Below are 56789 nucleotides of genomic sequence, written 5' to 3'. Positions count from 1 at the left end.
TATCATCGGTAAAACGCAGGAATAGAGCCCTACAATTGCCCCCACCCCCGCCAGCTCAGCGTAAGCAATCGCAACAGGGAGCGCTACGGCCGCAACAGATAACCCGGCTTTAACATCATGCTTTAGCCAGCTTTTATCGTAGGCCAACAAATTTTGTAGCCCTGGCATGTAGTTTAACAACAGTTTTCCGAACACATTATTCTCCGGACAGAGATATTACTCGCGCCATGTTGGCACATTTCTTAGTGAGGTTCTGGTTTTCAAATGCTCCGGACGGAGGCCGACACTGTTGCGAATCTAATAAAACGTTAACTCTTTTATAATTCTGACTGATGTTAAACGTAGTTCAGATACTGTGGCTTAACCGGGGTTGGCCGTGCCGGATGCCGTGATGCATGCAAGTGATGGAATAAATACAATGGTCAATATCAATAAGTCTCGTTAATCGCTAATGTTGAATCATTTTGGCATAGAGAGCAGGTTGTTACACACCATGAGATTGAGACAGTCCATCACTCTTCCCGTCACCCAGCAGTACCGCCCCGCCATCTTAACCGGAGCGGCTCATATACGTCGTTATCACATGCTCAAAAACTGTATGTCACCTTCAAACTCCCCGTCGGCGACGTTTTACGATGCACAATCGGGCTATCGCCCGCATCCCCCGTCAGCTGCGTCACGCCCGCAGAGGCAAGCACGCTCCAGCGAGCGGTGAGCTTGTGGGTCCAGTCAAGGTTCATCGACCAGGCATAAATCCCGGCCCCGGCGTCATGTCGGGCAAAGCCCGATGCGGCCGACTGGGCGGCGCTGACCCCATAGTACGTCTGCATATACTTGTCGGATCCCCAACTGCCGGTCAGCGCCATCGTCACCTCATTTTTGGGTGAGGTGTAGAACGGGCTGGAAATGCCGAAATGTACCGCTTCACCGTTGTCCCTTTCTGAAACCGGTACCTCAGCCTGCAGCTGCAGATTCAGCCAGTCGGTCACCTTGTACCCCAGCCCGGGTACCACGATAGCCGAGCCTTTAATCTCACCCATGCCCCGCAGCTCGTCGCTGCCGGAGCTGATGGAATCGCTGCTCACGTCTTTATCTTTACGGCCAACTCGATAGCTCAGCGCTGCGCTGTAATCCAGGTTGCCAACATTGTTACCATAGCCGATCCCTCGCGTGGTGCCGATAAAGAAGCCATTTGCCATGGAATAATCCACTACCTGAGCCGCTGAGACGCGGGTTTTCTCTGAACCCGAGTAGCGCGGCCCCACATCCACGCCGCCCCCCAGGGTTAAGACGTTACCCTGGCGCTGTTCTTCCGCCAGTACAGGCGTAGCCAGTAACGCCAGAACGACGCCCGGCACGAGGGTTTTCAGGCAGCGGCCCGAAAGTAAATGAGGGAACGTATGACGCAGTTCGATATTTCTCATTAAGGAAGTCCTTATGGATGCAAATGATGACGATGCAGGCGGTTAAACGCCGGAACGCCCATTTTGAAGCGTGACCCTAAGGTTCTTATGAGCCGAAAATGAAGAAAGACTGAAGCGCGCGCGGGTGCTGTCATCCGGACAGATTTCCTGCTACCGTTTTTTTCTTAAGAAATTCTTCATTCACGGTTGATACCGTTACCAATGTGAAAATTCTACTTATCGAAGACGACCTGGATCTCGGCAATGGCGTACGTATCGCCCTCTCAGATCAAGGGTTTGACGTTATATGGGTTCGCCGTAAAGAGGATGCGCTACATCAGCTTGACGTCTGCGTGCCGGAACTTATTTTGCTCGACCTGGGGCTGCCCGACGGCGATGGCATGAGCCTGATGACGCGTTTGCGCCAGCAGCTCAAGGGGATCCCCGTCATCATCCTGACGGCGCGAGGGACATTGCAGGATCGCCTATGCGGCCTGGATGCCGGCGCGGACGACTATCTCGTCAAACCCTTTATACTCGCCGAGCTGCTGGCGCGAGTGCGAGCCCTTGCGCGGCGCAGCTACGGTTTTGAGAATGAGGCGATAGAAATTCGCGGGCTCTCTCTTCATATCCCGACGCGCCGCGTGACGGTGAGTGCGCGCCATATCGATTTAACGGCCAGTGAATACGCGCTGCTGGAAACGTTGATGCTGCGCGCGGACCGCGTGCTGACCCGGCGGTTTCTGGAAGAAAGGATATTCGGCAACAAAGAGAACCTCAGCAACGCGCTCGACGTGCATATGGGAAACTTGCGGCGGAAAATCGGCGACGGCTATGTGCGAACGGTCCGGGGCGTCGGGTACGTCATTGATACCGTCTCCATTCAAAAGGTGAGCGGTTAATGCAAAACGTCTGGTATCACCTGAGGCGCCCGACGCTGGTGCGCCGAATTATCATCGCCCAGATGCTGCTGCTGACCCTGCTGTGGTGTCTTTTTCTAACCTTCATTCTGTGGGAGGACCTGCGCAGCCCTCCCATCCTCACGGGCAGTAAAACATACGAAACCGTTTTTACCCTGGTTGAGCGTATGGACGGACGTCCGCAGGATCGTACCGCCGTGCTGGAAGCCTTTAGCCAGGCCCTGCGGGAAGGTTACGGCGGAGGGGAAGATCCCGTGCTGTCGATTAACCTCATCGTTCGCAAGAATAATGCCGTTATTTTTGCCTCCGACGGTGCACCTGCGGGGATAACAAACACCCGGTTCGGCGAACTGGAGCACGTCCAGAGTGAAGATCGTACCTGGACCAGCCGCACTCTTAAATCCCCTCACTCTGACGTGGAGGTCACCCTCTTCACGCCAGCCAGCGGCTGGAACTTCTTTATCTATCTGAACTCTCGCGGGTACTACATCCTGCCGCTGCTGGTCTGCTTCCCGTTTCTGCTGTTTCCCGCGTGGCTCTCAATCCGCATTGCGATGCGTCCATGGAATAAGGTGGTCAATGAAATTACGTTACGCACGCCGGACGACCTCTCCCCTTTAAGAGCCGTACCGAAGCACCGGGAGCTTCGCCAGATGGTGGACGCGATCAACGACTTCCTTGCCAGGGTGCGTGAAAGCGCGGAAAGGGAGCGGATTTTCATCGCGGATGCCGCGCACGAGCTGCGTACCCCCCTCGCGGCGATGCGCATCAACGTGGAGGCGCTGCAGTCCTGGGTCATCAGCGAGAGCCAGAAGGAGCTGCTTGCGGGCGTGATTCGCAGCAACAGCCGCGCCGCGCGCCTCGTCAATCAGCTGCTGCTGATGATGCACAGTGAATCGCGCATTGATACGGCGATGGAACCCGTGCCGCTGACAACGCTTATTCAGGAACGAATGGCCGAGCTGGAACCGCTAGCGTCTGCGCGCAAAATTGAGCTGGAATTCTTTGCCGAGGATGACGTCTGGATCCACGGCGTCAGGGAACGCCTGGTGTCGCTGATTGATAATCTCATTGAGAACGCCGTGAAATACAGCCCCGAGGGCGGGCGGATTCAGGTCGACGTGAGCGCCTGCGATCGCGTCGTTCAGCTGCGCGTCTCCGATGCGGGCCCGGGTATTCCGGATGAGCTGCAGGAGCGCGTGTTCGACCGCTTTTTCCGCGATCCCAATCAGGTGCAGAGCGGCAGCGGGCTGGGCCTTGCCATCGTCAAAGCGGTGGCGCAGCAACACAACAGCAGCGTAAATCTGGGTTCATCTGCAGAAGGTGGCCTCCTGGTCACGGTTGACTTCCCGAACCGCACGTTTAGCTAAAGCAGAACAGGGGGTTTGATCGCAAATGCCGCAGATTGCTTCAAAATAATTACCGTATTTGTTATATTGTTGTTTATTGCTTATTCACCTCTGCGGTGCCAAAAAGAACAAGATTCACCGCAACCCAGGACAGAGAAATGTTAGATTACCGCTTCCCGACAGCTTTGCAGATGGTTCTCAGCGTAGCGATGGCGGAGCAATTGGGTGAACGTTCGACAAGCGCGATTCTGGCCTACGGTCTGGAAGCAAACCCGAGCTTCATCCGCAAATTGATGGTTCCGCTGACGCGAGACGGCATTATCGTCTCAACGCTTGGCCGTAACGGCTCCATTCATCTTGGTCGTCCGCCGGAAGAGATCACCCTGCGCGACATCTACCTTTCGGTTATCGAAGATAAAAAACTGTGGGCGTCGCGCCCTGACGTACCGGCCCGCTGCGTGGTCAGCGCTAACGCCTGCTGGTACTTTAAATCGATTTCCGAAGAGGCTGAGCAGGCGTCGTTAGCGGTACTGGAGCGCCATACCGTGGCTAGCGCCCTGGAAGCGGTGAAAAACGCCGACAGCAGCGGATGGGATCCGCTCCCCGACCTCATTGCCCAGTATCAAAAAACGTCATAACGTTTTCCTGATGCGAAAAAAAACCGCCTTCACTGTGAAGGCGGTTTTTTATTATCCGCAACGTCCCTACGCGGGCAGCACGTCCCTTTCCTCTTTTTTGCCGCGCGTGACGAACTTACGCAGCGTCACGTAGAACACCGGCGTCAGGAACAGACCAAACAGCGTCACCCCCAGCATACCGGAGAACACCGTGATCCCGGTGACGCCGCGTACTTCCGCACCCGCGCCGTGGCCGAGGATCAGCGGAATGGTCCCGGCAATAAAGGCGATGGAGGTCATCACAATCGGGCGTAAACGCAGGCGGCACGCCTCCAGCGCGGCTTCCATAATGCCTTTACCCTGAATTTCCAGCTCGCGGGCAAACTCCACGATAAGAATGGCGTTTTTACAGGCCAGCCCCATCAGCACCACCAGCCCCACCTGCACGAAGACGTTGTTATCACCCCCGGTCAGCCAGACGCCAAACAGCGCAGAGAGCATGGTCATCGGCACGATAAGGATCACCGCCAGCGGCAGCGTCCAGCTTTCATACAGCGCCGCCAGCACCAGGAATGCCAGCAGCACCGCGACCGGGAAGACGATCAGCGCCGTGTTGCCCTGGGTGGCCTGCTGGAAGCTCAGGTCCGTCCATTCGATGTTCATCCCGTTCGGCAGGATCTGCTTAGACATCGCGTCCAGCTGCGTCATCGCCTGTGCAGATGAGAGCACGCGCGGGTCGGCATCGCCAATCAGGTCCGCCGCCGGGTAGCCGTTGTAACGGATCACCGGATCCGGCCCGTAGGTGGTCGTGATGTTAACCATACTGCCAATCGGCACCATTTCGCCCTGGCTGTTACGGGTACGCAGATTCGCAATATCTTCCACGCTGTCGCGGAACTGCCCGTCAGCCTGCGCCATCACGCGCCAGGTACGCCCGAACTGGTTGAAATCATTGACGTACGACGAGCCCAGATAGGTTTGCAGCGTCCCGAAAAGATCGGTCAGCGACACGCCCTGCGCTTTCGCCTTGTCGCGGTCAACCTGGACGTCCAGCTGCGGCACGTTAGCCTGGTAGGTTGAGATCGGGAAATGCATCCCCGGCGTCTGCATGATTGCACCGGACATGGTGTTCACCGCGTTTTGCAGCGCGCCATAGCCCAGACCACCGCGATCCTGAATGTACAGGGAATAGCCCGACCCCTGACCCAGCCCTAAAATCGGCGGCGGCAGAATGGAGAAGCCAAAGCCCTGCTGGATTTGCGCGATTTTCGCGTTAATCTCCGCGTTAATTTCCGCCGCGGAATGTTTACGCTGGTCGAACGGTTTCAGGCCGAAGAAGACCGTCCCGGTATTCGGCGTATTGGTGAACTGCAGCGCATTCAGCCCCGGAAACGCGACCGCATAGTCCACGCCTTCGGTATTCATCCCGATTTCGCTCATTTTGCGGATCACCGCATCGGTGCGGGCCAGCGAGGAGCCTTCCGGCATTTTCACGCCGCCAATCAGGTACAGCTTGTCCTGCGTGGGAATAAACCCGCCGGGCACCGCTTTAAACATGACGCCTGCGGCACAGAGCAGCAGCAGGTAAACCACGAATACCGCACCGCGCCGTCCCAGCGTTTTGCCCACCAGCCCCTGATAGCCGTTTGAACTGCGGAGGAAAAAGCGGTTAAACGGACGGAAAATCCAGCCGAACAGACGGTCGATAAGCCGGGTCGGGAAATCTTTCGGCGCGCCGTGGGGCTTTAACAGCAGTGCCGCCAGCGCCGGAGAGAGCGTAAGCGAGTTAATCGCTGAAATCACCGTCGATATCGCGATCGTCACCGCAAACTGCTTGTAGAACTGGCCGGTAACGCCCGACAGAAACGCCATCGGCACAAATACCGCGCACAGCACCAGCGCAATCGCGATAATCGGCCCGGACACTTCACGCATCGCCTGGTGCGCGGCCGCAAGCGGCGCAAGCCCCTCTTCGATATTTCGCTCGACGTTTTCCACCACCACGATGGCGTCGTCCACCACGATACCGATGGCCAATACCAGCCCGAACAAACTCAGGGTGTTGAGCGAGAAGCCCAGCAGGTAGAGAATGCTGAATGTACCCACCACCGACACCGGCACCGCGATCAGCGGAATGATCGACGCGCGCCAGGTTTGCAGGAACAGAATGACCACCAGCACGACCAGCACCACCGCTTCCAGCAGCGTCTGCACCACCGCACGGATCGAATCGCGCACGAAGACCGTCGGATCGTAAGGTGCCGCCCACTTCATGTCCGCCGGGAAGCGCGTCGACAGTTCGTCCATTTTCGCGCGCACCGCGTTAGACAGATCGATGGCGTTCGCTCCAGGAGACTGGAAGATACCAATCCCGACCGCGTCTTTATTGTTCAGCTGGGAACGCAGGGCATAGCTCCCGGACCCCATTTCAATCCGCGCCACGTCGCGCAGGCGGACGACCGTACCATCCTGCGTTGTTTTCAGGACAATATTGCCAAACTCTTCTTCGGTATGCAGGCGGCCCTGGGCGTTAATGGAGATCAGGAAGTCGCTCTCTTTCGGCAGCGGCTCGGCGCCAAGCTGACCGGCGGAGACCTGTACGTTTTGCTCCTGCATCGCCGTGACCACGTCCGAGGCGGTCAGCCCGCGCGCCGCCACTTTATTAGGGTCCAGCCAGACGCGCATCGCGTACTCGCCGGAGCCGAAAATCTGGATCTGGCCGACGCCGGGCAGGCGCGCCAGCTCATCCTTCACCTTCAGCGTGGCGTAGTTGCGCATATACAGCGAGTCGTACTTACCGTTTGGCGAAAACAGATGAACCACCAGCGTCAGCGTGGGCGACTGCTTCTGGGTGGTAATGCCCAGACGCCGCACGTCCTCCGGCAGACGCGCTTCGGCCTGCGCGACGCGGTTCTGCACCTGAACCTGCGCCTGATCCGGGTCAGTCCCCGGACGGAAGGTCACGGTGGTCACCAGCACGCCGTCCGAGCCCGCGACGGATTTCATGTACATCATGTTCTCAACGCCGTTGATCGCCTCTTCCAGCGGCGTCGCCACGGTCTCGGCAATCACTTTCGGGTTGGCGCCCGGGTACTCGGCGCGCACCTGCACGCTTGGCGGCACGACGTCAGGGTATTCGCTCACCGGCAGCAGCGGGATGGCGATTAACCCTGTGATAAAAATCAGAATCGACAGGACGGCAGCAAAGATCGGCCTGTCGATGAAAAAGCGGGAAAAGTCCATGGGTTGGATTCTCAGGTCAAGGGATCAGTTGAGGGCGGCGCTGGCGGTCATGGCAACGGTTTTGGCGTTAACCGGCATACCCGGCATAAACACTTTCTGTAAACCCTCGACGATGACTTTGTCGCCAGGGTTCAGCCCCTGCCGCACGATGCGTAAACCGTCTGCCAGACGTCCCGGCGTAATGTCGCGACGTTGCGCTTTCCCCTCTTTATCCACGATATAGACGTATTTACGATCCTGATCGGTCAGCACCGCCTTGTCGTCGATAAGCGTAGCTTTGAACTCCGCGCTGCCCGGCAGGCGTACGCGGGCAAACAGTCCCGGCGTGAACTGACGCTGTGAGTTATCCAGCAGCGCGCGCATGCGGATGGTCCCGGTGCTCGGCGTGAGCTGGTTATCCAGGAAATCCACTTTGCCCTGATGGGGATAGCCCTCCTCGCCCGTCAGGCCAATCTCAACCGGCAGCGCCGTGTGATTGCTGGACGCCCCCTGCCCGCTGCGGGCCAGGTTTTGATAGTGAAGGTAGGTTGACTCGTCCACGTCAAAGTAGACGTACACCGTCTTCTGCGAGACCAGCGTGGTGAGGACGCTGGCGGTATCGCCCGCAGTCACCAGGTTCCCGCTGGTGAGCAGCGCCCGGCTGGCGCGACCATCAATAGGCGCGGTCACTTTGGTGAAGTCCAGGTTGAGCTGGGCTGCGTCAACCGCCGCCTGCGCGGCGCGAATATCGGCCTGCGCCTGAACGGCAGCCGAGCGACGCTGCTCCCACTCTTCCCGTGAGACCAGATGGGTATTGATTAGCTTATCGGTACGGTTAGCCTCACTTTGCGCCAGGCTGGCCTGCGTTTTGGCCCGCGCCAGGTTCGCCTGCGCCTGTTCCAGCGCGGCGCGATAGGTACGGTCATCAATGGTGAACAGCACCTCGCCCTTCTTCACTTCCTGGCCGTCGGTGTAATTCACCTTATCAATGTAGCCGGACACGCGCGGGCGCAGCTGAACGCTCTCCACCGCTTCAATCCGGCCGTTAAAGCTATCCCACTGGCTAATCGATTTCACCACCACGTCAGCGGCACTCACGGCAGGCGCAGGTGGCGCGGCATTTTGCGCGACGCTGTTATCGCATCCGACGAGCAGCACGGAGAGCAACATGGCCCCCAGCGCGCTCAGAGGAGAGTTACCCCAGGTTTTTTGCAGGCTCATTATTTTTATTCCGATAATTGTCGCCACCGGGCAAGACGCAGCAGGAGGCACCGCGCCACTTCCTTTGTCCGGGGGCTGTCTTAAGGCCATTTGTGTCGTTCATCGCCACAAAACTGTAACAGTTGCGAATACACTATTCGCGGCGATTGTAGGAAGGCGCTTAACTAAGTGCAAGAATAATTGTTGCACTTTATGTGCTATTTGAGCGGATGTGAAAAGACCCGTTTCGGTCAGGGATTTAAATGCAACAATAAAACTTGCAATTACTGCAAAAACGCGCCACCTTTAAATGCAACAGACAAAGATACTTTTTCATCCGCTGCGTGGGGGTAACCAGATGAACACTGGCGCATTTATGCATGATTTACTCGACTGGATCGACAACAACCTGGACAGCCGCCTGGACATTGAGACCGTCGCCAGGCGTTCCGGCTACTCGAAATGGCATCTCCAGCGCCTGTTCAAAGAGCATACGGGCTATCCCCTCGCCGGGTATATTCGCGCGCAAAAGCTGCAAAAATCGGTTGAGCGGTTATCCCACAGCGACGAACCGATTCTGAACGTGGCGATCGCGCTGGGCTTTGACTCCCAGCAGTCCTTCAACCGCAGCTTTAAGCGCCAGTATGGTCAGGCGCCTGGGGCATGGCGACGCAGTATGGGTGGCCCGGAAACACAGCAGCTTCGCCAGTAATGCATATTTTGCTGCAACGTCGATTTGTTGCTGTTATACTGTATATAAATACAGTATAACGAGGTGCACGATGGCTGTTGAAACAAAATTTGTTGTCGTAAGAAAAGGTGAAGAGAAAATGACATTTGCCAGTAAGAAAGAGGCTGACGCTCACGACAAGCTGCTTGATATGGCAGACGCGTTCACCGACTGGCTGTTACAAAGCGGAATGCAGATGGATGAAACGCAGGCTGAAAATCTTGGCCTGTATCTCGCCGAGCAGAAAGAGACCGTGCAGCATATTCTGCGTACCAGCAAGCTTCCCGATCTCACTGCTGCTGCTGATAAAACAGAATCCGATGCGGCTGAAGCCAAAAAAATCAGGGCTGTGAAGGCGGCCTGATTGCCAGAAAACAATATTAACGATCCTGTAGCCGTAAGCAGACATCTGCTTGCGGCTTTTTTTATCCTGAACATGGAAAGAGTAAAGGAGATGGCGTGCGGCAAGGAATGAAGGAAAAAATCATCAGGATCTGTGATTCAAAAATTGCCTCTAAGGGAAGCGATGTTGGGCTTTCGTTCTATGCTTTTTTTGCTAAAAAAAATGACGATCCTGAACTGCTTATGGAAGTGGCGCACTGGTGGATTATGGAAATGAAACTGGACCATTTTGAAAAGGCTGAAAAGATCAGAAACCTCGTCTCAGCCCTGTAAAACCTGCGTCTAAACATAGATTGAAACGCAAAGAGCAGGTTCGCAATACCTCGCCGTCTATTTCCAGGCTAGAGGCTGTGATCTGGTCAAACCCAAAGTAGCTGCTGTTGCAACATCGTGCCATGAATGGACGCTAGCATCTTTTTTATCTCACCTTTTGCAGGATTGCTCTGAACAGCTCGATGGACCTCCATATGTCATCATGCGTATCACCATCCCAATCAGGAACTGTGGCCAACTCAGCCATCAACTCCTTTATCAAGATATGCGCATCGGCAACTTCATCCTTCCGACATTTAGATGCGATACGAGATATCGCCTTCGGAGAGAGGCTGCTGTACGGTGAAAAGGTGGTACGCTCGGCTGCAATTAGTTTTTGTAATTTACGCATATGATCAATATATCCGGAGCACTGGTTGTGGGTCGCAAAAATAGTATGCTATATATTAGCTCTTCCAGACTCTTGCAGCTAAAAATAGTAGGAACTCTGACTTCCGATCCTCGCTCAAAACAGACGTACTTATTTTGCAATGTCAGTTTTTGCCAAAAGCAGATGTGGTTATCGGCACGCTATATAATCATTAGAGTGTAAGCAGCCCTTTATTTATTGCCCTTTAATCAGTGCAACTTGTTGTAACAGTTTAACAGTTAACCCTCGGCTCATACTTAACCCATATTTATCCGGGTGGTGATAACTACTCGTGTTTAGACAAAATAGCACACCGAGTGACAGGACCATTTTCATAACCTTGAATGGTGTAGTTCGGGAAATCGGTCACTGTCACCATGCTGTCAGATTGATAACTCTCTGGGGCACTGCGAAGCTGGGTCTCATTTTTTTGAGCCATCTCCGCAGAGTATGGACTGGTTACGCTAACACTGTTCGGATCGATTTTATGTGTTTGGCCTGTTTCATCAGTTATGACGTTGAGGCGATAGCGTTGTGTGATCACAGCTGTGGCTGTGCCATAGGGTACAAATGTTGTGATGACCTGGTACGTTCGATTGTTACCTTGATTTGAAATCACAGTCATACTGTTTTTGGCGCCCTCCGTATTGCGCCGATAGCAGACATTCTTTATACGAACAAATTTTTTGTTTTTATATTAATTTCAATTGAGGAAAAAACCATTGACACGAATAATAATCAATGGTTTTTTACCACAGGCTCATCTCGAGCCGTCCAGCATTGCTAAATGGCTAATGATGCCCGCCTAAAGATTACTCTAACAAGAGTACTGTTCACTTCTGCAATCTATCTATTTTATTGTAAAGCATCTCAATTAGCTCTTTAGCATTTTGACTATAATGCAAAGCTCTATGACAATTAGGGCAAAGAGCAACACAGTTGCTTATGGTATCAGTACCGGATAACGAAAGAGGTACTACGTGATGTACTTCCAGGTATGGGATTCCATCATTTATATAAAAAGGTGCATTTCCACCACAGCTTTCACAAATTCCATTACTTTTCTGTAATATCCACGTCTTCACTCTAGGATCTCGAGCATAGACCTTTTGAAGTCGCTCTACTACTAGTGGTGATTGATATCCTTTAGGTTCGCTTAAATTTTGTTTGATTAACTTGCTAACCCTTGCATTTAGAACAGCCTCATCTTCTGTAGGTTGAAAAAGTTCTGATAATTCCCCAAGTACTATCTGCTCCCAAAATTCGCCGCCATTGATACCAGGAACATTTATCATAATTCGCTTTGCCCTGTTCCCGGAAGGAACATCTTTTTTACCTGTACTACTAAAATGAGCCTGATAACTACACATTTCCAAGCGAATGTTTCGAGGATTATCACCTTTAAGAGAGAAAAATTCTCCAGGATGGATTTTCCTTTCAGTTATGGATGGCATATGTTTTCTAACTGTGGATGAAGCCAGATATACAATAACGTTATCTACACCGGAATCAATCAGTCTCTCAACGATACAATCAAGTGCTGTATTATAATCCTTGTTCCTATGTGTTGGCCCCCAAGATTCAAGGATTAGTCCATAAATTCCATCCTCTTCACAAACAGAGCACTCTGCATCAAGTTTATTTCCATTCCCATCAAAAATATGCATTACATTGGCCTTTTCAGAGGGTTTTCTACAAAAATACTCTTCATCGATATAAATACATAACACTTAGTAGAAGCAATGTCGTCTTTATGCTTATTAGTAACTTCCAGTATGAAATTATTTGTGGATTTAAGTGTTCCGCCCCATTATATCCTATCGCAGACGTAACATTCTTCACTAAATCCTCCACTTCAAACCCAGAGCCTGCCAGCCACAAAACCTGGTAGCTATACAAACACGCCAGCCTGTTATGTTAATACGCGTTCCCCCCATCAACGAGGAATCGCGCATGACCCCACATCCGCTACGCCAGATCATCGAATCCTGTGACCACGCCATCACCACCAAAAACTATGATGTCCTGATGGAGTATTACGCAGAAGACGCAGCTCTGGTGGTCAAGCCCGGCATGACGGTTAAAGGCAAAGAAAACATCCGCAGCGCGTTTGTTGCCATCTCGGATTATTTCCAGGACCAATTGATTGTGGAACAAGGAGAGATGCAGGTGATCGAAGGTGGCGGCAATGCCCTCGTTATCATGGAAACCGTTCTACGTTTTCCTGATGGTCATGGTGGGACAACGGAAATGTCGCGCCGCGCGACCTATGTTTTTCGGCAGGAAAGCGACGGTCGCTGGCTTTGTACCATCGACAACTCCTACGGTACGTCGCTTCTGGATACCGGGAACCGATCGCGTTAATCACGCTTTCAAAGGGGCGCTGCCGCCCCTCCACGCCAGCCCCTTAATGCGCAGTAATGCGCGGCTCCTTCACAAACTCAGCCAGCAGCCACACCATATCGTGCAGCAGGCCCGTCAGCTCTTTCGCTACGTGAGCGGGTAGCGTTCCCCCCATAACGGCTTGCGTCAGCGCCAGAACATAGTCCACCTGCGTTAAGGTGTCCTGCCAACAGTCGGGCACGCAGGAGTTGGTTTTCTCACCCATGATCAACTGTTCAATCAGGTATGGCGGAAGATCGACATCACAGAGTTCACGCAGCCTGCGCATGGCCTGAAGGAGACGCTCGCACAGCGCTGTACGGCTCTCGACATCATCGGTTTCGACCAGTACGCTCACCAGCGCGGCGCAGTTGTCGGCGACCTCAAAGAGATCGGCATCGGCCGGAAGCGGTCGGGAGATAAGTTGCAGAATGACGTTTTCGTCAGATGGAAGATAAGTCAGGGTTGGGATAGTAGCCATCGTAAGGCATCCTCAGTGTATAAATTGGGTGAACCACCCGATGAGTTCCTACGCTCGAGGGGGTAGCGCTGACAGAGGTAGGAATACCGCCCACAGAGAAAACGGCCAGCCTTGCGGCTGCTCCGTCAGCGCCACCGCAATTTTAACGGGATCGGCGCTGTCGCGACATATAAATATCGCTCTGTAGATGCGGGTTCCTACGCCCGATTGCGGATGTGCCGCAACGCAGGCACTTTACGACCGCGCCTCGTAGAGGAAAAGACATAACGCTGAATTTCATAAGGTTACTTTTCGGTTTGCGAGGCGCCTTCCAGAATGACAACGCTGCCCTAAATTTTCAGCGTATCGATCACAGCCCTCAGGGCAGGCGACACGTTGCGGTGCGGATAATAGAGATACAACCCGTCCATGCGCAGGCTATAGCGCTGCAACACCCGGATAAGCGTTCCGCGCTCCAGATCGTCAGCCACCAGCTCCACCGGGACATAGGCCAGCCCAAGCCCCAGCCGGGCGGCCTCGGCTTCCATGTAGCTGTCAGACAGCGCCCATTGCCCCTCTGGCCGATGGGTGATTTTTTTCCCGTCCTGCACCAGTTCCCACTGATAGTCACTACCGTCGGCAAACTGGTAGGCAATGCAGGGATGAGCCACTAAATCGGCTGGCGTCTGCGGAAAACCGTAGCGTCTGAAGTGTTCCGGGGCAGCCACCGCGGCCATTTCCATATCAGGCGTGATACGCACAGCAATCATTCCCTGCCCCACTTCCGGCCCCAGTCTGACACCCGCATCGAACCGCTCGGCGATAATGTCGACGAAGCGGCTTTCATTGATCAGTTCCAGCCTGATGTCCGGGTAACGCTGTTTAAAAATGGCGAGCTTTGGCAGCAGACATTTATCGATAGCGTGCTGGCTGGCATTAATACGCACCGTGCCGGACGGCGTCTGACGATAGTGTGCCAGGGTCGCCAGACCCGTATCGAGCGTATCGAATGCAGACTCGGCGGTCTGATAAAGCTGTTCCCCGGCATGGGTGAGCGAGAGCTTGCGCGTGGTGCGGACCAGAAGTTGAACGCCCAATCGCTCTTCCAGTTCGCGAACCGAGCGGCTGATCCCGGATTGCGCCAGCCCAAGCCGAAGCGCGGCCGCCGTGAAGCTCCCCTCCCGTACCACCTGCATGAACAGGTACAGCTCATTATAGTTTTCCCGTTTCGCCATCATCCCCACCCATTTATAACAATATGATATGAATCCTAGCAGCTTTCGCCCTCTAATCAGCACTATTTCTGCTAACTATAATGACCGCAACACAACAACCCAGGGTTCATTTCTATGAAAACATTTACCCAAAAACTGTCCGTTGCGATGCTGCTATGTGCATCATTAAGTGGAGTGGCAACAATGAGTTATGCAGAAACCACCAACCCAAACGCGCCTGTTTCGATGGTGAGCACATGGGATAAAACCTTTGCCGAAAGTGACAAAGTCGATCACCGTAAGGTGTCCTTCCAGAACCGATACGGGATCACTTTGGTAGGCGATCTGTATCTTCCCAAAAACCGCGGCGACCGCAAGCTGGCGGCGATTGCGGTCAGCGGGCCATTTGGCGCGGTCAAAGAGCAGTCCAGCGGCCTGTATGCGCAAACCCTGGCAGAAAATGGGTTTGTAACCCTGGCGTTCGATCCGTCCTATACGGGCGAAAGCGGTGGCCAGCCGCGCAACGTAGCGTCTCCGGATATCAACACCGAAGACTTTAGCGCGGCGGTGGACTTCCTCGGTTTGCAGAAAGAGGTTGATCGTAACCGCATTGGTATTCTCGGCATCTGCGGCTGGGGCGGTATGGCGCTCAACGCAGCATCCATGGACACCCGCGTGAAGGCGGTCGCCACCAGCGTGATGTATGACATGAGCCGGGCGATGGGCCACGGCGTGGGCGACGGGAAAGATCGCTATTCAACGTCTGACCGCCGTGCCGTTCTGCAGTATCTGAACGCACAGCGCTGGAAAGATGCTGAGAACGGTACCTTCGCGCACGGCGGCCATGACATTTATGTCGATGAGAACGGCAAGGTGACGGCAGCTGAACGTATTCTGCCGGAGGCGTTACCTGACAACCCGAATCCGGTACTCAAAGAATTCTTTGACTACTACCGTATGCCGCGCGGCTTCCATGCGCGCTCCGTCAACTCCACCGGCGCGTGGACCGCGACCACGCCATTATCATTTATGAATATGCCGCTGCTGAGCTACGGCAGGGAAATTACTATCCCAACGCTTATCGTAACCGGTGAAAAGGCACACTCCCGCTACTTTGCTGAAGATGCGTTTAAAGCGGTCGGCAGCAAGCAGAAGGAACTGGTGATTGTTCCGGGCGCAAACCATGTTGATCTCTACGATAATGCTGCCGGGAAGATCCCCTTCGGCCAGTTTGAGCAGTTCTTCAAAACCAACCTGAAATAAACCTCTACGCCACCCGCCCTATACGGGTGGCTCTTTGTGAAATCTGACTATGTCTACACTAAGCCGCACCACATCACAGAACACAGAGCATGCACACTGGAGTGGCGTTTTTGCCATGACCCTGTGCGTATTTGTCTTGATTGCCTCGGAATTTATGCCCGTCAGCCTGCTTACTCCCCTTGCCAGAGATTTGGGCGTTACGGAGGGTCTCGCTGGCCAGGGGATCGCGATTTCCGGCGCGCTGGCGGTGCTGACCAGCCTCTTCCTTTCCCGGCTTGCCGGGAATATAAACCGCAAACACCTTCTTCTGGGCATGACGCTCCTGATGGCGCTCTCGGGGATGATTATCGCTTTCGCCCCAAACTATCTGGTTTACATGACAGGCCGCGCGCTGATCGGTATCGCTATAGGCGGGTTCTGGTCCATGTCTGCCGCAACGGCCATTCGCCTTGTTCCGCCGCATAAGGTTGCGCGCGCGCTGGCCATTTTCAACGGCGGTAACGCGCTGGCAACGGTGGTGGCCGCCCCGCTTGGCAGCTATCTTGGGGCCACTATTGGCTGGCGCGGCGCATTTCTTTGTCTGGTGCCCGTGGCGATAGTCGCGTTCATCTGGCAGTGTTTAAGCCTGCCTGACATGAACGCGCGTAAAAACGGTACATCACGAGGAAGTGTTTTTCGGTTATTCCGCCAGCCTGCCGTTTCCGTTGGTCTGCTGGCCTGCGGCCTGTTCTTTATGGGGCAGTTTGCGCTGTTTACCTATCTGCGCCCGTTCCTTGAAACCGTCACCCGTGTGAGCGGAGCCGGGCTGTCGCTGATTTTGCTCACCATAGGCGTTGCAGGTTTTGTGGGCACCCTTTTCGTTGCCCTGGTGCTTAATGCCGCGTTTTACATAACGCTGATCGCGATCCCTCTACTGATGGCGGCCATCGCAGTCGCGTTGATTCTCGCCGGGCATAACGTGTGGATTGTGGCCCTGCTGTCAGGCCTATGGGGGATGCTGGCAACATCAGCGCCGACGGGGTGGTGGACGTGGATTGCGCGAACGCTGCCGAAGGATGCTGAAGCCGGCGGTGGACTGATGGTCGCGGTGATCCAGCTCGCCATTGCGCTCGGCTCAACGGCGGGCGGTATAGCCTTCGATCGTTACAGCTGGCAGAGCACGTTTGCATTGAGTGGCATAGTGCTCATCTGTGCGGCAACGCTGACGTTTCTGCTTTCGCGTCTTCACAAATAACGCGCCGGATGATTTTTTGACGCTTTTCTTCACCGATCGTGTATTGTTTTTAAACAATAACATCCATTAAAGGACACCTGCGCAATGATCGGCATCCTCGGCAAAACCACCTCCATCAACGTTCGTAAAGTGCTCTGGACCTGCGAAGAAGCGGGCATCGCCTATCAGCAGGAAGATTACGGCAGCGGTTTTGCCTCAACGGAAACGGATGCCTTCCGCGCCCTGAACCCCAACGCCATGGTGCCGGTGCTGATTGACGGTGATTTCGTGCTGTGGGAGTCCAATTCCATCTGCCGTTATCTGGCGCGCAAGGCCGAACGTCACGATCTGCTGCCCGCAGAACCGCAGGCCTGCGCCAACGTTGAGCGCTGGATGGACTGGCAGGCCACTGAATTTAACAATGCCTGGCGCTATGTCTTCCCGGCGCTGGGGCGTAAAAACCCGGACTTTAACGACCCTGAGCGTATTGCGGCGGGAATCAAAGAGTGGAACCACTGCATCACCATTCTGGAAAACCAGCTGCAGCGCACCGGGGCCTTTGCGGCGGGCGAAACGTTTACCCTCGCGGACGTGGTGCTTGGGCTGTCGGTGAATCGCTGGAAAATGACGCCGTTTGATAAGCCAGACGTCCCCGCCATTGAGGCCTGGTTCGAGCGCCTTAACCAGCGTCCGGCATTTTTGCGTCACGGCAATAACGGCATGATATAAAACTTAATGCCTGAATGAATACCGCAACGAGGCTGTTTTATTTAATTACGAAACCCTGATTGTCGTCAGAGGGAATAATAATTAAGCCATATCCTGGACAGCCCATTGCACCGCTTTGCTAGCCTGAATAGTCAGGCAAAGCTCAACCCGGAGGTATTCTTGCTGATTAAACTCAAGAAAGAACGAACGCACCAGGAGGATCGCCGGCTTGCTCTCTGGCTGGCGACCTCTGCAGGTTTGCTGAACGCCATCGCCCTCGGGGCATTTGGTTTTTTTCCCTCACACATGACCGGCAACACCTCACAGTTATCCAGCGAAGTTTCTTCTACCGATCTGAGCGATATGATTTTCTTCGGCTCGATAATTCTCTCTTTTGTGGCTGGCGCCATTATTGCGCGCACGATCGTGATATGGGGAATTATCCATAACGTCAGGCTGGTTTTTTGCCAGATCCTTTTTGTCGAGGGGATATTACTGACCGGCGTTTCCTTCTACGAAATGTATTTCCATGCGCTCACCAGTAATCGCGAGATTATTCTTTTTCTCTGCTTTCTGATGGGCATTCATAATTCCACCTCCACGCAGCTTTCCGGCGGACGGGTAAGATCGACGCACATTACCGGCACGCTGACGGACGCGGGGATTTCCCTGGCCTCCGTCATGGTGGCGATGCTGCGCAGGGATTACTCCAAAGATACGGCGGCGCAAAAAAGCCAGCTAAAAACCCACTTAACCACCCTGTTTTCGTTCATTACGGGCGGCATCGCGGGGCTGCTGCTGTTCCGATGGATTGGCTTTAACGCCATGCTGGCGCTGGGGGTGATGCTTGCGGTTGTCGCCACCGTCTCAATAATCACCGTCTCGTCGCGGGTTCGACGGGTTCGCGCCCCTCTATGAAGGTAATGACCTGTACTCGGCATAAAAGCCCTTTAGATGTGACACTGTCACATTGAAAGATTCGCTTTAGGACTATTCTGCCCGCCCCACAATCAGGCCTTATGCCATAAGGCCTGACCTCAGGTTGCCACTAGTTTCATAGGGTTACTGATTTTCCCCCTTCGCTGGAACCCTTCCCAAACGCTTGCTATAGGTCAATTACCCCTGCCGAAACATGGCATAACAACAGGCAACCGGTGGTTGCTATAACGCATGCGCACAGGGAGACACACCGCAATGCACCCATTACTCAAACGTTCGCTGCTGTTTGTCGGCGCCATTATCGTGGTTCTCGCCCTCCTCGTCTGGGGGATCGGGCTGGAGACCCTCAGAGCGCGTCAGGTTGACCTGATCTATCTCGGGCAACAGCATATGATTCTGGTTTTCTCATCAATGTTCTTAGCCCTGCTGGTGGGTATTCCGGCCGGTATTCTGCTGAGCCGCCCGGCCGCGCGGGGTATCGCCGAATATGTGATGCAAATCTTCAACGTCGGCAACACGCTGCCGCCACTGGCCGTGCTGGCGCTGGCGATGGTGGTGATTGGTATTGGCGATACGCCGGCCATCATCGCCCTGTTCCTCGCCTCGCTGCTGCCGATCGTGCGCAACACCTATGCCGGGCTGTGCTCGGTCCCGCCGTCGCTACTGGAAGCGGCAAACGGCATCGGGATGACCAAATGGCAGCGTCTGCGCCAGGTGGAGCTGCCTGCCGCCTGGCCAGTCATGCTCTCGGGGATCCGCATCGCCACCGCCATTAACGTCGGTACCGCACCGCTGGCGTTCCTGATTGGTGCCAGCAGCTACGGCGAGCTGATTTTCCCCGGCATTTATCTGAACGATTTCCCGACCCTGATCCTCGGCGCGGCGGCCACCGCCCTGTTCGCCCTGATCCTCGATACCCTGCTGGCGGCGCTGGGTCGCGTGATGAGTCCCCATCTCGCTCGATAACAATAACAAGGAGCTTTTATGAGACTGATATCCAGCCTGGCGGCGCTGTGTGCCGCGGCGCTGTTCACCGGCCAGACCATTGCGGCCCCGCTGATTCTGGCGACCAAGAGCTTTACCGAGCAGCACATTCTCTCGGCGATGACCGTGCAGTACCTGCAGAAGAAAGGCTTTCAGGTGCAGCCGCAAACCAATATCGCCACGGTGATTTCCCGTAACGCGATGATCAACAAGCAGATTGACATGACCTGGGAGTACACCGGCACGTCATTAATCATCTTTAACCACATCAACAAGCGCATGTCGCCCCAGGAGTCTTACGAGACGGTGAAACGTCTGGACGCGAAGCACGGTCTGGTCTGGCTCAAGCCCGCCGACATGAACAACACCTATGCGTTCGCCATGCAGCGCAAGCGCGCCGAGGCGGAACATATCAACACCATGTCGGACATGGTGGCGAAGATTGAGCAGATCCGTAAAACCAACCCGGACAAAAACTGGCTGCTGGGCTTAGACCTGGAATTTGCCGGGCGCAGCGACGGCATGAAGCCGCTTCAGGCCGCCTATAAGATGGACCTGGACCGCCCGCAGATCCGCCAGATGGACCCTGGTCTGGTCTATAACGCGGTGCGCGACGGCTTCGTCGACGCCGGGCTGATTTATACCACCGACGGGCGCGTGAAGGGCTTCGACCTCAAGGTGCTGGAAGATGATAAAGGCTTCTTCCCGAGCTATGCCGTCACCCCGGTGGTCCGTAAGGACACGCTGGAGGCCAACCCCGGCCTGGAAGAGGCGCTCAACACCCTCTCTGCCCAGCTCAACAACGACGTTATCACCGAACTGAACAAGAAGGTGGATATCGACCATCAGTCACCGCAGCAGGTCGCCCGTGATTTCCTGCGTAGCAAACAGCTGCTGTAGGAGGCGCTATGGAGACAATTCACTACATTCTGGACAACTGGGACTACCTCTTAACCCTGACGCTGCAGCATCTGTGGCTGGTGGCGCTGGCCGTGGGCTTAGCCATTCTCATCGGCGTACCGCTGGGCATTCTGATTGTTCGCCACAGGTGGCTGGCGACGCCGGTGCTGGGGATTGCCACCATCGTGCTGACCATTCCGTCCATTGCGCTGTTTGGCCTGATGATCCCGCTCTTTTCGCTGATCGGTCAGGGGATTGGCGCCCTGCCCGCGATCACAGCGGTGTTTCTCTACTCGCTGCTGCCGATTGTGCGTAACACCCATACGGCGCTCGACAGCCTGCCGCCGGGCCTGCGTGAAGCCGGACGCGGCATCGGCATGACCTTCTGGCAGCGCCTGCGCTGGGTCGAAATTCCGATGGCGCTGCCGGTGATTTTCGGCGGGATCCGCACCGCCGTGGTGATGAACATCGGCGTGATGGCGATTGCCGCGGTGATCGGCGCGGGCGGTCTGGGCCTGCTGCTGCTCAACGGCATCGGCGGAAGCGATATCCGCATGTTGATTGCGGGCGCGCTGATGATTTGTCTTTTAGCGATTGTGCTCGACTGGCTGCTGCACCGTCTGCAGGTGGTTCTGACTCCGAAGGGGATTCGATAATGATAAAACTGGAAAACCTCACCAAACACTTTTCACAGAAGCACGGCCAGACCTTTAAGGCCGTCGACAACGTCAACCTGAACGTGCCCGAAGGGGAAATGTGCGTCCTGCTCGGCCCGTCCGGCTGCGGGAAGACCACCACCCTGAAGATGATTAACCGCCTCATTACGCCGAGCAGCGGGACGATCCTGATCAACGGCGAAGACACCAGCGGGATGGACACCGTCACCCTGCGCCGCAACATCGGCTACGTGATCCAGCAGATTGGCCTGTTCCCGAACATGACCATCGAAGAGAACATTACCGTCGTACCGCGCATGCTGGGCTGGGATAAAGCGCGCTGCAAAACCCGCGCCGAAGAGCTGATGGATATGGTGGCGCTGGATCCGCGTAAGTTCCTGAATCGCTATCCGCGCGAGATGTCCGGCGGCCAACAGCAGCGCATCGGCGTGATCCGCGCCCTGGCGGCAGATCCTCCGGTGCTGCTGATGGATGAGCCCTTCGGCGCGGTGGACCCGATCAACCGCGAGGTGATCCAGAACCAGTTCCTCGAGATGCAGCGCAAGCTGAAAAAAACCGTCATGCTGGTCAGCCACGATATCGATGAGGCCCTGAAGCTTGGCGACCGTATTGCGGTGTTCCGGCAGGGGAAAATCGTCCAGTGCGCCAGCCCGGACGAACTGCTGGCGAAACCGGCGAACGAGTTTGTCGGCTCGTTTGTCGGTCAGGACCGCACGCTGAAGCGCCTGCTGCTGGTCTCCGCCGGAGACGTCACCGACCAGCAGCCGACCATTACGGTGCGGGGTTCGACGCCGCTGCCAGAAGCCTTTGCCACCATGGATGATAACGATATTCGCGCGATTACCGTGGTTGACGAGCACGGCAAGCCGCTGGGCTTTGTGAAGCGTCGCGAAGCGCGTAACGCCAGCGGCACCTGCGCCGACATCCTGCATCCGTTCCGCATGACCGGCAAAGCCGAAGACAACCTGCGCGTGGTGCTGTCACGCCTGTATGAGAGCAACACCAGCTGGATGCCGATCGTGGATGAGGACGGGCGCTACAACGGCGAGATTTCTCAGGACTATATAGCCGAGTATCTCAGTTCAGGTCGTACGCGTCGGGCGCTGAATATACATAGCGAGAACTAATCTTTCCGGCCGGGCATCGCCCGGCTTTTCCGCACGCATACCTTTTGCTAACCCCGCGATTTCCCGCCACAATATTGTATCTTTCCCGTTTACTCGCGACCCATGCAACGTCTTCATACGTACCCCGACATCCGCGCGATGTTTCGTCGACTGCTGATTGCTACCGTCACCGGCGTGCTGGCCGCGCTGGCCGTGGCGGTGTTCCGCCACAGCATGTATCTGCTGGAGTGGCTGCTTCTCAGCAACGACAGCGGCAGCCTGGTGAATGCCGCCGCGTCGCTCTCACCCTGGCGGCGCGCGCTGACGCCCGCGCTGGGCGGGCTGGCTGCCGGACTGTTGCTATGGGGATGGCAACGGCTGACCGCCCAGCGGCCTCATGCCCCCACCGATTATATGGAAGCGCTGGAGACCGGCGACGGTCAGTTTGATTACGGCGCCAGCCTGGTGAAATCCCTTGCCTCGCTGCTTGTCGTGGCAAGCGGAAGCGCCATCGGGCGTGAAGGGGCGATGATCCTGCTTGCCGCCCTCGCCGCCTCCTTTTTTGCCCGGCGCTTTACGCCCAAATCTGAATGGAAGTTATGGATCGCCTGCGGCGCCGCGGCCGGGATGGCCAGCGCCTACCATGCTCCGTTAGCCGGAAGCCTGTTCATTGCGGAGATTCTGTTTGGCACCCTGATGCTGGCCTCGCTCGGGCCCGTGGTTATCGCGGCGGTAGTGGCGCTTCTCACCACGCAGCTCCTGGCGCCGGGAACCGGCACGCTCTACGCGGTCCATTTGAGCGGCACACTCACCGCAACTGATTATGCCCTGCTGGTCGCCATGGGGCTGCTGGCGGGTCTTTGCGGACCGCTGCTGATGTGGCTGATGGCGTTCAGCCACGGGCTGTTCCTGCGCCTTAAGCTTTCGCCGCCGTGGCAGCTGGCGCTCGGCGGTGCGATCGTCGGGCTGCTGTCTCTTCTGACGCCGAAGGTGTGGGGGAACGGCTACAGCGTGGTGCAGGCTTTTCTGCTCGCCCCACCGCTGCTGTCGATCGTTGCAGGCGTCTTTATCTGTAAACTGCTGGCGGTGCTGGCGAGCAGCGGATCGGGCGCGCCGGGCGGGGTGTTCACGCCCACGCTGTTTGTCGGCATGGCGACAGGCATGCTGTTTGCACAGCTTTTCGCGCTGTGGCTGCCGGGCGCTGAGACGGCGATTCTGCTTGGGCTGGCGGGGATGGCGACGCTACTCGCCGCGACCACGCATGCGCCCATTATGTCGGCGCTGATGGTCTGTGAAATGACCGGGCAATATTTTTTACTGCCCGGTTTGCTGGTCGCCTGCGTGCTGGCGTCCGTGCTGTCGCGGACGTTACGCCACGACTCGATCTACGGTCAACACGCCACTGAGGGCAGAGAGATCGATGTACTGCGATAGCTCGCGCTGCTCGGCGCGAGGCAGATAAGGCAGTTCACCCACCAGTGGTCCGGGTAGTTTAGCGCTCAGCACGTCGATGATCTCCGCATAGTGCGCCAGACCAGGGTTGATGCGGTTGGCCACCCAGCCAACCAGCGGCAGGCCGTCATTGGCAATCGCCTGCGCCGTCAGCAGCGCATGGTTAATGCACCCTTCCTGGATCCCCACCACCATCACCACCGGAAGCTGTTCCTGCACCACCCATTCCGACAGCGGGCGCAGATCGTTCATCAGGCTGCGCCAGCCGCCCGTGCCTTCCACCACCACGTGATCGACCTTCTCGCACAGGCTCGCCAGACCGTTGGACAGCAGAGGGTAATTAATCAGGCCGCTGTGCGCCACGCTGCTCTCCTCTTCGCTTAACGCAATAGGATTGATCGCGTGATAAGGCAGTTCCAGTGACGAGACGCTTTGCAGTACCAGGGCGTCTTTATTACGCAATCCCTCTGGCGTCTCTTTACTCCCTTTTGCGACCGGTTTGTACCCTGCCACGCGTTTACCGCTTGCTGCCAGCGCCTGCAGCAATGCGCGGGATACAACGGTCTTGCCGACAGAGGTATCTGTACCAGTAACAAAGAAACGCTTAAGCATGACTCACTCCACCTCTTGGGTATGCTTCGAAAATATAAACCAGGTAAATAATTCAGTGGAGGAAGTCTACGGGATGCGTGCGCTACCCGGCTTGAGATAGCGCAATTTTTCTTACATCTGCAAAAAAGAGTTAACCCTGTAACAGGCGGATCAACAGCGAGCCGTTATACATGGCATCTTTGACCAGCGCGGCGCCGGCCATCGTGCCCTGATTGGAAAACTGGGTACTTTCTACCGCAATGTTCCGGCTGTAGGCGGGAAGCGACTGCTGCTGAATACAGGCCGTAATCGCCGGGAAGAGGATCTCCGCCGCCTGGCTCAGCGGTGAGCCAATAAGGATTTTTTGCGGGTTGAAGAGGTTCACCATAATCGCCAGAATGCGGCCAACGTTATTCCCCACCCCGGTAATGATGTCCTTCGCCAGCAGATCGCCCTGACGCGCCGCGGCGCAGAGAGAATCCACCGTGAGGGGTTGTCCGTGCAGCGAGGAGCTCATGGACTGACTGAGCCTGACCTGCGCCAGCTCCAGCACGCTTTCCACGCTGGCAATGGTCTCCAGACAGCCGTGGTTCCCGCAGTAGCAGCGCTTGCCGTATGGGTCGACCTGGGTATGGCCAATTTCCACCAGACTGCTGCTTCCGGCGTGGAGAAGACGTCCGTCGGTAATGACGCCTGCCCCGACGTTATGATCGATAACCACCTGAATCACATCCCTCGCCCCGCGTGACGCGCCGAACAGCGCCTCCGCCATGGTCCAGGCGCTGATGTCATGCTGAATATAGACCGGCACGCCGGTATGGTTTTTCAGCACTTCCCCCAGCGGCATCTCTTTAACATCGTCGTAAAACGGCATGCGGTGAACAATGCCATTTTCGGTATCAATAATACCCGGCATGGTGATGGCAATGGCCGTTAAGCGTTCAAGCTTCTGCTGGTGACGAATAAAGAAGCGATCGATATGCGAAACAATCGCGTCGAGGAGCGGTTCCTCGGCGTTGAGCGGCAGTTCAAGACGGTCCTCTACCACCAGCTTGCTGCTCAGATCGCGCAGCGCAAGGAAGATCTCCCCCCGGCTGATGCGCAGCGACAGGTAGTGCCAGGCTTCCGTTTCCACCACCAGCCCGACTGCCGGACGGCCACGGCTGCCCGGCTCCTGAATTTCCGTCTCCTGAACCAGGTGCGCTTCCAGCATCTCGCGGACAATCTTGGTAATACTGGCGGGTGCCAGCTGTGCCAGGCGCGAGAGATCGATACGCGAAACCGGACCAAGCTGATCAATCAGGCGATACACCGCGCCAGCGTTGGTCTGCTTAATCTGATCAATATGCCCTGGCTGACTATCAGCGACCACCTCGTACTCCCTTATTTTCGAGCTTCGAAATAAACTGTTGGCTATGGTGAAGCACTTGCAGGGCTGCCGTCAAATATTTACTTAGCCATGTGATTTACTGCACATTTTTGCCCACTTTTCCCTGAAAATGCCGCCCGGCGGAGGCGTTCATCAACTGCTGTTTGAAGCGCTGTGCGGCATGGCTCTGTTCGCGATGTTTTGCCCAGACCAGCCACATCTCTGAAACGGCATCCTCTTCGGCGATGGTCACCCAGCGCATTTCGCGCAGTTGTACCCGTTTAAAGGAGGCCGGAAGAATAGACACCCCCAGCCCGGCGGCGACCAGGCCGATAATGGTCATCGCTTCCCCGACTTCCTGGGTGATGACCGGGGCAAGATCGTAGCGGCGCATCAGCCCCAGGATATCGTCATACAGACCCGTTCCGACCTGCGGGTCAAAAAAGACAAACGGCTCGTTTGCCAGCTCTGCCAGCGAAACCGCCGGACGCGACGCCAGCGGGTGATCGTGCGGGATCATGGCCATCAGCGGCTCGCGCAGGATCACCTCCCACGCCAGCGAGTCCGGCAGCTGGGTATTACGCATCAGCCCCAGATCCAGCGAACCTTCATTGAGCGGCGCGATCTGCTCGCGGGTGTTGATCTCGCGCGTTTGAATATGAACATCCGGGAAATGGCGACGGAATGACGACAGGGTTTCCGAGACGGCGCTGATAAACGGTGCGGACGAGGTAAACCCGATGCGCAACTCTCCGGCCTCCCCGAGATATAGCCGTTCTGCCCGGGCGGCGGCGTCCTCGACCATGCTCAGAATCTGTCGGCTATCGATGAGAAACTGCTTACCCGCCGCCGTCAGGCTCACGCTGCGGTTGGTGCGGGCCAGCAGGCGCGCCCCGACCTGCTGCTCCAGGATCTGAATCTGCTGGCTTAAGGGCGGCTGAGAGATGTTCAGCCGTGCCGCCGCGCGGCCAAAATGCAGCTCTTCAGCGACGGCGACAAAGTAGCGGAGATGACGCAGCTCGATATTCATATTTCTAAAGTATCATTTGAGATTATTAATATATTAGACAGAATATTTACATTTTCCTACCCTTATCAGGTGGTCATACCCGTCACCAGAAATCACGGGGATGTTTAAGCAAGGAAACTGTGTGAGTCGTACAACTGCCATTGATATCGATCCGGCGAGCGATATCGATGATTTACCTGCAACATCGCAGCCGGTTCAGTTCATTAAACGTGGTACCCCCCAATTTATGCGCGTCACGCTGGCGCTCTTCTCCGCCGGTCTGGCGACCTTCGCCCTGCTCTATTGCGTTCAGCCGATCCTACCCGTGCTCTCCCATGAGTTTGGCGTTTCACCCGCCAGCAGCAGCGTATCCCTCTCTATTTCAACCGGCATGCTGGCGGTTGGCCTGCTCTTTACCGGGCCGCTGTCCGACGCCATCGGCCGTAAACAGGTGATGGTAACCGCGCTGATGCTGGCCTCGGTCTGTACGCTACTCTCGACCATGATGACCAGCTGGCACGGCATCCTGGTGATGCGTGCGCTGATCGGGCTCTCGCTCAGCGGCGTGGCGGCGGTCGGGATGACCTACCTCAGCGAGGAGATCCACCCGAGCTTTGTTGCCTTCTCTATGGGGCTATACATCAGCGGGAACTCGATTGGCGGGATGAGCGGGCGTCTGCTGAGCGGGGTATTCACGGACTTCTTTAGCTGGCGTATTGCGCTGGCGGTCATCGGCTGTTTCGCGCTGGCTTCTGCCCTGATGTTCTGGAAAATTCTGCCGGAATCGCGTCATTTCCGCCCGACATCGCTGCGCCCGAAAACGCTGTTTATCAACTTCCGCCTGCACTGGCGCGACAAGGGGCTGCCGCGCCTGTTCCTGACCGGCTTCCTGCTGATGGGCTCGTTCGTCACGCTGTTTAACTATATTGGCTATCGCCTGATGCTCTCGCCGTGGCATCTGAGCCAGGCTCTTGTCGGTTTACTCTCGGTTGCGTATTTGACCGGAACGTGGAGTTCACCGAAGGCCGGGGCAATGACCGCCCGCTATGGCCGCGGCCCGGTCATGCTGTTCTTCACATCGGTGATGCTGGTCGGCCTGCTGCTGACGCTCTTCTCCTCCCTGTGGCTGATTTTTGCCGGCATGCTGCTCTTCTCCGCGGGTTTCTTCGCCGCCCACTCGGTCGCCAGCAGCTGGATTGGCCCACGCGCGCGTCGCGCCAAGGGCCAGGCATCCTCGCTGTATCTGTTTAGCTATTACCTGGGGTCCAGCATCGCCGGGACGCTCGGCGGCGTGTTCTGGCATCACTACGGCTGGAACGGCGTGGGCGGGTTTATTGCGCTGATGCTGTGCGCGGCGTTGCTCGTGGGGGGAAGCCTGCATAAACGTCTGAGATAATATGCTCGCGGGCGGACGTCCGTTTCCCGAAAAACGGCACCAGCGTACTGGTGCCGTTTCACGTTCAGGAATCCCAGGCCTGCTCTATTTTACCGGCTTCAAACTGCGGAGGCGGTTTTCGGAAACGGCGCGTGAGCCATGTCAGGTAAAGGATCCCCAGTGCCGCCCAGATGAGGCCAAGCGTCAGGGACGTCGCTTCGAGGTTTATCCACAGCACGCCGACCGTGACGGCACCAATGAGCGGCAGCAGAAGATAGTGGAACCGATCTTTCCACGTTTTGTTCAGCCCCTTGCGCCGCCAGAAATGGTTGTACACCGAGAGATTAACAAACGTAAACGCCACCAGCGCGCCAAAGTTGATCAGCGCCGTCGCGGTCACGAGATCAAAGTACAGGGCCGACAGCGCCACTATCCCAACCATAATGACGTTCAGGGCTGGCGTACGCCATTTCGGATGCACGTAGCCAAACACCCGCTCCGGAAACACGTTGTCACGCCCCATCACATACAGTAAGCGAGAGACGCTGGCGTGCGAGGCCAGGCCTGAAGCGAGCGTATTCACAAACGTGGTACACAGAAACACCGACTGGAAGAGCTTGCCGCCCACGTACAGCGCGATTTCCGGCAGCGCAGCGTCCGGGTTTTTGAAGCGCGCGATCGTCGGGAAAAAGAGCTGCATGAAAAACGAGGCAACAATAAATATCAGCCCGCCATACAAAGCGGTGAGGAAGATGGCTTTGGGGATCACCCGCGCCGCGTTTGGCGTCTCTTCCGACAGCGTGGTGACCGCGTCAAAGCCGAGGAAAGAGAAGCAGACGATAGTCGCGCCGGTAATAATCGGGATCAGGTGTGCGTTCTCGCTGATAAACGGCTGGAGCGACCAGACGGTGCCGACGCCCTCTCCCTTATGCAGACCGTGCACCACCAGTATGACAAACACCACCATGATGGCGATCTGCACCAGCACAAACAGGGTGTTAAAGTTGGCGACCAGATTCACACTCTTCAGGTTCGCCAGCGTCAGGATCGTCACAAACCCCACCACCCAGACCCACGGCGGGACTTCAGGGAACAGCGCGGAAAGGTAGATCTTCGCCAGCAGCACGTTGATCATCGGCAGGAAGAGATAATCCAGCAGCGATGACCAGCCGACCATAAAACCTAAATGGGGGCCGATCGATTTCTGCGTGTAGGTGTACGCAGAGCCCGCTTCCGGGAACTGTCGTACCAGTTTGCCGTAGCTGATGGCGGTAAACATGACGCCAGCCAGCGCCAGGAGATACGAGGCGGGCACGTGGCCGTTGCTGATACCGGACACAATACCGAAGGTATCAAACACGGTCATGGGGGTGAGATAAGCCAGCCCCATCATGACCACCTGCCAGAGCTTGAGGGAACTGCGCAGCCGGGTTCTGCCGGCCATGCGCGGCGAGTCAAGAGAGGTGTTAGTCGCCATAAACCGTCCCCCCCATGCTTACCGTGGTTTGCAATCGCGCTGTCCTTAACGCAAACCTGCTTAGCAAAGGGGGAAGTTGTAAAGAACACACGCGATCGTACCAGCGCACCGTCTCTGGCTCGCACTCACAGCAGGCGCCTGACTGGCCCCCTTCGCCCTGCGGATAGTTGAACATCTGCATCATTTCCTACCTCGTCACACAGTGTCGTTAAGAAAATCCCTGTGCCGCCTGCGCTCCATAACGCGACTCCCGGGAGAAAGCTGGCGTGCCAGCGAACAGTTAGGCCAGGCTCCGCGCAGGCCGTTTGGTGATACGTGTCAGATGAAACAAAGCGGCCCCTTACCGGGGCACGTCATCAGGCGTTTTTCAGCATCCACTCAATTTCCGTTTCGGTAATCAGGCGTTCAAACTGCAGCAATTCATCATTTTTGCAGGCGTGATAGACGTGGCAGAAACGTTCGCCCAGCCGCTCGCGAAGGCTATCGTTTTGCATAAATTCCCACAGCGCATCGCTCTGACGAATCGGGAACGGCAGCCCGTCCTGCTCCAGACCATTGCCTTCCACTTCTTCCTGCAGGGGTAAATCGTTATCCAGCCCATGTAAAATGCCGGCAAAAATCGCCGCCATCACCAAATACGGATTCGCGTCAGCGCCAGCCACCCGGTACTCGACCCGATGGTTATGGCGATCGCCGCAGGGGATACGCAGGGCAACGGTGCGATTATTGTGTCCCCATGACGCCTGCGTCGGCACGTACATCCCCGGCTGGAAACGGCGGTAGGAGTTGACGTTCGGTGCCAGCAGCGCCATGGACGCAGGCATCAGGTCGATCATCCCGGCCAGCGCGCGTTTCAGCAGCGCGGAATCCTCGCCGTTGGCGTCTGCGAGCACGTTTTCGCCTCGGTTGTTTTGCATGCTGATGTGGATATGCATCCCGCTGCCCGCATGTTCTTCATACGGCTTTGCCATAAACGTGGCGTGCATCTTATGTTTTTCCGCCATCTGCCTGACGAGACGTTTAAGCGCCAGCGCATCATCGCAGGCATCGAGCACGTTTTCCGTATGGTGCAGGTTTATCTCAAACTGGCCCGGGGAGGCCTCAGCCACTGCCCCGTCGGCGGGGATCAGCTGCAGCTGCGCCAGTTCGTCAATGTCGTTCAGCACGTCAGCAAAATGGTTAAGATTATCAACCGAGTAGACCTGACTCTGCGTGTTACGCACGTCGGTGCCCGGCGCGCAGGGGGGCTGCAGATAGCCGTCGGCATCGCGTTTACGGTCAAGTAAATAGAACTCCAGCTCTACCGCTACCACGGGGAACAGGCCGCGCTGGCGCAGCTGCTGCCAGAGTCGGTTGAGTACGTTCCGCGGCTCAACGTCAAAGGGAGCGCCATCTTCATCGACCATGGTGAGCTGCACCTGACCAATGTATTCCGGGTCGGCGGCGGAAGGCGTCAGGGTGCCCGGCACCGGCACGCAGATACAGTCCGGCTCGCCGAGCTCCTGCCCCAGACCCGCCTCTTCCACGACGTTACCTAAAATGTCCATGGCGAAAACCGATGCCGGGAAATAGCAGCCTTTTTCAAGCTTGCTCAGTCCGGCAACCGGGATGCGCTTGCCGCGAAAACAGCCGTTCAGGTCGGTCAGGAGGACATCAATAAACTGGGTGTCAGGATACTTTTCTAAATAGCGCTTCACTTCCTGCGTAAAGGCGCTGCCCCGCCTCTCATCCGTGTGCTGCACAAAGTTCTCAACTTCTACGATATTGGTTTCCATGATTTACCACCGTTTTTGGGATTTGCGTTCGCTGCTCTGGACTGTCAAATATAATGTCCACCCTATCGAATCTGTATGCAAATAAATTGTTTGTCAAATGTTAAATTAAGTTTGCAAAAGGCAGATCCCGTTGCTAGATTGAGAAAATATTGAACGAAAAGGCCGTTTATCAGGCGAAAATGGCCTAAATTTAGTCCACTTTGTGAGGGCGATCATGGAAAATATAATGAACAAGCCAGTTATTGGCGTGGTGATGTGTAGAAACAGGCTTAAGGGTCATGAGACCCAGACCCTGCAAGAAAAGTACCTGAATGCCATTATTAACGCGGGGGGTTTACCGATTGCCTTACCGCATGCGCTGGCAGAACCAGAGCTGCTCACCGCTCTGCTGCCCACCCTGGACGGGATTTACCTGCCGGGCAGCCCAAGTAACGTGCAGCCGCACCTTTATGGTGAAAACGGCGATGAGCCTGACGCCGATCCCGGGCGAGATCTTCTGAGTATGGCGCTGATTGCCGCCGCGCTCGAAAGGCGCATCCCCATTTTCGCCATCTGCCGGGGGCTGCAGGAACTCGTTGTTGCAACGGGGGGGATGCTGTATCGCCGCCTGTTCGAGCAGAACGACCTGCTCGAGCACCGGGAAGATCCTGAACTGCCGGTTGAGCTACAATACGCCCCGTCTCATGAAGTTCAGGTTCAGGAGGGAGGACTGCTGTCTCAATTAATACCAGGCTGTAACACATTTTGGGTAAACTCGTTACACGGGCAAGGTGCACGAACGTTAGGACCACGGCTTCGCGTGGAGGCCCGCTCGACGGATGGGCTGGTCGAGGCGGTCAGCGTTCATGACCACCCTTTTGCCCTCGGCGTGCAATGGCACCCCGAATGGAACAGCAGCGAGTACGCCCTGTCCCGTATGTTGTTTGAAGGTTTTATCACCGCCTGTCAAAGCCACATTGCCGAGAAGCAACGGCTTTGACCACTACCGTAAAGGAAATGCAACTATGAGCGATGACGGACTGGCGCCAGGGAAACGTCTGTCTGAGATCCGCCAGCAGCTGGGTCTCTCGCAGCGGCGTGCCGCCGAACTGTCTGGGTTAACACACAGTGCCATCAGCACCATTGAGCAGGACAAAGTCAGTCCTGCTATCAGTACGCTGCAAAAGCTGCTGAAAGTTTATGGGCTGTCGCTCTCGGAATTCTTTTCGGAACCGGAAAAACCTGATGAACCGCAGGTGGTTATTAATCAGGAAGACCTTATCGAAATAGGCAGTCAGGGGGTTTCGATGAAGCTGGTTCATAACGGAAATCCGAACCGTACGCTGGCGATGATTTTTGAAACTTACCAGCCTGGAACCACGACCGGAGAGAGGATCAAACACCAGGGTGAGGAGATCGGTACGATACTGGAAGGTGAAATATTGTTGACCATTAATGGCCAGCAATATCACCTGGTTGCGGGGCAGAGCTATGCCATCAATACCGGCATACCGCACAGCTTCAGCAACACCTCGGCAGGCATCTGCCGCATTATCAGTGCCCACACTCCCACCACGTTCTAATTACCACTCAGTCCCGGCGTAAGCGCGCTTACGCCGGGAAATATAAAAACGATCGCTGTCGGCATTTAACGGGTTAATTCCCGGGATGCCCCACGGCTTCGTATTGCCTGAAACGGCCATGCCTTTATTTATCTGATTGCGAAAGAAAGGAGTGAATATGCATTTTCAGCACCTGACTTACTGGCAGGATAAAGCAAAAAACAGCGCCATTGAGACCCGGTTATTTATTAACGGTGCCTATTGTGACGCCGCCGATAATGCCACATTTGACACCGTCAATCCCGCGACCCAGCAGACGCTGGCGAACGTCGCACGGGGCAAACAGGCGGACGTGGACCGCGCGGTTCAGGCCGCGCGTGCGGTATTTGAGCGCGGTGACTGGTCGCAGGCGTCTCCGGCGCAGCGCAAGGCCGTGCTAAATACGCTCGCCGATTTAATGGAACGTCACGGCGAAGAGCTGGCCTTACTGGAAACGCTGGACACCGGTAAACCCATCCGCCACAGCCTGCGCGACGATATTCCCGGCGCGGCACGCGCCATTCGCTGGTACGCCGAAGCGGCGGATAAAGTCTACGGCGAAGTGGCGCCTACGGGTCCGGGCGAGCTGGCGATGATCGTGCGCGAGCCCATCGGAGTTGTCGCGGCCATCGTCCCCTGGAACTTCCCGCTGCTGCTGGCCTGCTGGAAGCTGGGCCCGGCGCTAATCGCGGGCAACAGCGTGGTATTGAAACCATCGGAGAAATCACCGCTCACCGCCCTGCGGCTGGCCGGACTGGCGAAAGAGGCGGGCCTGCCTGACGGCGTGCTGAACGTGATAAGCGGTTACGGCCACGAAGCGGGCCAGGCGCTGGCACTGCACCCGGAGGTTGAGGTGCTGACGTTTACCGGCTCTACCCGTACCGGCAAGCAGCTGTTGAAGGACGCGGGAGAAAGCAACATGAAGCGCGTCTGGCTGGAGGCGGGCGGCAAGAGCGCCAACATTATCTTTGCCGACTGTCCGGACCTGGACAAGGCCGTGAGCGCGACCGCCGCCGGAATTTTTTATAACCAGGGGCAAGTCTGTATCGCCGGTACCCGCCTGCTGCTCGAAGAGAGCATCGCCGATGAATTCCTGACAAAGCTGGAAGCGCAGGCCCGTCACTGGCAGCCGGGCGATCCGCTCGACCCCGACAGCACGATGGGGATGCTCATCGACGCCGCGCACGCCGATACCGTACACACGTTTATTCGCGAGGGAACCCGGAAAGGTAAGCTGCTGCTGGACGGGCGGGAACAATCATGGCCTTCCGCAGTCGGTCCAACCATTTTCGTCGACCTCGAGCCCGACTCCCCGCTGTGCCGGGAAGAGATTTTCGGGCCGGTGCTGGTCGTCACCCGTTTTAAAACCGAAGAGGAAGCCTTAACGCTGGCCAACGACAGTGAATACGGGCTTGGCGCGGCGGTATGGACCCGCGATCTCTCCCGCGCGCACCGCATGAGCCGCCGCCTGAAAGCTGGCTCGGTCTTCGTCAATAACTATAACGACGGTGATATGACCGTCCCCTTTGGCGGCTATAAGCAGAGCGGCAACGGTCGCGATAAGTCCCTGCACGCGCTGGAAAAATTTACCGAACTGAAAACCATCTGGATTGCCCTGGAGCCTCAATCATGACCGAACATACCACCAGCTACTACGCGGCCAGCGCGAACGCTTACGAACCTTTCCCGACGCTTAACGAATCGATCAGCTGTGACGTGTGCGTGGTGGGCGGCGGCTATACCGGCCTCTCCTCCGCGCTGCATCTCGCCGAAATGGGCTATGACGTGGTGCTCCTTGAAGGGGCGCGCATCGGCTTCGGCGCCAGCGGACGCAACGGCGGCCAGCTGGTTAACTCCTACAGCCGCGACATCGACGTGATTGAGAAAAACTACGGCCCCGATGCTGCCAGAGCCCTCGGGAGCATGATGTTTGAAGGCGGGGAGATCATCCGGGAGCGTATCCAGCGCTATCAGATCCAGTGCGATTATCGTCCAGGCGGGCTGTTTGTGGCGCTAAACCATAAGCAGCTGGAGACGCTGGAGGAGCAAAAAGCCAACTGGGAACGCTACGGCAACACGCAGCTGGAGCTGCTGGACGCCAGCGCCATCCGCCGGGAAGTCGACAGCGAACGCTATACCGGCGCGCTGCTTGACCGCAGCGGGGGGCACATTCATCCGCTGAACCTGGCGATCGGCGAAGCGGACGCCATTCGCCTGAACGGTGGGCGGGTGTATGAACAGTCCCCGGTGACTGCCATTCAGCACACCAGCCCGGCCGTGGTGAGCACGCAGCATGGTCAGGTGACGGCCCGCTACGTGATCGTCGCCGGGAATGCCTATCTGGGCGATAAGATCGAACCGGAGCTGGCAAAACGCAGCATGCCCTGCGGCACCCAGGTGGTGACCACCGCCCCGCTGCCGGAAGAGCTCGCCCGCACGCTGATCCCCAATAATTACTGCGTGGAAGATTGTAACTACCTGCTGGATTACTACCGTCTCACCGCCGACAACCGCCTGCTGTACGGCGGTGGCGTCGTGTATGGCGCGCGCGATCCGGACGATGTCGAGCGCCTGGTGATGCCAAAGCTGCTGAAAACTTTCCCTCAGCTGGCCGGCGTCAAAATCGACTACCGCTGGACGGGCAACTTCCTGCTGACCCTGTCCCGAATGCCGCAGTTTGGTCGTCTGGACAAAAACATCTATTACATGCAGGGCTACAGCGGCCACGGCGTGACCTGCACCCACCTGGCCGGACGGCTGATCTCGGAACTGTTGCGCGGTGACGCAGAGCGCTTTGATGCGTTTGCCAACCTCCCGCACTACCCCTTCCCGGGCGGCCGCAGCCTGCGGATTCCATTTACGGCGATGGGCGCGGCGTACTACAGCCTGCGCGATCGTCTTGGCGTATGATCGTTTCGACAAAAGGGTATCTGACATGAGTAACCAGGAATTTCATCAGCGCAGACTTTCTGCCACCCCGCGCGGCGTTGGCGTAATGTGTAATTTCTTTGCCCGCTCGGCGGAGAATGCCACGCTCACCGATGTGGAAGGCAACGACTATATTGATTTCGCCGCCGGGATCGCGGTACTGAATACCGGCCATCGTCATCCTGAACTGGTGGCCGCAGTGGAAAAACAGCTTCACCAGTTCACCCACACGGCCTACCAGATTGTGCCGTATGAAAGCTACGTTTCATTGGCCGAAAAACTTAACGAGCTGGCCCCGGTGCAGAGCCCGGCCAAAACGGCGTTCTTCACAACGGGCGCGGAAGCGGTGGAAAATGCCATTAAAATCGCCCGGGCCCACACCGGCAGACCGGGTGTGATTGCCTTCGGGGGAGGCTTTCACGGCCGAACCTATATGACCATGGCCTTAACCGGCAAGGTCGCGCCTTATAAGCTGGGATTTGGCCCCTTCCCGGGGTCGGTTTACCACGTGCCGTATCCCTCCGAGCTGCACGGCATCACGACGCAGGATGCCATCACGGCGATAGAACGCCTGTTCAAAGCAGATATTGAGGCGAAACAGGTGGCGGCGATTATTTTTGAACCCATTCAGGGTGAAGGCGGATTCAACGTCGCCCCGCCAGAACTGGTGGCCGCCATCCGCCGTATCTGTGATGAACACGGGATCGTGATGATTGCCGACGAAGTGCAGAGCGGCTTCGCCCGAACGGGTAAGCTGTTTGCGATGGAACACTACGCGGACAAACCCGACCTGATGACGATGGCTAAAAGCCTGGCAGGCGGAATGCCGCTGTCCGGCGTGGTGGGCCGCGACGAAATCATGGACGCGCCGGCTCCCGGCGGCCTGGGGGGCACCTATGCAGGCAACCCGCTTGCGGTGGCCGCCGCGCACGCGGTGCTGAAGATTATCGACAACGAGTCGCTGTGCGCGCGTGCCCGTCAGCTGGGCGATCGGCTGAAAGCCACGCTGGAGGAGATTCAGGGCACCTTCCCTGCGCTCGTGGCGATAAGGGGAAGAGGCTCGATGATTGCGGCGGAGTTTTTTGACCCCGAGAGCCGTGAACCGTCGGCCGCCATCGCGCAGGCGATCCAGCAAAAGGCGCTCGCCCAGGGCCTGCTGTTATTGATCTGCGGCCAGTACGGCAACGTGATCCGCTTCCTTTATCCGCTGACCATTCCGGACGCCCAGTTCAACCAGGCGCTGGCGATCCTGCAACAGGTTATGCGCGATAAGTCCTGAGTGCCCACCGAAAACCGTCTTCCGGAATGCCGGGGACGGTTTCAACGGAGGAGATCGGCACAGATTTCCTCCATGTGGGAAATGTTGGGGAATTGGGTCTGTTTCATTGTATGCTCCCTGAAACACATCCCCGGCATGAGGAAATAAGAATTGCAAAAAACATCAGCCTATCAGTCACTTGTGAAAACCTTCCAGCGTCTCTCCCGCTTCTCGCACCTTACCTCCATCGCCAGCTGGGACATGTTCACCATGATGCCGCCCGGCGGCAGCGCCGCGCGCGGCGAGGCGCTGGCGGAGATGAGCGTCCTGCAGCACCAGATCCTGACCGATAAAAAAGTCGGCGACCTGTTAGCGGCGGCAGCAGGAGAAGATCTGAATGACGTCGAACAGGCCAACCTGCGCGAAATGACGCGCCACTACCAGCAGGCAACCCTGCTGCCGGAATCGCTGGTGGAAGCCAAATCCCTGGCGGGCAGCAGGTGCGAGCACGCCTGGCGCACGCAGCGTCCCGCCAACGACTGGCTGGGCTTTTCCGCCAACCTGAAAGAGGTGGTCAAACTCAGCCGAGAAGAGGCGCGCCTGCGGGCGGAAGCCAAAGGCTGCACACCGTACGACGCGCTGCTGGATATTTTTGAGCCCGACATGACCAGCGCCCGTCTGGACGTTCTGTTCGGCGATATGAAATCCTGGCTGCCGGACCTGCTGGCAAACGTCGTGGAAAAGCAGGCGCAACGTTCGTTTGTTCCTCCTCAGGGCCCGTTCCCGACCGCAACACAGCGCGAACTGGGCCTGGAAGCCATGAAAATGCTCGGCTTCGATTTTAACGGCGGTCGCCTCGACGTGAGTGCGCACCCGTTCTGCGGCGGCGTACCGGAAGACGTGCGCATCACCACGCGCTACGACGAGGATGAACTGCTCAGCGCGCTGTTTGGCGTGATCCACGAAACCGGACACGCGCGCTACGAACAAAACCTGCCGCGCGCGTGGGCAGGACAGCCGATTGCGCTGGCCCGCTCAACCGCGATCCACGAATCCCAGAGCCTGTTCTTTGAGATGCAGCTGGGGCGCAGTGAAGCCTTCCTCAAACATCTTCTCCCTGCGGTGCACGCCCGCTTTGGCAGCCAGGCGGCGTTCAGCGAAGAGAACTTTATTGCCTGGAACCAGCGCGTGAAGCCGGGCTATATCCGCGTCGATGCGGACGAAGTGAGCTACCCGGCACACGTGGTGCTGCGCTATGAGATTGAGCGCGCGCTGATCAACGGCGAGATCGAAGTGGACGATATCCCTGCCCTGTGGGACGAGAAAATGCAGGCCTGGCTCGGGTTATCCACCAAAGACAACTACCGCAACGGCTGTATGCAGGATATCCACTGGACCGACGGCGGTTTTGGCTACTTCCCGTCGTATACGCTGGGGGCCATGTATGCCGCACAGCTGTTCCACGCCGCGAAAACGGCGCTTCCGGGTCTGCAGACCTCCATCGCTGAGGGCGATTTTTCCGCACTCTTTGAGTGGCTGCGTCAGAACATCTGGCAGCACGGCAGTCGCTTCAGCACGTCGCAGTTAATCACCCAGGCGACGGGTGAAGATCTGAATATCCGTTACTTCCGCGAGCATCTGACCTCCCGTTATCTTTAATCCCTCTGCCGGAGCCTGCTCCGGCACTCTTCTCACCCTTTTCAATAAGAATATGATTTAGCACATATTGCCATGATTGCGCCGGGTGTATGAATGCGTGTCCTTCCGACACAATTAGACTGCTATCAGGCCAGGATTAAAAAAATAAAGGGATCAATGATGAAAGGCATAATGAAAACGGTGTTAGCGATTCTGTGTGCGACCAGTTTAAGTACTTTCGCAGCCACGGATAATACCCCGCAAGACGCGTTCAACGATATTACCCGCTCTCTTGCAGACCTCCAGCCAATCACGTTTCAGGCTCCCGCTGAAAAATATAAGCTGCTGGTGTTTATTGATAATCAGTGCATTTACTGCAGCAATGTAGTGAAAAACGTTAAGCAATATACGGATGCCGGTTTGACGATGTCGTTTCTGACCGTTGCGCCCAGCGCCATTCGCGACTCGGTAATTGAAGATATGGGGCGCGTCTGGTGTTCAGCCGATAAGGTCAAAAGCCTGCAACAAGCGATGGCGGGATTTTTACCGAATAACGACACCACGACAGCGTGCTCCGATCTGATCGCGCGGCAATCTGCACTGGCAGAACGGTTGGGCATTAGCGTCACCCCGGTAATGGTGGTTATTGAGCCTGAATCACGGTCGATTATAGGCAGTCAGTCTCCGGCGGCTATTCTGGCCACACTGAAAAGATAACAGAGACCTGTACGAGCAGCGGCGTTTGGTCTGTTCGTACACTTTTCTCCCCTCTGTACATTCCGTTACACGCCGATACCAATCACTCACGGAAACCCCGAATTTACAGGGATATAGTTATTTCAACGGCCCCGCAGTGGGGTTAAATGAAAAACCAAATTCGAGGGTATGAACATGAAAAAAGTATTAGCTCTGGTTGTTGCCGCTGCTATGGGTCTGTCTTCTGCTGCGTTCGCTGCTGAAACCACTGCTGCACCGGCTGCTGCGGCACCTGCTGCAACGACCACCGCGGCGCCAGCAAAAACTGTCCATCACAAGAAACATCATAAAGCCGCTAAACCGGCTGCAGAGCAAAAAGCCCAGGCCGCTAAAAAGCACCACAAAAAAGCGACCAAACCAGCTGCAGAGCAGAAAGCCCAGGCTGCTAAAAAGCACCACAAAAAAGCGACCAAACCGGCTGTAGAGCAGAAAGCCCAGGCTGCTAAAAAGCATCACAAAAAAGCAGTAAAACACGAAGCTGCTAAACCAGCTGCACAGCCAGCTGCGTAAGAGTACAAGCTAAACCGTGCCCTTCGGGGCACGTTGGTAAACCGGCGCTGAACCGGAACAGGTTCCGCGCCGTTTTTTTTTATCCGGAGGGCGTATGCTGCGGCGCTATCGGTTTGAGCTGATTCTGATCCTGCTTATTTTATGCGCGCTCATCGCCAGCCATTTTTATCTTTCCTGAATGTAGCACGCTGATTTTACTCCCACTTTAGCGCTGTCCCGTCTATAGTATTTTCATAGGGTTCACTTTTAATAATCATAATTACCCCCACCAGAGTGAGATATGCGTAAATCTGTTGTGTTGTTACTGGGAACGTTTGGTCTTTTTTCTGGATTCTCACATGCGGATGATGGCGGTGATGACACCATTAGCGCGAAAGAGCTAAAGACGCTTTTTTTCAATCATGACGACCGTACGCGCGTCGCCGATCCCACCCAGGCACCCTGGGATGCTATAGGTCAACTGGAAACCGCCAGCGGTAACTTATGTACTGCGACGTTGATCACCCCTCAGCTTGCCCTGACGGCAGGCCACTGTCTGTTAACGCCGCCAAACGGCAAGCCGGATAAAGCGGTGGCCTTGCGGTTTGTGTCGCAAAAAGGCACCTGGCGCTATGAAATACACGGCATTGAAGGCCGGGTCGATCCGTCTCTCGGCAAACGGCTGAAACCGGATGGTGACGGCTGGATCGTGCCACCGGCGGCCGCCTCATGGGACTTTGGCCTGATCGTTTTACGCTACCCCCCTTCCGGCATTACGCCGCTGCCGTTATTTGACGGCGATAAAGACGCACTCACCGCCGCGCTGAAAGCCGCCGACCGGAAGGTGACGCAGTCCGGCTATCCTGTCGACCATCTGGATACCCTTTACACCCACACCGACTGTATTGTGACGGGCTGGGCGCAAACTAGCGTACTCTCGCACCAGTGTGATACGTTGCCGGGCGACAGTGGTTCACCGCTGATGCTGAAAACAGATAACGGCTGGCAGTTGATTGGCGTGCAGAGCTCTGCACCGGCGGCGAAAGATCGCTGGCGGGCTGATAACCGTGCCTTGTCCGTGACCGGCTTTCGCGACAAGCTGGAAGCGCTGGCGCAGCAGTAAATCAGCATCGTCTGACCTGATGTAATGCCCTGATTGACTCAATCGGCATCGGCTGGCTGAACCAGAAACCCTGCAGTTGATCGCAGCCAGCCAGCCGCAGCAGTTTCATTTGTCTTTCGGTTTCGACCCCTTCGGCGACCACCGCCATCCCCAGCGCGTTGGCGATCCGCACCGTGCCGCTCACCAGCGCGGCCGCCTGTTCATCGTGGTCCACCAGCCCGGCCAGCGATTTATCAATCTTGATGGTGTCGAAGTTAAAACGCCGTAAATAGCCAATGCTGGAATAGCCGGTGCCAAAGTCGTCCAGCGCCACCGCGGTGCCCAGCGCTTTAAGATTGGCTATCGCCATGCGGGCACGCTCCGGGTTTTCGAGCACATAAGACTCCGTGACCTCCAGCTGCAGTCGGTTGGCAGGAAAATGGGTGGTTTCCAGCACGCTGGCCACTTTGTCTTCGAAGGCGGGATCGCGGAATTGTGCGGGAGAAATGTTAACGGAAAGCGTTAAGTCACCGTATGGCTGGAGGTCCTGACAGGCGCGCTGCAACACAAACTGGCCCAGTTTGTAAATCAGGCCGCTGGTCTCCGCGATGGCGATGAAGGTATCCGGGCCCAGCGGCCCGTCCGGGCGACGCGGCCAGCGGACTAACGCTTCGACGCTGCTCATTTTCTGGCTGCGAGCGTCAATAATCGGCTGATACCAGACCTCAAACTCATCGCGCTCCAGACCGTTACGGATCTGATTTTCAATCGCCAGCTTGCGCTCACGGGCGCTGTTCAGCTCGGCGTCGTAGTGGGTGATACGCCCTTTCCCGCTCATTTTGGCATGGTACATGGCAATATCGGCGCGACGAAACAGCTCGGAGCTGGTGCATTCAATCAGGGTTCCGCTGGCGATCCCGATACTGGCCCCGATATGGATGGTGCGTTCCCCCAGCTGAATCGGGGCGGAGAGAGAATCCAGCACCGACACGGCAAAAGCGGTGGCCTGTGTCTCTGCCTTATCACCGCCGATTGTCATGGCAAACTCATCCCCGCCCATACGCGCCAGCATTCCCCCCGGCGGCACGCGTTCACTCAGCGTTTTCGCAATCGCCACAATGAGATCGTCACCCACGCTGTGGCCGTAGATGTCATTCACGTCTTTAAAGCCATCCAGATCGATAAACACCACGCTTTTGACGTCGATATCTCCGCGTAAGCTCACCCGATCCAGCGCCTCGATGAGCGCTCGCCGGTTCGGCAGATGGCTTAGCCAGTCCGTTCTGGCCACCAGACGTGCCTGGCTTTCTCCTCGCGCAAGCTTGTACAGCCCCACGCTGCTCACCAGAATAAAGAGCAGGATCAGGGCCGATGCCAGCACGACAATCTGGGTGATATCAGAGGATGCCGCCCGGGCGGCCTGCGCTCCCGGAAGCCGTGCCTGCCAGTTAAGATAGCCCAGCAGCTCCCCTGCCGAGCTGCGCAGCGGCATACTCAGCTCGTTAATTTTATCCGGCGTAAAGTGCAGGTTATCGATCTGAAAGGTCGACCCCAGGTCGGATAAAATTCTGGCGTTCAGATGACGGGTGATTACCAGATAGCGGCGCGTTCCGTCGGTAACCTGTAATCTTCCGACCATCGGGCGAATCAGCCCAATGCCCACAAAGGCGACGCCGCTTCGCGTTTTGCTGATCCCGGCATAGATATTTTTATCGCCTGATAAGGCGCGCGCGTGCTGAGCAATAAGCGCCTTCAGCCCCTTACCGAAAAAATCGAGATTCGTCTCCTGAAATGGCTGACTTTGAAACGATCCCCAGATGACGTTGAAATGCTCATCAAGCACGAAGGTGCCATCATAGAGGTTGTTGATTTTAAAGCCGGCGCCCCAGGTGTTATACAACCAGTTGGTATCGAGCGTGGGACGGTAGGCCTCCCGCACCGCATCGTCCCAGACGGCGTTATCCAGCACCAGCGAGGAGACGCGGTTGACCGATGTCTGAATGGCCCCCTGCACGGAAAGCGCCGCGCGGTGTTCATCAATTTCATTGGTTTTGGTGCTGATAAGATGCAGGGAAAGATAGAGGAGTGCGACGACGGAGATGATTAAGCCGATGCCCGCCATAAAGACCATGGCAAACAACGTTCTCGCGGTGGGAATATTGCGCCAGCTTAATGTGCGATACATCCGCCATCCTCTTCAGGGTTTTGCTTTTCTAAGCGTAATACAGGCAGCGAATTTCGCTGCCTGTAAAGGATGGCTTTATGAGCGTCAGGCGAGTTTTATCATAATCATACCGGCAAGCAGCAAGATGAGTCCCATCCAGCCCTTGTTATTTAAACGCTGGCCGAAGAGCACCCAGCCTGCGGCCAGCGTGGCGGCGATACCAAAACCGCCCCACAGCGCATAGGCCACCGACAGGTCAATCCCTTTTACCGCCTGGGACAGCGCGCTGAACGCGCCCAGAACCGCGGCAATCGACATCAGGCCGTAGAGCTTACGGCGAAAACCATCGGAGAATTTCAGCAGAACGTTCGCCAGAATTTCCAGCACGATGGCGAACCCCAGCCAGGCCGCATGAACCCACTCAAACTGTTGCATGGTTCTGCTCCTTCTGCACTTTAGACGGCTTACGGGTACCTGATTTAATCAGCACAATACCCGCGACCAGCGTCGTTAATCCGGCGACCTTCATTGTTGTTAATGTTTCGTCAAATATCAGCACGCTGAACAGCGTAATCAACAAAATACCGATCCCTTCCCACAGGGCATACGCGACGCCCAGCGCAATTTTTTTCACCGCAAATGAGAGGAAAATATAAGAAAGCGAAATCATCACCAGCATCAAAATAAAACCAGTATTGCCATCGCTGACGCTTGCCCACTTCATCGACAGCGTGCCGGTAATTTCAGCAATAATAGCCAGTGCTAATAAAATCCAGTAAAACATGTTTTTCTCCTGCTTGAGAATATAATCCATCGTGGCCCGCTGCGTGCAGCAAACCCAAAAATACGAATTGAAATCAGTCAGCTAAGCGCTTAGCGCCAGCTCAGGCAGAAGAAATGACTAGAGTGCGGTGCGCCAGTGTTGCTCACCAGAAAGCAGGCAGAAAGAGGTGGAATATACAGCAGTATTGTTTGAAGAGTACGTCCTGAACATATTGTCCATAAAATTACAATTATCCGCGTTGTTGCTTCTCGTCTTTGCGGATCAAAATTGTCCTCGGTAGTTAAACACACCGAATTTGTACCATAAGCCAGGATTTTACTCAAAGTCTTTGCAATTCTTTACCCACCCCGTTTGATTTTGGTTAGTTTATTGCAACGCCTTTCGCCTTTATTATAAAAATAACGAAAATTGCGGAGTCACCATGGCTAAACCCATCATTACCCTGAACGGGTTAAAAATTGTCATCATGCTGGGCATGCTGGTGATCATATTGACAGGCGTGCGCTTTGCCGCCGACATTATTGTGCCCTTTATTCTGGCCCTGTTTATTGCGGTGATCCTCAACCCGCTGGTGCAGCGCATGACGCGGCTGCGCGTCCCGCGCGTGCTGGCCATCACGCTGCTTATCAGCATCATTATTGTGGCGATGGTGCTGCTGGTCGCTTATCTGGGCACCTCGCTCAATGAACTGGCGCGAACGCTGCCGAAATATCGCTCTTCGCTGGCGATCCCCCTGCTGCAGCTGGAGCCCTGGCTGCAGCGCGCGGGGATCGAAGTCTCGGTTGAGGAACTCCTGAAATATATCGACCCCAATGCGGCGATGACGATCGTCACCAGCCTGCTGACGCAGCTTTCCAACGCCATGACCTCCATTTTCCTGCTGTTCTTAACGGTGGTGTTCATGCTGCTGGAGGTGCCCCAGCTGCCGGCAAAGCTGCAGCAGATCATGGTCCGTCCGGTTGAAGGAATGGGGGCGATTCAACGCGCGCTGGACAGCGTTTCTCGCTATCTGGTGCTGAAAACCGCCATTAGCCTGGTGACGGGCGTTGTCGTCTGGGTGATGCTTCTGGCGCTGGACGTCCGCTTCGCGTTCGTCTGGGGGTTACTGGCGTTTGCGCTTAACTACATTCCCAACATCGGCTCCGTGCTGGCGGCGATCCCCCCTATCCTTCAGGTGCTGGTTTTCAGCGGGCTTTATGACGCGCTGATCCTGCTGGCCGGATACCTGGTCATCAATCTGGTGTTCGGTAACATACTGGAACCGCGCATGATGGGCCGGGGCCTGGGGCTGTCCACGCTGGTGGTCTTTTTGTCCCTGATATTCTGGGGCTGGCTGCTCGGGCCCGTTGGGATGCTGCTCTCCGTTCCGCTCACCATCATCGTCAAGATTGGTCTGGAGCAGACGGCGGGCGGGCAAAGTATCGCCGTGCTGCTGAGCGATATGAGTCATAAATAGCCGTCATTCCGCCATCGACAGGAGGGGCTTGCGGGTCCTTCCACCTGTACGATAAGTACTGAGCGCCCTTCGCCACTCCGCCAGCGGGTACACCGTAACGTCGCTGTACTCACTGTCGGGCAACCTCAGCCAGATGCGCTCGAACTCCGCGCGCCACGCCTCAACGCTGAGCGCATCCAGACCGTTTCGGATATGGAACCACGCCACGCGCGGCGCAGGCCGCCGCTGTGTGAAGGCTTGCCCGGACAGCAGCCCGTAGCAAACAAACATGCCCGGCTCGGGCATCACGCTGAGGATCGCTTCCGCAAGCGGCCCGCCGGTGGCATCGTAGACGATATCGCTGCGTGCGGCGACGGCGCCGATTCTGTTTGCGTCATGCTGCGCGACAGGCGCGATCCCCATCGCCTCCAGCCGTTCAGCATGCACGGCGGAACGGTGAATGCCGTACACCGCTTCCGCCCCCGCCTGACGCGCCCACTGCCCCAGCAGGATGGCGCAATCGGATCCCGCAGCCGTGAGCAAGACCCGCTTTCCGCGCGGCGGGTAGCGGGTCAGCATCATCTGCGCCGCCAGCGGGTTGATGTAGGCACGCGCGGCCAGGCGCGAGTCGACAGCGTCCGGAACGGGTATCGCATACTCTGCCGGACAGTCCACATAGCGCTGCCAGGTGCCCTGACCGCGCAGCGGCAGGACGCGCTTACCCACCAGATGCTTAAACGAGGCGGGCGCCCCGGTGACAACCCCGACACCTTCATACCCCGCGACGGCGGGTAACGGGGTTCGGTGGCGATAGGCGCCGGTGATGGGGATAAGATCGGACGCGTTGACCGGAGAAAACAGCATCCGCACGCGGAGCTGTCCGGGCGCAAGCGCGCCCAGCGGCGCGTTTTCAGGTTGCAGAACAGATTCTGGCTCGCCAAACCGGCGATACCAGAGGGCCAGATTTTCCATTACGATCTCAAGGCTGATAGCGGAACTACTCGCGCCAGCCCATTGCCGGTGCGACATGTTTGAGAATAGACTCAATCACGTGCGCATTATAATCCACCCCCAGCTGGTTCGGTACGGTCAGTAAGAGCGTATCCGCCTCGGCAATCGCCTCGTCTTTTTTCAGCTGTTCAACCAGCTTGTCCGGCTCCGCGGCATAGCTGCGCCCGAAGATGGCGCGCGTTTTCTCATCAAGATAACCCACGCTATCGCTGTCGTTGCGGCTGGCACCGAAATACATCCGGTCACGGTCGTCCATCAGCGCAAAAATACTCCGGCTAACCGACACGCGCGGCTCGCGCGTATGCCCTGCGTCTTTCCAGGCCTGACGGTACGCGCGGATCTGTTTTGCCTGCTGAATATGGAACGGCTCGCCGGTTTCATCGTCCTTCAGCGTTGAGCTTTGCAGGTTCATGCCCAGTTTTGCCGCCCATACCGCCGTCGCATTAGAACCCGCGCCCCACCAGATACGCTCGCGCAGCCCTTCTGAATAAGGCTCCAGACGCAGCAGCCCCGGTGGATTGGGGAACATTGGCTGCGGGTTCGGTTTGGCAAACCCTTCCCCACGCAGCACCTCAAGCAGCACCTCGGTATGACGACGCGCCATATCCGACTCGTTTTCCCCTTCCTGCGGGACATAGCCGAAATGCCGCCAGCCATCAATAACCTGCTCCGGTGAGCCCCGGCTAATGCCCAGCTGCAGGCGACCGCCGGAAATCAGATCCGCCGCGCCCGCATCTTCGGCCATGTACATCGGATTTTCATAGCGCATATCGATCACGCCGGTACCGATTTCGATGGTCTTCGTTTTTGCGCCAATGGCGGCCAGCAGAGGGAACGGCGAGCTAAGCTGTCGGGCGAAGTGGTGCACGCGGAAATAGGCGCCGTCTGCCCCCAGCTCTTCAGCCGCCACGGCTAAATCGATGGACTGCAGCAGCGTATCGGCCGCCGAGCGCGTGCCGGACTGCGGTGAAGGCGTCCAGTGGCCAAAGGATAAAAATCCGATCTTTTTCATAACCCTGTGTCCTGATAATGCGTTGCGTTCTGTCCACTTTACGCATTACCCGGTAAGAATAAATGCCGTTTATTTAACGGAATGGTTCAAATAAATTGACATAACTGACGAGTTCGTCACGACGCAACGTTATGGGATATACTCTTCCCCACTCTTTTCATGGCAGGTAAAACCGGCAATGGCTTTGATCCCCAAAAACTACGTGCGGCTGGAAAGCGGCTATCGCGAAAAAGCATTAAAAATTTATCCCTGGGTGTGTGGACGCTGCTCGCGCGAGTTTGTCTATTCCAATCTGCGTGAACTCACGGTTCACCATATCGATCACGACCATACCAACAACCCGGAAGATGGCAGCAACTGGGAGCTGTTGTGCCTGTTTTGCCACGATCATGAGCATTCGAAATACACCGAAGCAGATCAGTACGGCACCACCGTGGTGGCCGGGGAAGACGCGCAAAAAGACGTGGGCGTCGCCACGTTTAACCCGTTTGCCGATTTAAAGGCGATGATGGATAAGAAGAAGTAATCCTCTCGCCCCCTCGCTCACATCATGATCCGCGAATTTAGAATGTCCAGGTGATAGCGGCGGTTGCAGACCCCTCATTACGCCGCATCACGATCGGGCTTTGATTGGCATGGTCGCCAAGCCAGGTATAGTCCGCGCTGAGGACAGTTCCCCAGTGACCATCGAACTGATGGCTCCAGGTCAGGCTGGTGTCGACGCCATAAAATCCACCCGGCGCAGCATAGCGGCGATAGCCGGTGCGGCGGCTCTGCTGCTCACTGACCCCATACCAGGTATTCAGGTAACGGCTGTCGCCAAACAGGGCCGCAGACTGAAAGGCTATCGTGTCCTGGTTATTTTGTACCGGGATCAGCGTAACGGAGGCCTGATAGCTTGCCCCCTGACTGTCGGTTAACGGCAGCGTCGCTTTGCCTTCCATGCTCAACCATGGCGCAGCCTGCCAGCCGACGGCAAGGCCGGTATTCAGGGTGGCATCAATATCCCCCATCCCTTTCAGGTTGTTTGCACCCTCGCGCCAGCCAGAATTTTTATCAGCCCTTCCGGGGTCGTAGCCCAGCGTGTGTTCGAAATACCAGCCGCTGTCGTTTTGCAGGTCATATCCCACCCCTTTTTGTGCATCAACAAAGAAAGCACCTTTGCGTCCCTGCAGCACAGGAACCACCTGCCATACCTGCTTGTCTGAGCCTGAGTAACGCGGGGCATATTGCCCTCCCAGCCCGACGGTTAAGGAATCAGACGCGGTGTCATCATCCGCCTGCGCGGCGGATGCCATGACCATCAGAAGCGGGACGGACATATACAGGACTTTTTTTATCGCTATCATACTGCTCTCCTTACAGACGCTGGCGTCTCCTGAGACAGGAATAGCCACACAATGTTGGCGCAGTATGATTTGGCTGAATCAATGAATCGTCGGGATAGTGTTAAGAAATGGTCAAGGTGAACGGATGTTATCCAGAAGAGTGCTGATTATTGAAGATGACGCCGACGCGGCTGGCGTGCTCGAAGCCTATTTACGGCGTGAAAATTACGACGTGACCATTACCGGAGACGGTCTTTCCGGGCTGGATATGGCGCAGCGGTGGAAGCCCGACCTCATCCTGCTGGACGTGATGCTGCCGGGACTTAACGGCACCGAGGTGCTGGCGGGCCTGCGTCGTAAAAGCGATGTGCCGGTAATCATGGTCACGGCCATGGGGGATACTCCCGATCGCATTGGCGCCCTGCGCTACGGTGCCGATGATTACGTGGTGAAGCCTTATCATCCGGGCGAAGTGGTGGCGCGGGTGCAGGCGGTGCTGCGGCGCAGCAGTAAAAAAGAGACAGAGGAAAAGATCCTTCGCTGGCAAACGCTGGCGGTGGATGTCGCCGCCATTGTGGCGTGCGTGGACAACGGCGACGACGCGCCTGTGATGCTCGATCTTACGCCAACGGAATTCTCGCTTCTGGCAACGCTGCTGCGCTCGCCTGCGCACCCGTTCTCCCGCCAGTATTTACTGGAACACTGTTTGCCGGAAAGCGAGGCGCTGGAGCGCGTGGTGGACACCCATATTTATAACCTGCGTAAAAAACTCGAAGCTGTGGGTATTTCCGGCGTGCTGATCAACGTGCGCGGCGTGGGTTACAGGTTCAGACAGCCATGATAAAAAACCGGCACGCCTCTCTGTGGCGCTGGATTTGCGCGCGCATCTTAGCGCTGGCCATCGGCAGCGTGATCGTCATTGCCACCTGCATGTGGCTGCGCTATGCGGTCCAGAACTACTGGATCATGGGCAGGATGCCGCCAGCGGTCCGGCAGGAGTTTCTTGCGCTCAGCCAGAACCCGCAGGCCAATCCGGCCCGCTTCCACACGATTGTGGATACCTGGTGGGGCCTGAGCTATTCCACGCCGTCCATCGCCTCAGCGGACTGGGTCACGGTGGCCCTGCTGGTGCTGGTGATGATCCCGTTTATTGTGGTGATGGGGCTCAAACACGCCCGCCCGCTGGCGCTGCAGTTCAGCCGCCTTCGCGATGCGGCAAAGGATGTCGCCGAAGGGCAGTTTGGCCGTCAGGCAGAGCTCATCAAGGATGCACCGGCAGAAATGGTCAGCTTTGCGACCGACTTTAACTCCATGACGGGGCAACTGGCCCGCTATGAGAAAGAGCTCCGCGCCTCGCACGTCGCGATGGCGCACGAGCTGCGCTCGCCCCTGACGGCCGCCATCGGGCGTCTGCAGGGAATGCTAGACGGCGTGTTTGATGCCAGCCCGGCGCAGCTGGGCATGGTGATGAAACAGCTCCAGCACCTCAACCGCCTCACCGACGAGCTCCACCTTCTCTCTTTGGCAGACGCGGGTAACCTTGTGCTGGAGGACCAGCCGTTCTGTCTGGATGAGCTGATTCACGAGCGGGCTGCCTGGATCATGCCCCAGGCGGATGCGCATCATTTCAGGATAACGCTGCGTAACCCGCACACCAGCCCCTTCCGGGGCGATGCGTTCCGTATGGGGCAGGTCGTTACCATCCTCATGGAAAATGCGCTACGTTACGGACGCGAAGGCGGCCACCTTGAGGTGGCGCTGCATTACGCCAGCGGGCATTACATCCTCGAATTCACCGATGACGGGCCGGGCGTGTCGCCCCAGTTCTTACCGGAAATGTTTAAACGCTTTAGCCGCGAGGAGCAGTCCCGCGCGCGGCATTCCGGCGGCAGCGGCCTCGGTTTGTCCATCGCCCGGGCGATTTGCGAGGCGCATGGGGGTGAGATTAGCGCGTCATTACCGGAAACCGGCGGCCTTGCGGTGCGCATTTTGTTGCCCTGGCAGCCGTCCGATAATGAAAATCTCCCCTCTTGATAAAGCCTTGACAGAACATCGAATCTTTCTCGACGTAGCGCGCATTTAATAACGCCATTCCCTTTATGGAGCGGCGTTATGTCAGACGAATTTTTTCTCTCCCTCCGCCACTGCCTGCATCATTTGTACGGCGTGGCGCGCACCTTTTCCTGGCTGCATTTTCTTCCCCTGGCCCTGCTTGCGCTGGCGATTTTTCCGCTGGCCGGCTGCGGTGATAAACACGAAAACAAACCTGACCCAGTGCGTAAGGTACGCTACGTCGTCGTTGGCTCCGCCCAATCCCTTCCCGCGCTGGAAAGAACCGGTGAGATCCATGCCCACGATGAAACGACCCTGAGCTTTCGCACCGGAGGCCGGATACTGACGCGTAGCGTTGATATTGGCGACCGGGTCACTGCCGGACAGCTGCTGGCCACGCTTGATAATACGACCGGGCAAAACCAGCTCGACAGCGCCGTGGCCGACTATGAAGGCGCCAAAGCCTCAGCCCAGGTCGCCGCGCTTAACGTCAGTCGCATGCAAAAGCTCATGCCAACGGGTGCGATAGCCCGCACGCAGCTCGACAGCGCCCGGGCTGACTGGCTTGTCGCCCGCGCGCGCTTAAAAAGCAGCGAGGCCGCATGGCGAAATGCCCGCGAAAGCCTCGGCTGGACGCGCCTGATCGCGCCGCAAGCGGGCGTCATCACGGCCGTGAGCGCCTCTGCGGGACAGGTTGTCAGCGACGGCCAGTCCGTTCTGACGCTGGCGACCGGGGAAGCCCGCGACGTGGCGTTTGATATTGCCGCGCCCGATGCGATCCCGCCTCTGGATAAGGCGGTTTTGCAGGTTTCCCTGCTCGGCGACCCGTCGGTGCAGGCGTCTGCCCTGCTGCGGGATATCACCCCGCAGGCCGATCCTCAGACCCGCACGTGGCGCGTCAGAGCCACCCTGCAAAACCCGCCGGAGGCCATGGCGCTGGGCGCCAGCGTCACCGTGACGTTGCCCTCCGCCGCCCCGCACGGGTACGCGCTTCCCGCGTCAGCGCTGACTCGCGTCGGCGACAAACCGGCCGTTTTTGTCATTACCCCGCAGTCGCGGGCGCAGCTGCGCGTGGTGATACCCGTCGGCTATACGGCCTCCTCCGTCATGATTGCCTCCGGCCTTGAGCCAGGCGACAGGGTGATTACGGCGGGCGTGAGCACATTACGATCCGGCGAGCCGGTGATGGCCGGAGAGGTTCAGCCATGAACACAGGATCGGAAGCAAAATTTAACCTCTCAGCCTGGGCGCTGAAGAACCAGCAGATGGTCAGCTTTTTCATGCTGCTGGTGATTGCGATGGGCGTGTTCTGCTATGAGAAGCTGCCGCGTAACGAAGATCCGGCATTCACCATTAAAACGGCCGTCGTCTCCGCACAGTGGCCGGGAGCCTCCGTGACGGATACCACCCGCCTGCTGACCGATACGCTTGAAAAAAAGCTGCAGGAAACGCCCTGGCTGGACTATCTCGAAAGCGAAACCCGTGCCGGACGCACCGTTATCCACGTCAACCTCCGTGATGATACGCCCCCGCAAAGCGTGCCCGATATCTGGTATCAGGTTCGCAAAAAAATGCAGGACATCGCGCCGTCCCTGCCCGAAGGGGTGCAGGGTCCTGCCGTGGATGACGAGTTTGACGACACGTTCGGCACAATTTACGCCTTTATTCCCGAAGGCTTCACCCTGCGGGAGGTACGGGATCGCGCAGAGACAATACGGCGCGAGCTCATGTCCCTGCCGGATATGGGCAAAACCACCCTGCTGGGCGAACAGCAGGAGCAGTGGGTTCTCGCCTTTTCTCCGGCGCGCCTGGCCGGTATGGGGCTGGATATTCAGGACGTTGCCGACGCCCTCCGGGCGCAAAACGCCGTTGTCCCGGCAGGAACGATGCGTACCGGGCAGGAGAACATGGCGATAAAGGTCAGCGGGGCGCTCACTACCGAAGAGAGTTTGCGCGCCGTCACGCTGCACGTTAACAATCGCTATATTCCGCTGACCGACATTGCCACCGTCACCCGGGAAATCGCCGAGCCACCGGCCCCGGCCTACCGGGTGAACGGCAAACCGGCTATCGGGCTGGCGGTGTCGATGGCGCCGACAGGCAACATGCTGCGTTTCGGTGCTGCGCTGAACGCAAAAATGGCGGCCCTCAGCGCCGGGCTGCCGCACGGTATCGAGATGGTGAAAGTCGCCGATCAGTCAGCGGTGGTGAGTGAAGCGGTAAGCGGGTTTATCCGGGTACTTATCGAAGCCGTTGTTATCGTGCTGGCGGTTTCATTTGTCTCGCTGGGTTTGCGGGCCGGACTGGTGGTGGCGACGGCCATTCCGCTGGTGCTTGCCATGACGTTTGTCGGCATGATGCTCGCCGGCATCGGCCTTCAGCGTATCTCGCTCGGGGCGCTGATCATTGCCCTGGGCCTGCTGGTGGATGACGCCATGATCGCCGTCGAAACGATGGTCTCCCGACTGGAAGCGGGGGATTCCCGTCGACTCGCGGCCACCTATGCATTCAAAACGACGGCCTTCCCGATGCTCACCGGTACTCTGGTCATGATTGCCGGTTTTATTCCCGTTGGTTTTGCGGCCTCCAGCGCCGGTGAATACTGCTTCTCCCTGTTTGCGGTGGTGCTCATCGCCCTGCTCTGCTCCTGGGCCGTCGCGATCCTGTTTTCGCCGCTAACGGGCACGTGGCTGCTGCCGGAAAAAGTCAGACATCACGCGGCAGGACCGGGACGGATCGCGCGCGGGTATGGACGGCTTTTACGCCTGGCGCTCCGCCACCGGCTCGCTACCGTACTGATTGCGCTTGCCACGCTGGGGCTGTCAGCGTACGGCACGACGTTTATGCAGGGCGAGTTTTTCCCCGCCTCGGACCGGCCCGAGTTGCTGGTCAGCCTGACGCTTCCGGCCAACGCGTCGCAGCCGGAAACGCTCAGAGAGGTGGAAAAGCTGGAAAAAGCGCTGGCCGACAACAGCAATATCGATCGCTTTTCGACGTACGTTGGCTCAGGCGCCGTCCGTTTTTACCTGCCGATGGACGTGCTGCTGGAAAATGAAAATATCGCCCAGATGGTTGTGGTCGCGAAGGATCTTGCGGCGCGGGATCGTCTGCACGCACAGCTCAACACGATCCTGGCGACGCAATTTAGCGACATCATCACCCGCGTGTCGCCCCTTGAGCTGGGGCCTCCCGTCGGCTGGCCCATCAAATACCGGGTGAGCGGGCCGGATTATCTGCAGGTCCGGGCGCTTGCGAACCGTCTCACGGACGCGATTGGCCGCTCCCCGTTCTCACGCGACGTTAACCAGACGGCCGGAGAGCCGGAGAGGGTCATCACCCTTAAGGTGAATCAGACGGCGGCCAGAGCGGCGGGAATATCGTCAGAAAGCCTTGCCCGCACGCTGAATACCGTCTGGTCCGGCAGCGTTGTCACGTCCATCAGAGATAATGACCGCCTTGTCGACGTGGTGCTGCGGGCCACGGACGATGCACGTCACAGCACCGCCACCCTCTCCTCGCTCACGATTCAGGGGAATGACGGTAAAAAAATTCCGCTCAGCGCCGTCGCAACGCCGGTCTGGGGCGTGGACGATCCGGTCATCTGGCGCCGCCAGCGCGTGCCCTTTATCACGGTGCAAACCGACCTCGCCCCGGAGCTGAGGGCTGAAGCGGTATCCGCCGCGCTGCGTCCGACGGTGGATAAACTGCGCGCGAGCCTGCCCGCAGGTTACAGCATTGAAGAAGGCGGCGCGGTTGCCGAATCGGATAAGGGGAACAGCTCCGTCTTTACCGTTCTTCCGGTGACGCTGGTCATCATGCTGATGCTGCTGATGCTTCAGCTGCGGCGATATTCCCGTATGCTGCTGGCGCTCCTGATGGCCCCGTTTGGTTTACCGGGGATCGTGCTGGCTATGCTGCCTGGCGGCACGCCGATGGGGTTTGTCGCGCTGCTGGGCGTCATCGCCCTGGCAGGGATGATCGTGCGTAACGCGGTGATATTGATTAGCGAGGTTGACAGCAATCTAGCTCAGGGGATGGCAAACGATGCCGCGATTATGGCGGCCGCGGAGCACCGGGCCAGACCCATCTGTCTGACCGCCTGTGCCGCCATTCTGGGCATGATCCCCATCTCTCACCAGGTCTTCTGGGGCCCAATGGCCTATGCCATCATCGGCGGGCTGCTGGCTGCGACGCTGGTGACGCTGACCGTGTTACCCGCGTCGTTTAGCCTGCTGTTACAGTGGGGGGCTCAGCGCAAAGCCGCAGCCGACGGGCCGGGCTGAGTCCCCATCGTTCTCCGATTACGCGGCGGTCAGCGCAAAACGGTCTTTCAGGACATGGCGGATGTCCTCCTCCGCCAGCTGCCGCGTTTCAGTGCCGTTCGCCGTGATGGTTTTCAGCATATCGCCCAGCAAAATCTGGCGTCCTTCCGGGCTGTGCTGCACCACCACCCGCTTCTGCACAAAAATAGCATCAGGATGCGTGGAGTTCAGGTAGTTGGCCGGAACGAAATCAATCCACTCCTGGGGCGTGAGATCGAAGCCGTATTGTCGGGCCCATTCGCCTTCAACCTTCGCCTCAAGCAAATACTCGCCCTCCGCGCTGCGGCTCAGGCGAAACGTGTCGAAATCCTGGGTGATTTCCACGTCAAGCGTATCCAGCGCCATTGGCGCGCGGATGCCGTAGCTGCCGAAGCCGAGATCGCAAAGCCACTGACGGCTCTCCACCGCGGCGATGAGCGCCATATGGGTTTTTGGCCGCCGCGCGGGGTAGAACATCGGGCGCGCCGCCACGAAACGGTAAGGTATCCCTAACGCTTCCAGCGCCATGGCAAAAAGCCCGTTCACCTCATAGCAGTACCCGCCGCGCCCTTTCTTTAGCACCTTCTCGGCAATGTCGTCTGGTGCCAGCGAGACAATTTTCCCCGCCTGCACGTCCAGATTTTCAAAGGGAACGGAAAAGATCTGATGACGCATCAGCGCATGCAGGGTGGACGTATCGGCCGCCGCCGGTCCGGTGTAGTTTATGCGTTTGAAATACGAGGAAATGTCGAAATTATCGCTGTGCATAATGCCTCCTTGTCCTGAACATGCCGGACACTATAGATGGCGCACATCATTGGCTGTATAGTCAGTTTTATCGAAAATTAGCCTGAACAGATACCCATGTCTGCCCCCTCCCCACACTATCGCCGGATTGCTGAGCGTCTGCGCCTCACGCTTTCTTCAGGCGCATTGCGAGTCGGTGACCGGATGATCTCCGCGCGTAAACTGGCCGAACGCGAGCACGTGAGCCTTCCGACGGCGCTGGAGGCCCTTCGCTGCCTTGAGGCTGAAGGGCTGATCGTTGCGCGACCGCGTTCAGGTTATTACATCCGCCAGATCAGCCTCCCTCCGCGCGCGGAGCCCGCGCGTTCCACGCCGGGCCCGGTGCCCGTGACTATGTCCGCCGTGGCCCGGTCGCTGTTCAGCAGTGCAGAAGCCCGGCTGATCCCGCTGGGCGCCGCCCTGCCCGATCCCGCGTGGCTGCCCGGGGAGGCGCTACAGCGGGCGTTACACTCCGTGGGCCGTCGTCTGGACGCGCATGGGCAGAGCTACAGCCTGCCGCCGGGAAGGCGTGATTTACGAAGCAAGATTGCGGCGCGTGCTGCGCAGTGGGGAGCCCGCTTCGGCGCGGACGATCTCATTATCACCGCGGGCGCGACGCAGGCGCTGCGCCTGGCCCTGCGGGCCGTGTGTCAGCCAGGTGATGTGGTGGCGGTGGAGCAGCCCGCCTACTTTGGCACGCTCCTGCTGCTGGAGGATTTAGGCCTGAAGGCGTTAGAAATCCCCAC

56 protein-coding genes and 1 pseudogene (2 of these 57 cut by a window edge) are annotated in these 56789 nt (G+C 57.2%); 34 read left to right on the top strand and 23 right to left on the bottom strand.

The window, feature by feature from the left end; genetic code table 11:
* Positions 1-195, bottom strand: partial view of a SulP family inorganic anion transporter gene (locus BFV67_RS09660; RefSeq protein WP_069598212.1) — the beginning only. The gene continues 1527 nt to the left of window position 1, outside the view; the window shows 195 of its 1722 coding nt (coding positions 1-195); the start codon lies at positions 193-195; the stop codon falls past the left edge of the window.
* Between the two features lie 392 nt (positions 196-587).
* Positions 588-1424, bottom strand: a complete 837-nt coding sequence (locus BFV67_RS09655; protein ID WP_023292561.1) for a MipA/OmpV family protein — start codon at positions 1422-1424, stop codon at positions 588-590.
* A 203-nt stretch (positions 1425-1627) separates the two neighbouring features.
* Between BFV67_RS09655 and BFV67_RS09650 the strand changes: the two genes are divergently transcribed.
* The 3 genes from BFV67_RS09650 to BFV67_RS09640 all read left to right on the top strand — a co-directional run bounded on the left by BFV67_RS09650 (position 1628) and on the right by BFV67_RS09640 (position 4310).
* A complete protein-coding gene (locus tag BFV67_RS09650) occupies positions 1628-2305 on the top strand; it encodes a response regulator (RefSeq protein WP_039266239.1) in 678 nt (225 codons plus the stop codon).
* The gene (locus tag BFV67_RS09645) at positions 2305-3693 is read left to right on the top strand and encodes a sensor histidine kinase (RefSeq protein WP_069598211.1); all 1389 of its coding nucleotides are present in this window, start codon (positions 2305-2307) and stop codon (positions 3691-3693) included. Before BFV67_RS09650 ends, BFV67_RS09645 begins: the two co-directional genes overlap by 1 nt.
* Before the next feature lie 137 nt (positions 3694-3830).
* The gene (locus BFV67_RS09640; RefSeq protein ID WP_008502426.1) at positions 3831-4310 is read left to right on the top strand and encodes an efflux pump transcriptional repressor OqxR; all 480 of its coding nucleotides are present in this window, start codon (positions 3831-3833) and stop codon (positions 4308-4310) included.
* 66 nt (positions 4311-4376) lie between these two features.
* Here the strand turns inward: BFV67_RS09640 and oqxB are convergent, their stop codons facing one another.
* A complete protein-coding gene (oqxB, locus tag BFV67_RS09635) occupies positions 4377-7532 on the bottom strand; it encodes a multidrug efflux RND transporter permease subunit OqxB (RefSeq protein ID WP_021241210.1) in 3156 nt (1051 codons plus the stop codon).
* 24 nt (positions 7533-7556) lie between these two features.
* Positions 7557-8732: a multidrug efflux RND transporter periplasmic adaptor subunit OqxA gene (locus BFV67_RS09630; protein ID WP_069598210.1), complete on the bottom strand. Its 1176-nt coding sequence runs from the start codon at positions 8730-8732 to the stop codon at positions 7557-7559.
* A 337-nt stretch (positions 8733-9069) separates the two neighbouring features.
* Here BFV67_RS09630 and BFV67_RS09625 point away from each other — a divergent pair, with 337 nt between their 5' ends.
* From BFV67_RS09625 to BFV67_RS09615, 3 genes are all read left to right on the top strand, one after another.
* Positions 9070-9423 (top strand): helix-turn-helix domain-containing protein, encoded by a 354-nt coding sequence (locus tag BFV67_RS09625; protein ID WP_025911432.1) that lies wholly within the window; start codon positions 9070-9072, stop codon positions 9421-9423.
* Positions 9424-9493: 70 nt separating this feature from the next.
* Entirely contained in the window at positions 9494-9805 is a 312-nt protein-coding gene (locus BFV67_RS09620) for a YebG family protein (RefSeq protein ID WP_069598209.1), read from the top strand.
* A 95-nt stretch (positions 9806-9900) separates the two neighbouring features.
* A complete protein-coding gene (locus tag BFV67_RS09615; RefSeq protein WP_063435717.1) occupies positions 9901-10116 on the top strand; it encodes a DUF6500 family protein in 216 nt (71 codons plus the stop codon).
* A gap of 145 nt (positions 10117-10261) precedes the next feature.
* Here the strand turns inward: BFV67_RS09615 and BFV67_RS09610 are convergent, their stop codons facing one another.
* From BFV67_RS09610 to BFV67_RS23295, 3 genes are all read right to left on the bottom strand, one after another.
* Positions 10262-10507, bottom strand: a complete 246-nt coding sequence (locus BFV67_RS09610; protein ID WP_045335987.1) for a hypothetical protein — start codon at positions 10505-10507, stop codon at positions 10262-10264.
* A 304-nt stretch (positions 10508-10811) separates the two neighbouring features.
* On the bottom strand, positions 10812-11150 hold the full coding sequence (locus BFV67_RS24185; protein ID WP_131641675.1) for a hypothetical protein: 339 nt from the start codon (positions 11148-11150) through the stop codon (positions 10812-10814).
* Positions 11151-11358: 208 nt separating this feature from the next.
* On the bottom strand, positions 11359-12192 hold the full coding sequence (locus BFV67_RS23295; protein ID WP_071965083.1) for an HNH endonuclease: 834 nt from the start codon (positions 12190-12192) through the stop codon (positions 11359-11361).
* A gap of 286 nt (positions 12193-12478) precedes the next feature.
* Here BFV67_RS23295 and BFV67_RS09605 point away from each other — a divergent pair, with 286 nt between their 5' ends.
* Positions 12479-12889: a YybH family protein gene (locus BFV67_RS09605; RefSeq protein WP_069598208.1), complete on the top strand. Its 411-nt coding sequence runs from the start codon at positions 12479-12481 to the stop codon at positions 12887-12889.
* Positions 12890-12932: 43 nt separating this feature from the next.
* Here BFV67_RS09605 and BFV67_RS09600 read toward each other — a convergent pair whose 3' ends face one another.
* Together BFV67_RS09600 and BFV67_RS09595 are read right to left on the bottom strand one after the other, a co-directional pair.
* Positions 12933-13388, bottom strand: coding sequence for a hypothetical protein (locus BFV67_RS09600; RefSeq protein ID WP_069598207.1), 456 nt, complete (start codon positions 13386-13388; stop codon positions 12933-12935).
* A gap of 329 nt (positions 13389-13717) precedes the next feature.
* The gene (locus BFV67_RS09595) at positions 13718-14602 is read right to left on the bottom strand and encodes a LysR family transcriptional regulator (RefSeq protein WP_023292572.1); all 885 of its coding nucleotides are present in this window, start codon (positions 14600-14602) and stop codon (positions 13718-13720) included.
* A 114-nt stretch (positions 14603-14716) separates the two neighbouring features.
* Here BFV67_RS09595 and BFV67_RS09590 point away from each other — a divergent pair, with 114 nt between their 5' ends.
* From BFV67_RS09590 to clcB, 9 genes are all read left to right on the top strand, one after another.
* Positions 14717-15844 (top strand): alpha/beta hydrolase, encoded by a 1128-nt coding sequence (locus tag BFV67_RS09590; protein ID WP_069598206.1) that lies wholly within the window; start codon positions 14717-14719, stop codon positions 15842-15844.
* Positions 15845-15893: 49 nt separating this feature from the next.
* On the top strand, positions 15894-17078 hold the full coding sequence (locus BFV67_RS09585; RefSeq protein ID WP_069598205.1) for an MFS transporter: 1185 nt from the start codon (positions 15894-15896) through the stop codon (positions 17076-17078).
* Between the two features lie 84 nt (positions 17079-17162).
* Positions 17163-17786, top strand: coding sequence for a glutathione S-transferase family protein (locus BFV67_RS09580; protein WP_069598204.1), 624 nt, complete (start codon positions 17163-17165; stop codon positions 17784-17786).
* 159 nt (positions 17787-17945) lie between these two features.
* Positions 17946-18683 (top strand): YoaK family protein, encoded by a 738-nt coding sequence (locus tag BFV67_RS09575; RefSeq protein WP_039266234.1) that lies wholly within the window; start codon positions 17946-17948, stop codon positions 18681-18683.
* Positions 18684-18959: 276 nt separating this feature from the next.
* Positions 18960-19670: an osmoprotectant ABC transporter permease OsmY gene (osmY, locus tag BFV67_RS09570; protein WP_069598203.1), complete on the top strand. Its 711-nt coding sequence runs from the start codon at positions 18960-18962 to the stop codon at positions 19668-19670.
* Between the two features lie 18 nt (positions 19671-19688).
* On the top strand, positions 19689-20588 hold the full coding sequence (gene osmX, locus BFV67_RS09565) for an osmoprotectant ABC transporter substrate-binding protein OsmX (RefSeq protein WP_023292578.1): 900 nt from the start codon (positions 19689-19691) through the stop codon (positions 20586-20588).
* Positions 20589-20596: 8 nt separating this feature from the next.
* Complete coding sequence (gene osmW / locus BFV67_RS09560) at positions 20597-21244, top strand: osmoprotectant ABC transporter permease OsmW (protein ID WP_021241193.1); 648 nt, start codon at positions 20597-20599, stop codon at positions 21242-21244.
* Positions 21244-22392 (top strand): osmoprotectant ABC transporter ATP-binding protein OsmV, encoded by a 1149-nt coding sequence (osmV, locus tag BFV67_RS09555; RefSeq protein ID WP_069598202.1) that lies wholly within the window; start codon positions 21244-21246, stop codon positions 22390-22392. The genes osmW and osmV overlap by 1 nt, the downstream gene beginning before the upstream one ends.
* Before the next feature lie 102 nt (positions 22393-22494).
* Positions 22495-23805: a voltage-gated ClC-type chloride channel ClcB gene (gene clcB / locus BFV67_RS09550; protein WP_063453369.1), complete on the top strand. Its 1311-nt coding sequence runs from the start codon at positions 22495-22497 to the stop codon at positions 23803-23805.
* Here clcB and bioD read toward each other — a convergent pair.
* From bioD to BFV67_RS09535, 3 genes are all read right to left on the bottom strand, one after another.
* Positions 23740-24435 carry a dethiobiotin synthase gene (gene bioD, locus BFV67_RS09545; RefSeq protein WP_046092839.1) on the bottom strand — a complete coding sequence of 232 codons (696 nt, stop codon included), beginning with the start codon at positions 24433-24435 and terminating at the stop codon, positions 23740-23742. The genes clcB and bioD overlap by 66 nt on opposite strands.
* A gap of 130 nt (positions 24436-24565) precedes the next feature.
* A complete protein-coding gene (gene mlc / locus BFV67_RS09540) occupies positions 24566-25786 on the bottom strand; it encodes a sugar metabolism global transcriptional regulator Mlc (RefSeq protein ID WP_069598201.1) in 1221 nt (406 codons plus the stop codon).
* A 94-nt stretch (positions 25787-25880) separates the two neighbouring features.
* Entirely contained in the window at positions 25881-26813 is a 933-nt protein-coding gene (locus BFV67_RS09535; protein WP_023292581.1) for a LysR family transcriptional regulator, read from the bottom strand.
* A gap of 121 nt (positions 26814-26934) precedes the next feature.
* Between BFV67_RS09535 and BFV67_RS09530 the strand changes: the two genes are divergently transcribed.
* Entirely contained in the window at positions 26935-28188 is a 1254-nt protein-coding gene (locus tag BFV67_RS09530; protein WP_008502449.1) for an MFS transporter, read from the top strand.
* Between the two features lie 64 nt (positions 28189-28252).
* Here the strand turns inward: BFV67_RS09530 and BFV67_RS09525 are convergent, their stop codons facing one another.
* From BFV67_RS09525 to BFV67_RS09515, 3 genes are all read right to left on the bottom strand, one after another.
* On the bottom strand, positions 28253-29644 hold the full coding sequence (locus BFV67_RS09525) for an APC family permease (protein ID WP_008502450.1): 1392 nt from the start codon (positions 29642-29644) through the stop codon (positions 28253-28255).
* Positions 29634-29819 carry a YmjE family protein gene (locus BFV67_RS24880; protein ID WP_418251760.1) on the bottom strand — a complete coding sequence of 62 codons (186 nt, stop codon included), beginning with the start codon at positions 29817-29819 and terminating at the stop codon, positions 29634-29636. The genes BFV67_RS09525 and BFV67_RS24880 overlap by 11 nt, the downstream gene beginning before the upstream one ends.
* Before the next feature lie 181 nt (positions 29820-30000).
* Positions 30001-31419 carry a glutamine synthetase family protein gene (locus tag BFV67_RS09515; RefSeq protein ID WP_008502452.1) on the bottom strand — a complete coding sequence of 473 codons (1419 nt, stop codon included), beginning with the start codon at positions 31417-31419 and terminating at the stop codon, positions 30001-30003.
* A 214-nt stretch (positions 31420-31633) separates the two neighbouring features.
* Here BFV67_RS09515 and puuD point away from each other — a divergent pair, with 214 nt between their 5' ends.
* The 10 genes from puuD (at position 31634) to BFV67_RS09470 (ending at position 41191) form a co-directional block, all read left to right on the top strand.
* The gene (gene puuD / locus BFV67_RS09510) at positions 31634-32398 is read left to right on the top strand and encodes a gamma-glutamyl-gamma-aminobutyrate hydrolase (protein ID WP_069598948.1); all 765 of its coding nucleotides are present in this window, start codon (positions 31634-31636) and stop codon (positions 32396-32398) included.
* Between the two features lie 25 nt (positions 32399-32423).
* Complete coding sequence (gene puuR, locus BFV67_RS09505; RefSeq protein WP_008502454.1) at positions 32424-32981, top strand: HTH-type transcriptional regulator PuuR; 558 nt, start codon at positions 32424-32426, stop codon at positions 32979-32981.
* Positions 32982-33138: 157 nt separating this feature from the next.
* Positions 33139-34632: an aldehyde dehydrogenase PuuC gene (gene puuC, locus BFV67_RS09500; protein ID WP_069598200.1), complete on the top strand. Its 1494-nt coding sequence runs from the start codon at positions 33139-33141 to the stop codon at positions 34630-34632.
* The gene (locus tag BFV67_RS09495; RefSeq protein WP_025911468.1) at positions 34629-35909 is read left to right on the top strand and encodes an NAD(P)/FAD-dependent oxidoreductase; all 1281 of its coding nucleotides are present in this window, start codon (positions 34629-34631) and stop codon (positions 35907-35909) included. The genes puuC and BFV67_RS09495 overlap by 4 nt, the downstream gene beginning before the upstream one ends.
* 25 nt (positions 35910-35934) lie before the next feature.
* On the top strand, positions 35935-37206 hold the full coding sequence (puuE, locus tag BFV67_RS09490; protein ID WP_069598199.1) for a 4-aminobutyrate transaminase: 1272 nt from the start codon (positions 35935-35937) through the stop codon (positions 37204-37206).
* A 150-nt stretch (positions 37207-37356) separates the two neighbouring features.
* Positions 37357-38844, top strand: coding sequence for a carboxypeptidase M32 (locus tag BFV67_RS09485; RefSeq protein ID WP_069598198.1), 1488 nt, complete (start codon positions 37357-37359; stop codon positions 38842-38844).
* Between the two features lie 156 nt (positions 38845-39000).
* A complete protein-coding gene (locus BFV67_RS09480; protein WP_008502459.1) occupies positions 39001-39540 on the top strand; it encodes a thioredoxin fold domain-containing protein in 540 nt (179 codons plus the stop codon).
* A gap of 174 nt (positions 39541-39714) precedes the next feature.
* Positions 39715-40089 (top strand): acid resistance repetitive basic protein Asr, encoded by a 375-nt coding sequence (asr, locus tag BFV67_RS09475; protein ID WP_021241183.1) that lies wholly within the window; start codon positions 39715-39717, stop codon positions 40087-40089.
* Positions 40090-40183: 94 nt separating this feature from the next.
* The gene (gene ydgU / locus BFV67_RS24965) at positions 40184-40267 is read left to right on the top strand and encodes a small membrane protein YdgU (protein ID WP_021241182.1); all 84 of its coding nucleotides are present in this window, start codon (positions 40184-40186) and stop codon (positions 40265-40267) included.
* Between the two features lie 102 nt (positions 40268-40369).
* Complete coding sequence (locus tag BFV67_RS09470) at positions 40370-41191, top strand: trypsin-like serine peptidase (RefSeq protein ID WP_008502460.1); 822 nt, start codon at positions 40370-40372, stop codon at positions 41189-41191.
* A 1-nt stretch (position 41192) separates the two neighbouring features.
* Here the strand turns inward: BFV67_RS09470 and BFV67_RS09465 are convergent, their stop codons facing one another.
* The 4 genes and pseudogenes from BFV67_RS09465 to BFV67_RS24875 all read right to left on the bottom strand — a co-directional run bounded on the left by BFV67_RS09465 (position 41193) and on the right by BFV67_RS24875 (position 44406).
* The gene (locus BFV67_RS09465) at positions 41193-43355 is read right to left on the bottom strand and encodes a bifunctional diguanylate cyclase/phosphodiesterase (protein ID WP_069598197.1); all 2163 of its coding nucleotides are present in this window, start codon (positions 43353-43355) and stop codon (positions 41193-41195) included.
* Positions 43356-43439: 84 nt separating this feature from the next.
* Positions 43440-43769, bottom strand: a complete 330-nt coding sequence (gene mdtI / locus BFV67_RS09460) for a multidrug/spermidine efflux SMR transporter subunit MdtI (RefSeq protein WP_008502462.1) — start codon at positions 43767-43769, stop codon at positions 43440-43442.
* Entirely contained in the window at positions 43756-44118 is a 363-nt protein-coding gene (gene mdtJ / locus BFV67_RS09455; RefSeq protein ID WP_008502463.1) for a multidrug/spermidine efflux SMR transporter subunit MdtJ, read from the bottom strand. Before mdtJ ends, mdtI begins: the two co-directional genes overlap by 14 nt.
* 117 nt (positions 44119-44235) lie before the next feature.
* A pseudogene (locus tag BFV67_RS24875) lies at positions 44236-44406 on the bottom strand (protein YdgV).
* Positions 44407-44539: 133 nt separating this feature from the next.
* Between BFV67_RS24875 and BFV67_RS09450 the strand changes: the two are divergent.
* A complete protein-coding gene (locus BFV67_RS09450) occupies positions 44540-45574 on the top strand; it encodes an AI-2E family transporter (protein ID WP_048963167.1) in 1035 nt (344 codons plus the stop codon).
* Between the two features lie 3 nt (positions 45575-45577).
* Here the strand turns inward: BFV67_RS09450 and BFV67_RS09445 are convergent, their stop codons facing one another.
* Positions 45578-46525, bottom strand: a complete 948-nt coding sequence (locus BFV67_RS09445; RefSeq protein WP_069598196.1) for a zinc-dependent alcohol dehydrogenase family protein — start codon at positions 46523-46525, stop codon at positions 45578-45580.
* A 25-nt stretch (positions 46526-46550) separates the two neighbouring features.
* The gene (locus tag BFV67_RS09440) at positions 46551-47576 is read right to left on the bottom strand and encodes an LLM class flavin-dependent oxidoreductase (RefSeq protein ID WP_008500518.1); all 1026 of its coding nucleotides are present in this window, start codon (positions 47574-47576) and stop codon (positions 46551-46553) included.
* A gap of 178 nt (positions 47577-47754) precedes the next feature.
* On the opposite strand from BFV67_RS09440, the gene yajD reads away from it, so the two are divergent.
* A complete protein-coding gene (gene yajD, locus BFV67_RS09435; RefSeq protein ID WP_055322329.1) occupies positions 47755-48102 on the top strand; it encodes an HNH nuclease YajD in 348 nt (115 codons plus the stop codon).
* Positions 48103-48139: 37 nt separating this feature from the next.
* Here yajD and BFV67_RS09430 read toward each other — a convergent pair whose 3' ends face one another.
* Positions 48140-48925, bottom strand: a complete 786-nt coding sequence (locus BFV67_RS09430; protein ID WP_069598195.1) for a MipA/OmpV family protein — start codon at positions 48923-48925, stop codon at positions 48140-48142.
* A 124-nt stretch (positions 48926-49049) separates the two neighbouring features.
* Here BFV67_RS09430 and BFV67_RS09425 point away from each other — a divergent pair, with 124 nt between their 5' ends.
* From BFV67_RS09425 to BFV67_RS09410, 4 genes are all read left to right on the top strand, one after another.
* On the top strand, positions 49050-49745 hold the full coding sequence (locus BFV67_RS09425) for a response regulator (RefSeq protein WP_008500520.1): 696 nt from the start codon (positions 49050-49052) through the stop codon (positions 49743-49745).
* A complete protein-coding gene (locus BFV67_RS09420) occupies positions 49742-50938 on the top strand; it encodes a sensor histidine kinase (protein WP_069598194.1) in 1197 nt (398 codons plus the stop codon). The genes BFV67_RS09425 and BFV67_RS09420 overlap by 4 nt, the downstream gene beginning before the upstream one ends.
* Before the next feature lie 78 nt (positions 50939-51016).
* Positions 51017-52165, top strand: coding sequence for an efflux RND transporter periplasmic adaptor subunit (locus BFV67_RS09415; RefSeq protein WP_069598193.1), 1149 nt, complete (start codon positions 51017-51019; stop codon positions 52163-52165).
* Positions 52162-55239, top strand: a complete 3078-nt coding sequence (locus BFV67_RS09410; RefSeq protein WP_069598192.1) for an efflux RND transporter permease subunit — start codon at positions 52162-52164, stop codon at positions 55237-55239. Before BFV67_RS09415 ends, BFV67_RS09410 begins: the two co-directional genes overlap by 4 nt.
* Positions 55240-55257: 18 nt before the next feature.
* Here the strand turns inward: BFV67_RS09410 and BFV67_RS09405 are convergent, their stop codons facing one another.
* On the bottom strand, positions 55258-56025 hold the full coding sequence (locus tag BFV67_RS09405) for an arylamine N-acetyltransferase family protein (protein WP_058653677.1): 768 nt from the start codon (positions 56023-56025) through the stop codon (positions 55258-55260).
* Between the two features lie 96 nt (positions 56026-56121).
* Here BFV67_RS09405 and BFV67_RS09400 point away from each other — a divergent pair, with 96 nt between their 5' ends.
* Positions 56122-56789: the start of an aminotransferase-like domain-containing protein gene (locus BFV67_RS09400; protein WP_069598191.1), read on the top strand. 778 nt of this gene lie beyond the right edge of the window; 668 of the gene's 1446 nt are visible here — the first part of the coding sequence; its start codon is at positions 56122-56124; its stop codon lies beyond the right edge, outside the window.

Origin of the sequence: Enterobacter roggenkampii (genome assembly GCF_001729805.1) — a bacterium.
GTDB lineage: Bacteria > Pseudomonadota > Gammaproteobacteria > Enterobacterales > Enterobacteriaceae > Enterobacter > Enterobacter roggenkampii.
Note: the sequence above shows the minus strand (reverse complement) of the source record. Positions and strands in the feature narration are given on the sequence as shown.

Excerpts from the sequence above, each read along its gene's own strand:
- BFV67_RS09525 (WP_008502450.1), bottom strand. The coding sequence starts at position 29,644 with ATGGCGACTAACACCTCTCTTGACTCGCCGCGCATGGCCGGCAGAACC.
- BFV67_RS09620 (WP_069598209.1), top strand. The coding sequence starts at position 9,494 with ATGGCTGTTGAAACAAAATTTGTTGTCGTAAGAAAAGGTGAAGAGAAA.
- osmW (WP_021241193.1), top strand. The coding sequence starts at position 20,597 with ATGGAGACAATTCACTACATTCTGGACAACTGGGACTACCTCTTAACC.
- puuD (WP_069598948.1), top strand. The coding sequence starts at position 31,634 with ATGGAAAATATAATGAACAAGCCAGTTATTGGCGTGGTGATGTGTAGA.
- BFV67_RS09410 (WP_069598192.1), top strand. The coding sequence starts at position 52,162 with ATGAACACAGGATCGGAAGCAAAATTTAACCTCTCAGCCTGGGCGCTG.
- BFV67_RS24880 (WP_418251760.1), bottom strand. The coding sequence starts at position 29,819 with ATGTTCAACTATCCGCAGGGCGAAGGGGGCCAGTCAGGCGCCTGCTGT.
- BFV67_RS09430 (WP_069598195.1), bottom strand. The coding sequence starts at position 48,925 with ATGATAGCGATAAAAAAAGTCCTGTATATGTCCGTCCCGCTTCTGATG.
- mdtI (WP_008502462.1), bottom strand. The coding sequence starts at position 43,769 with ATGCAACAGTTTGAGTGGGTTCATGCGGCCTGGCTGGGGTTCGCCATC.
- osmX (WP_023292578.1), top strand. The coding sequence starts at position 19,689 with ATGAGACTGATATCCAGCCTGGCGGCGCTGTGTGCCGCGGCGCTGTTC.
- BFV67_RS09450 (WP_048963167.1), top strand. The coding sequence starts at position 44,540 with ATGGCTAAACCCATCATTACCCTGAACGGGTTAAAAATTGTCATCATG.
- BFV67_RS09470 (WP_008502460.1), top strand. The coding sequence starts at position 40,370 with ATGCGTAAATCTGTTGTGTTGTTACTGGGAACGTTTGGTCTTTTTTCT.
- BFV67_RS23295 (WP_071965083.1), bottom strand. The coding sequence starts at position 12,192 with ATGCATATTTTTGATGGGAATGGAAATAAACTTGATGCAGAGTGCTCT.
- ydgU (WP_021241182.1), top strand. The coding sequence starts at position 40,184 with ATGCTGCGGCGCTATCGGTTTGAGCTGATTCTGATCCTGCTTATTTTA.
- asr (WP_021241183.1), top strand. The coding sequence starts at position 39,715 with ATGAAAAAAGTATTAGCTCTGGTTGTTGCCGCTGCTATGGGTCTGTCT.
- puuC (WP_069598200.1), top strand. The coding sequence starts at position 33,139 with ATGCATTTTCAGCACCTGACTTACTGGCAGGATAAAGCAAAAAACAGC.
- BFV67_RS09535 (WP_023292581.1), bottom strand. The coding sequence starts at position 26,813 with ATGAATATCGAGCTGCGTCATCTCCGCTACTTTGTCGCCGTCGCTGAA.
- BFV67_RS09405 (WP_058653677.1), bottom strand. The coding sequence starts at position 56,025 with ATGCACAGCGATAATTTCGACATTTCCTCGTATTTCAAACGCATAAAC.
- BFV67_RS09625 (WP_025911432.1), top strand. The coding sequence starts at position 9,070 with ATGAACACTGGCGCATTTATGCATGATTTACTCGACTGGATCGACAAC.
- BFV67_RS09440 (WP_008500518.1), bottom strand. The coding sequence starts at position 47,576 with ATGAAAAAGATCGGATTTTTATCCTTTGGCCACTGGACGCCTTCACCG.
- puuE (WP_069598199.1), top strand. The coding sequence starts at position 35,935 with ATGAGTAACCAGGAATTTCATCAGCGCAGACTTTCTGCCACCCCGCGC.
- BFV67_RS09655 (WP_023292561.1), bottom strand. The coding sequence starts at position 1,424 with ATGAGAAATATCGAACTGCGTCATACGTTCCCTCATTTACTTTCGGGC.
- BFV67_RS09595 (WP_023292572.1), bottom strand. The coding sequence starts at position 14,602 with ATGGCGAAACGGGAAAACTATAATGAGCTGTACCTGTTCATGCAGGTG.
- osmY (WP_069598203.1), top strand. The coding sequence starts at position 18,960 with ATGCACCCATTACTCAAACGTTCGCTGCTGTTTGTCGGCGCCATTATC.
- BFV67_RS09480 (WP_008502459.1), top strand. The coding sequence starts at position 39,001 with ATGATGAAAGGCATAATGAAAACGGTGTTAGCGATTCTGTGTGCGACC.
- BFV67_RS09495 (WP_025911468.1), top strand. The coding sequence starts at position 34,629 with ATGACCGAACATACCACCAGCTACTACGCGGCCAGCGCGAACGCTTAC.
- BFV67_RS09600 (WP_069598207.1), bottom strand. The coding sequence starts at position 13,388 with ATGGCTACTATCCCAACCCTGACTTATCTTCCATCTGACGAAAACGTC.
- BFV67_RS09590 (WP_069598206.1), top strand. The coding sequence starts at position 14,717 with ATGAAAACATTTACCCAAAAACTGTCCGTTGCGATGCTGCTATGTGCA.
- clcB (WP_063453369.1), top strand. The coding sequence starts at position 22,495 with ATGCAACGTCTTCATACGTACCCCGACATCCGCGCGATGTTTCGTCGA.
- mdtJ (WP_008502463.1), bottom strand. The coding sequence starts at position 44,118 with ATGTTTTACTGGATTTTATTAGCACTGGCTATTATTGCTGAAATTACC.
- BFV67_RS09420 (WP_069598194.1), top strand. The coding sequence starts at position 49,742 with ATGATAAAAAACCGGCACGCCTCTCTGTGGCGCTGGATTTGCGCGCGC.
- BFV67_RS09630 (WP_069598210.1), bottom strand. The coding sequence starts at position 8,732 with ATGAGCCTGCAAAAAACCTGGGGTAACTCTCCTCTGAGCGCGCTGGGG.
- BFV67_RS24185 (WP_131641675.1), bottom strand. The coding sequence starts at position 11,150 with ATGACTGTGATTTCAAATCAAGGTAACAATCGAACGTACCAGGTCATC.
- BFV67_RS09445 (WP_069598196.1), bottom strand. The coding sequence starts at position 46,525 with ATGGAAAATCTGGCCCTCTGGTATCGCCGGTTTGGCGAGCCAGAATCT.
- BFV67_RS09645 (WP_069598211.1), top strand. The coding sequence starts at position 2,305 with ATGCAAAACGTCTGGTATCACCTGAGGCGCCCGACGCTGGTGCGCCGA.
- yajD (WP_055322329.1), top strand. The coding sequence starts at position 47,755 with ATGGCTTTGATCCCCAAAAACTACGTGCGGCTGGAAAGCGGCTATCGC.
- osmV (WP_069598202.1), top strand. The coding sequence starts at position 21,244 with ATGATAAAACTGGAAAACCTCACCAAACACTTTTCACAGAAGCACGGC.
- BFV67_RS09605 (WP_069598208.1), top strand. The coding sequence starts at position 12,479 with ATGACCCCACATCCGCTACGCCAGATCATCGAATCCTGTGACCACGCC.
- BFV67_RS09585 (WP_069598205.1), top strand. The coding sequence starts at position 15,894 with ATGTCTACACTAAGCCGCACCACATCACAGAACACAGAGCATGCACAC.
- BFV67_RS09640 (WP_008502426.1), top strand. The coding sequence starts at position 3,831 with ATGTTAGATTACCGCTTCCCGACAGCTTTGCAGATGGTTCTCAGCGTA.
- BFV67_RS09425 (WP_008500520.1), top strand. The coding sequence starts at position 49,050 with ATGTTATCCAGAAGAGTGCTGATTATTGAAGATGACGCCGACGCGGCT.
- BFV67_RS09580 (WP_069598204.1), top strand. The coding sequence starts at position 17,163 with ATGATCGGCATCCTCGGCAAAACCACCTCCATCAACGTTCGTAAAGTG.
- BFV67_RS09610 (WP_045335987.1), bottom strand. The coding sequence starts at position 10,507 with ATGCGTAAATTACAAAAACTAATTGCAGCCGAGCGTACCACCTTTTCA.
- BFV67_RS09465 (WP_069598197.1), bottom strand. The coding sequence starts at position 43,355 with ATGTATCGCACATTAAGCTGGCGCAATATTCCCACCGCGAGAACGTTG.
- oqxB (WP_021241210.1), bottom strand. The coding sequence starts at position 7,532 with ATGGACTTTTCCCGCTTTTTCATCGACAGGCCGATCTTTGCTGCCGTC.
- BFV67_RS09515 (WP_008502452.1), bottom strand. The coding sequence starts at position 31,419 with ATGGAAACCAATATCGTAGAAGTTGAGAACTTTGTGCAGCACACGGAT.
- BFV67_RS09415 (WP_069598193.1), top strand. The coding sequence starts at position 51,017 with ATGTCAGACGAATTTTTTCTCTCCCTCCGCCACTGCCTGCATCATTTG.
- bioD (WP_046092839.1), bottom strand. The coding sequence starts at position 24,435 with ATGCTTAAGCGTTTCTTTGTTACTGGTACAGATACCTCTGTCGGCAAG.
- puuR (WP_008502454.1), top strand. The coding sequence starts at position 32,424 with ATGAGCGATGACGGACTGGCGCCAGGGAAACGTCTGTCTGAGATCCGC.